Source organism: Actinomadura madurae (genome assembly GCF_047130825.1).
GTDB classification, from domain to species: domain Bacteria; phylum Actinomycetota; class Actinomycetes; order Streptosporangiales; family Streptosporangiaceae; genus Spirillospora; species Spirillospora madurae.
In genome coordinates this window covers 2,147,999-2,205,669 of sequence record NZ_CP083237.1, presented here as the reverse complement: position 1 = coordinate 2,205,669, position 57,671 = coordinate 2,147,999, and the positions used below count along the sequence as shown (strand labels likewise).

Annotated in this window: 41 protein-coding genes and 2 riboswitches (2 of these 43 running past the window's edge); of the genes, 17 read left to right on the top strand and 24 right to left on the bottom strand. The window is 74.0% G+C overall.

All coding sequences use genetic code 11. The features are described from left to right. Positions 1-194 carry the beginning of a 5-methyltetrahydropteroyltriglutamate--homocysteine S-methyltransferase gene (locus K8Z49_RS10210; RefSeq protein WP_075022031.1) on the bottom strand. It extends 946 nt beyond the left edge of the window, so the window shows 194 of its 1,140 coding nt (coding positions 1-194); the start codon lies at positions 192-194; the stop codon falls past the left edge of the window. Positions 195-275: 81 nt separating this feature from the next. Between K8Z49_RS10210 and K8Z49_RS10205 the strand changes: the two genes are divergently transcribed. Then, complete coding sequence (locus tag K8Z49_RS10205; protein ID WP_218163719.1) at positions 276-1,016, top strand: SIMPL domain-containing protein; 741 nt, start codon at positions 276-278, stop codon at positions 1,014-1,016. 9 nt (positions 1,017-1,025) lie between these two features. Here K8Z49_RS10205 and K8Z49_RS10200 read toward each other — a convergent pair whose 3' ends face one another. Together K8Z49_RS10200 and K8Z49_RS10195 are read right to left on the bottom strand one after the other, a co-directional pair. After that, positions 1,026-1,871, bottom strand: a complete 846-nt coding sequence (locus K8Z49_RS10200) for an LLM class flavin-dependent oxidoreductase (protein ID WP_024936362.1) — start codon at positions 1,869-1,871, stop codon at positions 1,026-1,028. Between the two features lie 19 nt (positions 1,872-1,890). Then, positions 1,891-2,343, bottom strand: coding sequence for a MarR family winged helix-turn-helix transcriptional regulator (locus K8Z49_RS10195; RefSeq protein WP_021599135.1), 453 nt, complete (start codon positions 2,341-2,343; stop codon positions 1,891-1,893). Positions 2,344-2,483: 140 nt separating this feature from the next. On the opposite strand from K8Z49_RS10195, the gene K8Z49_RS10190 reads away from it, so the two are divergent. Further along, the gene (locus tag K8Z49_RS10190) at positions 2,484-3,932 is read left to right on the top strand and encodes an MFS transporter (RefSeq protein ID WP_412518357.1); all 1,449 of its coding nucleotides are present in this window, start codon (positions 2,484-2,486) and stop codon (positions 3,930-3,932) included. 13 nt (positions 3,933-3,945) lie between these two features. On the opposite strand, the gene cobF is transcribed toward K8Z49_RS10190, so the two are convergent. Continuing rightward, positions 3,946-4,695 carry a precorrin-6A synthase (deacetylating) gene (cobF, locus tag K8Z49_RS10185; RefSeq protein WP_024936364.1) on the bottom strand — a complete coding sequence of 250 codons (750 nt, stop codon included), beginning with the start codon at positions 4,693-4,695 and terminating at the stop codon, positions 3,946-3,948. Between the two features lie 62 nt (positions 4,696-4,757). On the opposite strand from cobF, the gene cbiE reads away from it, so the two are divergent. From cbiE to K8Z49_RS10170, 3 genes are read left to right on the top strand one after another with little or no spacing between them, the layout of a single operon-like run. Next, positions 4,758-5,975 (top strand): precorrin-6y C5,15-methyltransferase (decarboxylating) subunit CbiE, encoded by a 1,218-nt coding sequence (gene cbiE, locus K8Z49_RS10180; protein WP_021597726.1) that lies wholly within the window; start codon positions 4,758-4,760, stop codon positions 5,973-5,975. Beyond that, the gene (gene cobM, locus K8Z49_RS10175; protein WP_412518354.1) at positions 5,972-6,727 is read left to right on the top strand and encodes a precorrin-4 C(11)-methyltransferase; all 756 of its coding nucleotides are present in this window, start codon (positions 5,972-5,974) and stop codon (positions 6,725-6,727) included. The genes cbiE and cobM overlap by 4 nt, the downstream gene beginning before the upstream one ends. Next, entirely contained in the window at positions 6,712-7,434 is a 723-nt protein-coding gene (locus tag K8Z49_RS10170) for a cobalt-precorrin-6A reductase (protein WP_412518352.1), read from the top strand. The genes cobM and K8Z49_RS10170 overlap by 16 nt, the downstream gene beginning before the upstream one ends. Positions 7,435-7,441: 7 nt before the next feature. Here the strand turns inward: K8Z49_RS10170 and K8Z49_RS10165 are convergent, their stop codons facing one another. From K8Z49_RS10165 to K8Z49_RS10155, 3 genes are read right to left on the bottom strand one after another with little or no spacing between them, the layout of a single operon-like run. Further along, positions 7,442-8,929, bottom strand: a complete 1,488-nt coding sequence (locus tag K8Z49_RS10165) for a precorrin-2 C(20)-methyltransferase (protein ID WP_412518350.1) — start codon at positions 8,927-8,929, stop codon at positions 7,442-7,444. After that, positions 8,929-9,549 carry a precorrin-8X methylmutase gene (locus K8Z49_RS10160; protein ID WP_412518348.1) on the bottom strand — a complete coding sequence of 207 codons (621 nt, stop codon included), beginning with the start codon at positions 9,547-9,549 and terminating at the stop codon, positions 8,929-8,931. Before K8Z49_RS10160 ends, K8Z49_RS10165 begins: the two co-directional genes overlap by 1 nt. Further along, the gene (locus K8Z49_RS10155; RefSeq protein ID WP_412518346.1) at positions 9,546-10,640 is read right to left on the bottom strand and encodes a precorrin-3B synthase; all 1,095 of its coding nucleotides are present in this window, start codon (positions 10,638-10,640) and stop codon (positions 9,546-9,548) included. Before K8Z49_RS10155 ends, K8Z49_RS10160 begins: the two co-directional genes overlap by 4 nt. Positions 10,641-10,711: 71 nt before the next feature. Then, a riboswitch (cobalamin riboswitch) is annotated at positions 10,712-10,835 on the top strand. Between the two features lie 53 nt (positions 10,836-10,888). Here K8Z49_RS10155 and cobN point away from each other — a divergent pair. Further along, on the top strand, positions 10,889-14,479 hold the full coding sequence (cobN, locus tag K8Z49_RS10150; protein ID WP_412518344.1) for a cobaltochelatase subunit CobN: 3,591 nt from the start codon (positions 10,889-10,891) through the stop codon (positions 14,477-14,479). Here the strand turns inward: cobN and K8Z49_RS10145 are convergent. Genes K8Z49_RS10145 through K8Z49_RS10120 form a run of 6 tightly spaced genes read right to left on the bottom strand, consistent with a single transcriptional unit; the run spans position 14,434 to position 20,038 of the window. After that, the gene (locus K8Z49_RS10145) at positions 14,434-15,765 is read right to left on the bottom strand and encodes a cobyrinate a,c-diamide synthase (protein WP_412518342.1); all 1,332 of its coding nucleotides are present in this window, start codon (positions 15,763-15,765) and stop codon (positions 14,434-14,436) included. The genes cobN and K8Z49_RS10145 overlap by 46 nt on opposite strands. Further along, the gene (cobO, locus tag K8Z49_RS10140) at positions 15,762-16,364 is read right to left on the bottom strand and encodes a cob(I)yrinic acid a,c-diamide adenosyltransferase (protein ID WP_111831348.1); all 603 of its coding nucleotides are present in this window, start codon (positions 16,362-16,364) and stop codon (positions 15,762-15,764) included. The genes K8Z49_RS10145 and cobO overlap by 4 nt, the downstream gene beginning before the upstream one ends. 1 nt (position 16,365) lies before the next feature. Further along, on the bottom strand, positions 16,366-18,528 hold the full coding sequence (locus K8Z49_RS10135; RefSeq protein ID WP_412518340.1) for a VWA domain-containing protein: 2,163 nt from the start codon (positions 18,526-18,528) through the stop codon (positions 16,366-16,368). Beyond that, positions 18,525-19,070 carry a histidine phosphatase family protein gene (locus tag K8Z49_RS10130; RefSeq protein WP_024935930.1) on the bottom strand — a complete coding sequence of 182 codons (546 nt, stop codon included), beginning with the start codon at positions 19,068-19,070 and terminating at the stop codon, positions 18,525-18,527. Before K8Z49_RS10130 ends, K8Z49_RS10135 begins: the two co-directional genes overlap by 4 nt. A gap of 19 nt (positions 19,071-19,089) precedes the next feature. After that, entirely contained in the window at positions 19,090-19,836 is a 747-nt protein-coding gene (locus K8Z49_RS10125) for a CbtA family protein (protein WP_412518338.1), read from the bottom strand. A 1-nt stretch (position 19,837) separates the two neighbouring features. Then, positions 19,838-20,038, bottom strand: a complete 201-nt coding sequence (locus K8Z49_RS10120; protein ID WP_412518336.1) for a CbtB domain-containing protein — start codon at positions 20,036-20,038, stop codon at positions 19,838-19,840. Between the two features lie 59 nt (positions 20,039-20,097). Further along, positions 20,098-20,158: riboswitch (cobalamin riboswitch) on the bottom strand. Between the two features lie 192 nt (positions 20,159-20,350). Between K8Z49_RS10120 and K8Z49_RS10115 the strand changes: the two genes are divergently transcribed. Together K8Z49_RS10115 and K8Z49_RS10110 are read left to right on the top strand one after the other, a co-directional pair. Next, complete coding sequence (locus K8Z49_RS10115; RefSeq protein ID WP_021595802.1) at positions 20,351-21,259, top strand: class I SAM-dependent methyltransferase; 909 nt, start codon at positions 20,351-20,353, stop codon at positions 21,257-21,259. 49 nt (positions 21,260-21,308) lie between these two features. Next, entirely contained in the window at positions 21,309-22,154 is an 846-nt protein-coding gene (locus K8Z49_RS10110; protein WP_021595801.1) for an LLM class F420-dependent oxidoreductase, read from the top strand. 103 nt (positions 22,155-22,257) lie between these two features. On the opposite strand, the gene K8Z49_RS10105 is transcribed toward K8Z49_RS10110, so the two are convergent. Beyond that, positions 22,258-23,076, bottom strand: a complete 819-nt coding sequence (locus K8Z49_RS10105) for an SAM-dependent methyltransferase (protein WP_033332864.1) — start codon at positions 23,074-23,076, stop codon at positions 22,258-22,260. A gap of 129 nt (positions 23,077-23,205) precedes the next feature. Between K8Z49_RS10105 and K8Z49_RS10100 the strand changes: the two genes are divergently transcribed. The 6 genes from K8Z49_RS10100 to K8Z49_RS10075 all read left to right on the top strand — a co-directional run bounded on the left by K8Z49_RS10100 (position 23,206) and on the right by K8Z49_RS10075 (position 28,609). Beyond that, positions 23,206-24,534 carry a cytochrome P450 gene (locus K8Z49_RS10100; protein WP_021595799.1) on the top strand — a complete coding sequence of 443 codons (1,329 nt, stop codon included), beginning with the start codon at positions 23,206-23,208 and terminating at the stop codon, positions 24,532-24,534. Positions 24,535-24,561: 27 nt separating this feature from the next. Further along, entirely contained in the window at positions 24,562-25,134 is a 573-nt protein-coding gene (locus K8Z49_RS10095; protein WP_021595798.1) for a DUF4240 domain-containing protein, read from the top strand. Positions 25,135-25,213: 79 nt separating this feature from the next. After that, positions 25,214-25,684, top strand: coding sequence for a hypothetical protein (locus tag K8Z49_RS10090; protein WP_021595797.1), 471 nt, complete (start codon positions 25,214-25,216; stop codon positions 25,682-25,684). Positions 25,685-25,765: 81 nt separating this feature from the next. Beyond that, positions 25,766-27,205: a DUF1990 family protein gene (locus tag K8Z49_RS10085; protein WP_146877447.1), complete on the top strand. Its 1,440-nt coding sequence runs from the start codon at positions 25,766-25,768 to the stop codon at positions 27,203-27,205. Next, positions 27,202-27,852: a DUF1990 family protein gene (locus tag K8Z49_RS10080; protein ID WP_021595795.1), complete on the top strand. Its 651-nt coding sequence runs from the start codon at positions 27,202-27,204 to the stop codon at positions 27,850-27,852. The genes K8Z49_RS10085 and K8Z49_RS10080 overlap by 4 nt, the downstream gene beginning before the upstream one ends. A gap of 310 nt (positions 27,853-28,162) precedes the next feature. Further along, positions 28,163-28,609, top strand: coding sequence for a response regulator transcription factor (locus tag K8Z49_RS10075; RefSeq protein WP_200871915.1), 447 nt, complete (start codon positions 28,163-28,165; stop codon positions 28,607-28,609). A 3-nt stretch (positions 28,610-28,612) separates the two neighbouring features. Here K8Z49_RS10075 and K8Z49_RS10070 read toward each other — a convergent pair whose 3' ends face one another. The 7 genes from K8Z49_RS10070 to K8Z49_RS10040 are packed head-to-tail and all read right to left on the bottom strand — an operon-like array spanning position 28,613 to position 50,713. Further along, positions 28,613-33,136, bottom strand: a complete 4,524-nt coding sequence (locus tag K8Z49_RS10070) for a beta-ketoacyl synthase N-terminal-like domain-containing protein (RefSeq protein ID WP_412518331.1) — start codon at positions 33,134-33,136, stop codon at positions 28,613-28,615. Positions 33,137-33,138: 2 nt separating this feature from the next. Continuing rightward, positions 33,139-33,474, bottom strand: a complete 336-nt coding sequence (locus K8Z49_RS10065; protein ID WP_021595792.1) for an acyl carrier protein — start codon at positions 33,472-33,474, stop codon at positions 33,139-33,141. Next, positions 33,471-36,569 (bottom strand): non-ribosomal peptide synthetase, encoded by a 3,099-nt coding sequence (locus K8Z49_RS10060; RefSeq protein WP_111831354.1) that lies wholly within the window; start codon positions 36,567-36,569, stop codon positions 33,471-33,473. Before K8Z49_RS10060 ends, K8Z49_RS10065 begins: the two co-directional genes overlap by 4 nt. Further along, a complete protein-coding gene (locus K8Z49_RS10055) occupies positions 36,566-37,336 on the bottom strand; it encodes a thioesterase II family protein (protein ID WP_111831355.1) in 771 nt (256 codons plus the stop codon). Before K8Z49_RS10055 ends, K8Z49_RS10060 begins: the two co-directional genes overlap by 4 nt. Further along, the gene (locus K8Z49_RS10050; RefSeq protein ID WP_412518328.1) at positions 37,333-40,395 is read right to left on the bottom strand and encodes a non-ribosomal peptide synthetase; all 3,063 of its coding nucleotides are present in this window, start codon (positions 40,393-40,395) and stop codon (positions 37,333-37,335) included. The genes K8Z49_RS10055 and K8Z49_RS10050 overlap by 4 nt, the downstream gene beginning before the upstream one ends. After that, positions 40,395-45,704, bottom strand: coding sequence for an SDR family oxidoreductase (locus K8Z49_RS10045; RefSeq protein WP_412518326.1), 5,310 nt, complete (start codon positions 45,702-45,704; stop codon positions 40,395-40,397). Before K8Z49_RS10045 ends, K8Z49_RS10050 begins: the two co-directional genes overlap by 1 nt. Then, positions 45,701-50,713 (bottom strand): amino acid adenylation domain-containing protein, encoded by a 5,013-nt coding sequence (locus K8Z49_RS10040; protein ID WP_412518324.1) that lies wholly within the window; start codon positions 50,711-50,713, stop codon positions 45,701-45,703. The genes K8Z49_RS10045 and K8Z49_RS10040 overlap by 4 nt, the downstream gene beginning before the upstream one ends. A gap of 197 nt (positions 50,714-50,910) precedes the next feature. Here K8Z49_RS10040 and K8Z49_RS10035 point away from each other — a divergent pair, with 197 nt between their 5' ends. Beyond that, positions 50,911-53,556 (top strand): type I polyketide synthase, encoded by a 2,646-nt coding sequence (locus K8Z49_RS10035; protein ID WP_021595033.1) that lies wholly within the window; start codon positions 50,911-50,913, stop codon positions 53,554-53,556. Continuing rightward, complete coding sequence (locus tag K8Z49_RS10030) at positions 53,549-54,610, top strand: hypothetical protein (protein WP_412518321.1); 1,062 nt, start codon at positions 53,549-53,551, stop codon at positions 54,608-54,610. The genes K8Z49_RS10035 and K8Z49_RS10030 overlap by 8 nt, the downstream gene beginning before the upstream one ends. Before the next feature lie 37 nt (positions 54,611-54,647). On the opposite strand, the gene K8Z49_RS10025 is transcribed toward K8Z49_RS10030, so the two are convergent. The 3 genes from K8Z49_RS10025 to K8Z49_RS10015 are packed head-to-tail and all read right to left on the bottom strand — an operon-like array spanning position 54,648 to position 57,285. Continuing rightward, the gene (locus tag K8Z49_RS10025; protein WP_024935938.1) at positions 54,648-55,433 is read right to left on the bottom strand and encodes an ABC transporter permease; all 786 of its coding nucleotides are present in this window, start codon (positions 55,431-55,433) and stop codon (positions 54,648-54,650) included. After that, a complete protein-coding gene (locus K8Z49_RS10020; protein WP_021595036.1) occupies positions 55,430-56,254 on the bottom strand; it encodes an ABC transporter permease in 825 nt (274 codons plus the stop codon). Before K8Z49_RS10020 ends, K8Z49_RS10025 begins: the two co-directional genes overlap by 4 nt. Beyond that, positions 56,251-57,285, bottom strand: a complete 1,035-nt coding sequence (locus K8Z49_RS10015; protein ID WP_021595037.1) for an ABC transporter ATP-binding protein — start codon at positions 57,283-57,285, stop codon at positions 56,251-56,253. Before K8Z49_RS10015 ends, K8Z49_RS10020 begins: the two co-directional genes overlap by 4 nt. Before the next feature lie 165 nt (positions 57,286-57,450). On the opposite strand from K8Z49_RS10015, the gene K8Z49_RS10010 reads away from it, so the two are divergent. Next, positions 57,451-57,671 carry the 5' end (the start) of a lantibiotic dehydratase gene (locus tag K8Z49_RS10010; protein WP_021595038.1) on the top strand. Its footprint extends 2,026 nt past the window's final position, so the window shows 221 of its 2,247 coding nt (coding positions 1-221); the start codon lies at positions 57,451-57,453; the stop codon falls past the right edge of the window.

The following is a 57,671-nucleotide window of genomic DNA, read 5'->3' as shown; positions in this document are numbered from 1 at the left end:
CCGGCCTCGCGCTGCATCCGGACCACGTCGCGGATGGCGGCGTCCTCCGCCGCGGCCAGCGCGGCCGCGTCGATGCGGCCCTGGGCGCGGTCGTCCCGGGCCGCGAGCAGCTCGGGCGGACGCAGCAGGCTGCCGACATGGTCGGCGCGGAACGGCGGGGCCGTCCGCACGGAACCGGTTGCACCTTCGGTCACGGCTCGCTCCCTCCGCGAGGCGGGGTCTGTGGCCCTGCCAATCTAGGCACACTCGCGACGACGATCAATGGTCTGCCGAAGATGGGCCGCGGCCTCGTGCTCGGCGCCGCCTCCGGTCCGGTCCCGTCCCGCCGGTACGGGAAAGGCCGTCCCGTGCGGATCATCGATGGTTGGATCATCGCCATGCAGATGGTGGAACGCCCGTGGGGCGTGACCGCGTACGGCGCGGCGAGTGTCAAGGCGGCGCCGGACCTGGTGCGGGCCCGGTTCAAAGTGATCCGCGTGGAGCAGACCCCGTCGGACGCGTTCGCGGTCGCCAGCGACGCGGTGCAGGCGGTGCGGCGGGCGCTCCGCGGGCACGGCGTGGCGGACGGCGCCGTCGAGCGTTCCCGGCTCGGCCTGAAGAGTTCGTGGAGCTACGGGTCGGAGCGCAAGTTCCTCGGCTACGAGTGCCAGGCGGCGTTCTCCGTCGAGTCCGCCGATCTCGACGACGTGCAGGGCCTGCTGGTGGACCTCGTGGCCGCCGGCGCCAACGAGATCGAGGCCGTCGAGTTCGACGTGACCGGCAAGGGCGACCTGCGCGCCGAGGCGCGCCGCGAGGCCGTGACGGCGGCCCGGCGCAAGGCGGAGTTGTACGCGGAGGCCGCCGGGGTCCGGATCGGCGCCGTCATCCACATCGACGACGTGGATCCGGAGGGGGCCGGCTTCGAGCGGTACCGGGGCCACGGCTCCGGCGGTGCCGCGTCCCCGCAGGATCTCGCTCCAGGACATGTGGTGGTCTCCGCCGCCGTCATCCTCGGGTTCTCGATCGCGCGGGACTGACACCCGCGGTCAGCCGGCCGCGTTGCCGAGGGCGGCGACCGCGGCGAGGTCGCGCCACGCGGTGGTGGGGCGCAGGGTCTCGTCGGGATCGCCGTTGAAGGGGTCCAGGACGACCGTGTCGGCGCCGAGGGCCCGCAGCCGGTCGAGGTCGTCCGCCACCTGCTCGATGGTGCCCTCGCCGGCGAGGCGGTCCGGCCGGGTGACGGGGGACCGCGTCAGCCGGAGAAGGATGCGGGGCTGGAGCGCGGGAACCGGGCGGCCATGGTCGTCCGCGATGGTCTTCAGGCGCTCCAGGGCGTCCTGGAGCCACGGGAGGGTGAAGCGCAGCGGGTGCCACGCGTCGCCCAGGCGCACGGCCCGGCGGAGCGCGGCGTCGCTGTGCCCGCCGATCCAGAGGGGGATCCGCCCGGCGCGGTAGTCGGCGGTGTGCTCCCACGCGGTGCGGATCGTCTGCAGGTACTCGTCGGTCAGGGCGCCCCGGCGGCCGAACGGGACGCCGAGCGCCGCGAACTCCTCGCGCGCCCATCCGACGCCGGTGCCGAGGACCAGCCGCCCGCCGCTGAGGTCGTCGAGGTTGGCGGCCATGCGGGCGACGAGCAGCGGGTGCCGGTAGGGGACGATGAGCACGGTGGTGCCCAGCCGCACCCGGTCGGTCACGCCCGCCAGCCAGGAGAGCGTGGTGAACGGCTCGTAGAACGGCGCCGGGTACTGCTCGGCGACGTCGGGCGTGATGGCGACGTGGTCGGAGACCATCAGCAGGTCGAAGCCGAGGCCCTCGACCGTCCGCGCCCACTGCCGCAGGACGCCCGGGTCGGTGCCGGGCCCGAAGTTGGGAACGTTGACTCCGAAGCGCATCATCCGAGGCTAGCCGCCGTCAGGGGCGCGGCCAGGGATGGCCGGCCAGCCGCTCGATGTCGGTGTTGAAGCGCTGGAGGAAGGCGGCGAAGGCGGCGACCTCGTCCGATGTCCAGTCGGCCATGATCTTGTCGATGCCGGTGACGATCTGGGCGCGCTCGGCGTCCAGCCGGCGCTCCCCCTCGGCCGTGATGCGGAACTTGCGGGCGATGCCGCCCTCGGGGTCGGGGATGCGCTCGACCAGGCCGTCGCGGAGCATGGCGGAGGTCTGCCGGTTGAGGGTCGAGGGGTCCAGGTCGAACGCCTCGCTGAGCTGTCGGATCGACATCGGGCCCTCGATGCGGACGCGGCTGAGCAGGATGTAGGCGCTGCGCTCCAGCAGGCCGCCCTCGCGCCGGGACCGGCGGGTGGCCAGGCTGTGCCGCCCGAGCAGCATCGTCTCGTACTCGATCAGGTCCGTGGGCTTGTCCATGCGGTTCCTTCCGGCGCCTCCGTTCCCGAGGCCCCGTGTGCATGCATACCACAGTGATATGTGTCATACACACGTTGTGCATCCGGCACATCATATGTAGCGTGCACACGCCGGTGTCGCCGAGAAGCAGGGAGATCCACGTGGACGATTCCAGGCCGTCCGCCCGGTCGGGGAACGGCGTCGTCGCCGTGCTGGCGGTGGCCGGCATCGTCGCGGCGTTCATGCAGACGCTGGTGGTGCCGCTGATCGCGGAACTGCCGCGCCTGCTGGACACCACGGCCTCCAACGCGTCCTGGGTGGTGACCTCGACGCTGCTGGCGGGGGCGGTCGCGATGCCGGTGATCGGCCGCCTCGGCGACCTGTACGGCAAGCGCCGCGTCCTGCTGGCCTGCGCGGTGCCGCTCACCGCCGGGTCGGTGATCTGCGCGCTGTCCGGCTCGCTGGTCCCGATGGTGGCCGGGCGCGGCATGCAGGGCCTCGGCATGGGCATGATCCCGCTCGGCATCAGCGCGCTGCGGGACGTCCTGCCGCCCGAGCGGCTAGGCCCGTCGATCGCGCTGATGAGCTCGTCGATGGGCATCGGCGGCGCCCTCGGCCTGCCGGTCTCGGCGGCGGTGGCCGAGAACCTGAGCTGGCGCGCGCTGTTCTGGGGGTCGGCCGCGCTGGCCCTGCTGATCGGCGTGCTGATCTGGCTGCTGGTGCCCGCGATCCCGCCGGGCGCGCGGGGCCGGTTCGACATCCCCGGGGCGCTCGGGCTCGGCACCGCGCTCGTCTGCCTGCTGCTCGCCGTCTCCAAGGGCGCCGACTGGGGCTGGACGAGCGGCGCGACGCTCGGGCTGCTCGCGGCCTCGGTGGCGGTCACCCTGATCTGGGGACTCTGGGAGCTGCGCACCCGCGATCCGCTGGTGGACCTGCGGATCACCGCGCGGCGCCAGGTGCTCGTCACCAACGCGGCGTCGATCGTCATCGGGGTCGCCATGTACTCCCAGGCCCTCATCGTCCCGCAGCTCCTGCAGCTTCCCGAGGCCACCGGCTACGGGCTGGGCCGGTCGATGCTGGCGGCCGGCCTGTGGATGGTCCCGAGCGGCCTGATGATGATGGTCGTCTCACCGCTCGGCGCCCGGCTGTCGAGCGCCCGCGGCCCGAAGACGACGCTGGTCACCGGCAGCCTCGTGATCGCGCTCGGCTACGGGTCGTCGGCCGTCCTGATGGGGTCGGCGTGGGGGCTGCTCGTCGTCACCTGCATCTGCAGCGTCGGGGTCGCGCTCGCCTACGGGGCGATGCCCGCGCTGATCATCGGGGCCGTGCCGCGGTCGGGGACGGCGTCGGCGAACAGCTTCAACACGCTCATGCGCTCGATCGGGACGACTGTGTCGGCGGCGGTGGTCGGGGTCGTCCTCGCCCACATGACCGTCGACCTCGGCGGGCACACGCTGCCGTCCGAGAACGGGTTCCGCACCGGCATGATGATCGGCTGCGGCGTCGCCCTCGCCGCCGCCCTGACCGCGCTGGCCCTGCCGCGGCGCGCCGCCCCGGCCGCCGCCGGGCACGCCGTCACGGCCGAGGCGCACGCCCCCACCAAGGCCTGAGCCGCGCCCGCGTTCAGCGGGCGTCGCCGCCGGCGCGGCGCAGCAGGTAGGTGTCCATGATCCAGCCCTTCCGGGCGCGGGCCTGCGCCCGGACGGCGCGGATCTCGTCCGCGACCTCCGCGACCGGCCCCTCGATGAGGATCTCGTCGGGGGTGCCGAGGTAGGCGCCCCAGTAGATGTGGAAGCCGGGTCCCGCCTCGGCGAACGAGCAGTGCGCGTCGAGCATGACGACGACGTCGTCGGCGGTGGCGCCCTCGGCGGCGAGGCGGCGGCCCGTGGTGATGTGGACGGGACGCCCCACCCGCGTCAGGCCGACGCGGTGCCGGGCCGTGAGCGCCGACACGCTGCTGATGCCCGGGATCACCTCGTACTCGAACTCGGCGCCGACCTCCTCCAGCGCCGCGAGGGTGCTGTCGTAGACGCCCGGGTCGCCCCAGACCAGGAGCGCGCCGGTCTCCCCGTCGGCCAGCTCGCCGTCGACGAACGACTCGTAGATCCGCGCGCGGCGGGAGCGCCAGTCCTCGACGGCCGCGGTGTAGGCGGCGGCGGTGCGGTCGCGTTCGGGGTCGCGGGCCTCGACGATCCGGTACGGGGCCCGGCCGTGCTCGGCGATGAGGGCGCGCCGAAGGTCGCCCAGGTCGTGCTTCGCCCCGCCCTTGTCGACGAGGAGGAACGCGTCCGCCGCGGCGATGGCCCGGGCCGCCTGGAAGGTCAGCTGGTCGGGGTCGCCCGCGCCGATGCCGATGATCGAGAGCCGCTTCACGCCGCCAGTGTGCCAGAGCGCCTCCGATAGGCTTGTCGCCCCGTTTCCCCCCGAGGAGGACAGTGGACACGCGCGTCATCACCGTCGTCGGAATCGGCGCCGACGGGTGGCAGGGGCTCCCCGAGGAATCGCGCGAGGCGGTGCGGAAGGCGGAGGTGCTCTTCGGCAACGACCGGCAGCTCGGCCTGGTCCCCGTCGAGGAGCCCGAGCGGGTCGCCTGGCCGTCCCCGCTGCTGCCCGCCCTGCCGGGCCTGCTGGAGAAGTACGCGGACCGCGAGGTCGCGGTGCTGGCGAGCGGCGACCCCATGTTCCACGGCATCGGCTCCACCCTCGCGGAGATGCTCGGCGCCGACCGGCTCCGCGTGCTGCCGCACCCGTCCTCGGCGTCGCTGGCCTGCGCCCGGCTCGGCTGGCCGCTGGACCGGGTGGACGTCCTCAGCATGGTGGGGCGTTCCGCCGCGGTGCTGAACGCGGCCGTCGCCCCCGGCCGCCGCCTGCTCGTGCTCGGCGCCGGGCGGGAGGCCCCGTTCATCGTCGCCGCGCTGCTGTCCGGCCGCGGCTTCGGGCCGAGCCGGATGACCGTCCTGTGCGATCTCGGCGCCGTGGAGGAGACGGTCCAGCGGGGCGTGGCGCAGGAGTGGGCGAAGCCCGCCGCGTCCGCGCTCACCATCATCGCCGTCGAGTGCGTGCCGGGCCCGGACGCCGCGCCGCTGCCCCGCACGGCCGGGCTGCCCGACGACGCGTTCGAGCACGACGGTCAGATCACCAAGAGCGAGGTCCGCGCGGTGACGCTGTCCCGGCTGGCTCCGCTGCCCGGCGAGCTGCTGTGGGACGTGGGCGCCGGCACCGGGAGCGTCGCGATCGAGTGGGCGCGGGCCCACCCGACCTGCGCGGCCGTCGCGATCGAGAGCAGCGCCGGCCGGGCGGAGCGGATCGGCCGCAACGCGGCCGCGCTCGGCGTGCCCGGCGTGCGGGTCGTCGAGGGCGAGGCCCCGGACGCGCTGGACGGCCTCCCCGCGCCCGACGCGGTGTTCATCGGCGGCGGGCTCACCCGCGCCGGCCTGCTGGAGCGCTGCTGGGACGCGCTGAAGCCGGGCGGACGGCTCGTCGCCAACGCCGTCACCCTCGAATCCGAGGTCAGGCTGGTCGAGGCGCGCGCGGAGCGCGGCGGCGAGCTCGTCCGCGTCGCCGTCGAGCGGGCGGGCCGGCTCGGCGGCTTCACGGCCTGGCGTTCCGCGCTGCCCGTCACGCTCTGGACGGTCCGCAAGGATCCGGCGTGACCGTCCGCTTCGTCGGTGCCGGCCCCGGCGCCGCCGACCTCATCACCGTGCGCGGCCTGCGCGTGCTGGAGTCCGCGCCGGTGTGCCTGTACGCGGGGTCGCTCGTGCCGCGCGAGCTGCTGGACGCCTGCCCGCCCGGCGCCCGCCTCGTCGACACCGCGAACCTGACCCTCGACGAGATCGTCGCCGAGATGACCGCGGCGCACCGAGACGGCCTGGACGTCGCGCGCCTGCACTCCGGCGACCCGTCGGTGTTCAGCGCCGTCGCCGAGCAGATGCGGCGCCTGGACGCGGCGGGCGTGCCGTACGAGGTCGTGCCGGGCGTCCCCGCGTTCGCCGCGGCGGCGGCCTCGCTGGGGCGGGAGCTGACCGTGCCGGGCGTCGGCCAGACCGTGATCCTCACCCGCACCGCCGTCCGCGCGACCCCGATGCCGGACGGCGAGGACCTGGCGACCCTCGGCGCGAGCGGGGCCACGATGGTCCTGCACCTGGCCGTGCAGCGCATCGACGCGGTGGCGGCCGAGCTGCTGCCGCACTACGGCGCCGGCTGCCCGGTCGCCGTCGTCGCCCGCGCCACCCGGCCGGACGAGGTCGTCCTGCGCGGCACCCTCGCCGACATCGCGGACCGCGTGCGCGCGGCGGGCGTGACGCGCACGGCGGTGATCGTCGTCGGCCGCGTCCTGACGGCGTCGGCCTTCCCTGACAGCCACCTCTACAGCGCGGACCGGGATCGAGAGTGCGGCGCGTCCTGATCCTCGGCGGGACGGCCGAGGCACGCGCCCTCGCGGCCTCCCTGACGGACGTGCACGTCGTGTCGTCGCTGGCCGGACGCGTGTCCGACCCGCGCCTGCCGGTGGGGGAGGTGCACATCGGCGGGTTCGGCGGCGCGGAGGGCCTGGCCGCGTGGCTCCGCGAGCACCGGATCGACCGCCTTGTGGACGCGACGCATCCGTTCGCGGAGCGGATGAGCGCCTCGGCCGCCCGCGCCTCGGAGATGACGGGCGTGCCGCTGCTCGCGCTGCGCCGGCCGGGGTGGCACGAGGAGGACGGCGACGACTGGCGGCGCGTCCCGTCCCTGGCCGACGCCGCGCGTGCGCTCCCGGATGACGCCCGTGTCTTCCTCACCACGGGCCGTCGCGGCATTCCGGTGTTCGCCGCCCGGGCGGACGCCTGGTTCCTCGCCCGGTCGGTCGACCCGCCGGGGCCGCCCGTCCCGTCCAACGTGCACGTTCTGCTGGCGCGCGGCCCCTACACGGTGGACGGCGAGCGCGCCCTGATCCGCGAGCACCGCCTGAACGTGCTCGTCACCAAGGACAGCGGCGGCGCCATGACGCGCGCGAAGCTCACCGCCGCCCGCGAGGCGGGCATCCCGGTCGTCATGGTCGACCGCCCGCCGCTCCCCGCGGGCGTGCGGACGGCGGACGACGTGGCGGCCGCCGCCGTGTGGGTTCAGGGGTAGAGCGGGTTCAGGGGTGGCGGCGCGGGGTGTAGACGACGCCCTGATCGGTGACGCGGGTGGTGGACGAGCCGATGATGAGCAGGCAGCGCATGTCGACGTCCTCGGGGTCCAGCTTCCCGAGCGTCGTCACGGTGACGCTCTCCTCCGGGCCGCCGACGTCGCGTCCGACCACGACCGGCGTCTCGGGCGAGCGGTGCTCCAGCAGCAGGTCGCGCGCCGCCGGGAGCTGGTGCCTGCGGCGGCTGGACGCCGGGTTGTAGAGGGCCAGCACGAGATCGGCTTCGGCGGCGGCCCGCAACCGCCGCGCGATGACGTCCCACGGCTTGAGGATGTCCGAGAGCGACAGGACGCAGAAGTCGTGCCCGAGCGGGGCGCCCGCCCGTGCCGCGACGGCCTGCGCGGCGGTCAGGCCGGGCACGACCCGCACCGGCACGTCCGCGAACTCGTCCTCCGCCGCGACCTCCAGCACGGCCGCCGCCATCGCGAACACGCCCGGATCGCCGGACGAGACGACGGCCACCCGCGCCCCGTCCCGCGCGAGGGTCAGCGCCTGCCGCGCCCGGTCGGCCTCCACCCGGTTCCCGGACGAGTGCCGCCGCTGGCGCGGGTTCGCGGGGACCCGGTCCAGGTAGGGGCCGTAGCCGACGAGGTCGGTCGCGGACGCGAGGACGTCCTGCGCCTCCGGGGTGAGCCACGGCCGTCCCGCCGGGCCGAGCCCGACGACCGTGACCGCGCCGGAGCCGTGAGCCGGTCCGGGGGGCGGCGCGGTGAAGGACTTCTCCGCCGGGCTCGTCAGCAGGGCGAGCGACATGTACGGGACGTCCGCCGGATCGACGTCGGCGAGCGGCACGACCCGCTCCCGCTCGGACGATGCCCGCTCGACGTACCAGGCGTCGCCGAGCCTTCCGGCGTCCTCGAACGCCTGCCTGACCTTCGGGAACGTCCGGCCCAGCTTGAGGACGGCCGCGGCGTCGGTGTCCCGCAGCCGTTCGGCCAGTTCCTCGCCGGGCAGCGTGCCGGGCAGGACGGTCAGCGTCTCCTCCCGTTCCGCCAGCGGGCGTCCCGCCGCGGCCGACGCCGCGCTCAGCGAGGTCACGCCGGGCACCACCTCGGTCGGGTAGCGCGAGGCGAGCCGCTTGTGCAGATGCATGTAGGACCCGTAGAACAGCGGGTCCCCCTCGCTCAGGACCACCACCGTCCGTCCCGCGTCCAGGTGGGCCGCGAGACGGGCGGCGCAATCGGCGTAGAACTCGTCCAGCGCCCCCTGGTAGCCGCCCGGATGGTCGGTCGTCTCGGTCGTCACCGGATAGACGAGCTGCTCCTCGACCTGGCCGTCGCGCAGGTACGGTTCGGCGACCGACCGGGCGATGCTGCGGCCGTGCCGCGCGCAATGGAAGGCGACGACGTCGGCGTCGCCGATGAGCCGCGCCGCCTTCACCGTGACCAGCTCCGGATCGCCGGGCCCGACCCCCACGCCGAACAGCCGTCCCGCCATCACTCCGCCTCACTTGCGACGGCGTTGACCGCCGCCGCCGTCATCGCGCTGCCGCCGCGCCGCCCGCGCACCGCCAGATGGTCGAGGCCGCTCGCGGCGAGCGCCTCCTTCGACTCCGCCGCGCCGATGAACCCGACCGGCACGCCGATGACCGCCGCCGGACGTCCCGCGCCCTCCTCGACCATCTCCAGCAGCCGGAACAGCGCGGTCGGCGCGTTGCCGACGGCCACGACCGCCCCGTCCAGCCGGTCGCGCCACAGCTCCAGGGCGGCCGCGCTGCGTGTGGTGCCGAGCCGCGCTGCCAGTTCGGGCACGCCCGGCTCGCCCAGCGTGCACACGACCTCGTTGCCCGCGGGCAGCCGGGCCCGCGTGACACCGGACGCGACCATCCGCGCGTCGCAGAGGATCGGCGCGCCGTCCAGCAGCGCCGCCCGTGCCCGCCCCACCATGCCCGGCGACCACACCAGATCCTCGACGAGGTCGGTCATCCCGCACGCGTGGATCATCCGCACGGCGACCCGCGCCACGTCGTCCGGCAGCCCCGACAGGTCGGCCTCCGCGCGGATCGTCGCGAACGACCGCCGGTAGATCTCGGCGCCGTCCCGGACGTAGTCGATCACTGCTGTCCCTTCGCCGTCTTCAGCACGACCGGACCGCGGGGCATCCCGCAGTGCCGCTCGCATCCCGCCCAGTGGACGGGGGTCTCGGGGGCGCGGCTCAGGCCGCCGACGAATCGCCGGGCCTCTCCCTGCACGTCCCCCCGCGACTTGGCGCAGCCGGGACTTCCCGTGCACGCGGTGACGCCGACCCAGGGTGAATCGGGGTCGGTCGCGAACCCCGCGGAGCCGAGCCGTCCCGCGATGCGGTGCGCGTCCGCCGGGCCCAGGTCCCGGACGACGACGCCGCGCCAGGGCGTCACCCTGACCTCGTCCGCGATGCCGGCGAGCGCCTCGGCCTGCGCGCCGGACAACCGTCCGAGCGGCGGGACGGCCTCCAGCGCGACCAGCCCGTCCCGCTGCGGGATGACCCCGGCGTGCGGACGCGGAGGCTCCGCGGCCGCCGCGGCCCCCACCAGCTCTCCGCCGAGTTCGGACGCCACACGCCGCGGGCCGTCGGGTATCTCCGCCAGGCGCCAGGCGCCGCCGCGGATCCTGAGAAAGATCTCGGCCGCCGCGACCATCGTCCGGACCGGGTCGTCGGACGGCAGGACGCTCGGAGCCCCGGCCAGCAGAAACCCGCCGGGAGTGTGCGTGAGGTCCGCTTGCAGGGAGGCCACGTCGCCGGTGCCGTCATCGAACGCGAACAGGAACCGTCCCGGCAGCCCGGCCAGCAGGGGCCGTCCGCACAGCGTCCGATCGAGTTCGGTGACCAGCGGGTCCGTGTCCAGGGCGCCGTGCGCGCCGCGCCCGCCGAGCGGCGAGGCGACGATGTTGCGCACCCGCTCATGGGACGGAGCGGGAAGCAGCCCGGCGGCCTCCAGCCGCCCCGCGAGCGCCGCCGGGTCGCGGACGCCGCGCACCTGGAGGTTCCCCCGGGACGTCAGCTCGATGACGTCCGAGCCCACCTCACGGGCGGCGCCCCCGAGCACTCTGAGCTGCGTGGACGACACCGCGCCCCCCGGCACCCGGACGCGCGCCAGCGCCCCGTCGGCGGCGTCGTGAGTCTGCAGCGCCCCGGGACACGCATCAGCACGGGCTCTGACATTCGGCACGGGGAGGATGTTAACCACACTTTGCGGGCGGGCCGCGCTGCCGTAGGGTTCTGGGCAGGCGATGGCAATGGGAGGAAGCCGGTGCGAATCCGGCGCGGTCCCGCCACTGTGACCGGGGAGCGAACCCCGCTTGAGGCCACTGTCCGCACGGACGGGAAGGCCGGGGCGAGCATCGATCCGGGAGCCAGGAGACTCCTGCCGTCGCGACACCCGCGACCGGGGCGAGGACCCCAGGGGGAGGAACGGCCGTGTCCGCTGGCACCGTGCTGCTGCTGTCGACGTCCGACACCGATCTGCTGAGCGCTCGCGCGTCCGGAGCCGACTACCGGCTGGGCAACCCGGCGCGGCTCGCCGTGGACGATCTGCCCGGGCTGGTCGAGGGAACGGCTCTCGTCGTGGTGCGCCTGCTCGGCGGGCGGCGGGCGTGGGAGGACGGGCTCGACGCCCTGCTCGCGGGGCCCCGGCCGGTCGTCGTCCTCGGCGGCGAGCAGGCCCCCGACGCGGAACTGATGGAACTGTCGACGGTGTCCGGCGGCGTCTGCGCCGAGGCGCACGCCTACCTCGCCCACGGCGGTCCCGCCAACCTCGCCGAACTGCACGCGTTCCTGTCGGACACGGTGCTGCTGACCGGACGCGGGTTCGCGCCGCCGCGGCCGGCGCCCGCCTGGGGACGGGTCGAGCGCGAGACCCGCGGCGGTGACGGGCCCGTGATCGGCGTGCTCTACTACCGCGCCCACCACATGGCCGGGAACACCGACTTCGTCGAGGCCCTGTGCGACGCCGTCGAGGACGCCGGCGGGCGGGCGCTTCCCGTGTTCTGCTCGTCGCTCCGCACGGCGGAGCCCGCACTGCTCGACACGCTCCGGGAGGCGGACGCGCTGGTCGTGACCGTCCTCGCGGCGGGCGGGACCAGGCCCGCGACGGCCGGGGCCGGGGGCGACGACGAGGCGTGGGACGTGGGCGCGCTGGCCGCGCTGGACGTCCCGATCCTCCAGGGGCTCTGCCTCACGACGAGCCGCGCCGAGTGGGAGGCGAGCGACGACGGCCTGTCCCCGCTGGACGCCGCGTCGCAGGTCGCGATCCCCGAGTTCGACGGGCGGATCATCACCGTCCCGTTCTCGTTCAAGGAGACCGGCGAGGACGGCCTCACCGTCTACCGGGCCGATCCGGAGCGGGCCGCGCGGGTCGCCGGGATCGCCGTCCGGCACGGGCGCCTGCGGCACACCCCGCCCGCCGAGCGGCGCGTCGTGGTGATGCTGTCGGCGTACCCGACGAAGCACTCCCGCGTGGGCAACGCCGTCGGACTCGACACCCCGGCGAGCACCGTGCGGCTCCTGGCGCGGCTCGACGAGGCCGGCTACGACCTCGGCGAGGGCTTCCCCGGCGTCCGGGAGCAGGACGGCGACGCGCTCGTCCACGCGCTCATCGCGGCCGGCGGGCAGGACGAGGACTGGCTCACCGAAGAGCAGCTCGCGGGCAATCCGGTCCGCATCTCGGCGGCGTCCTACGAGCGCTGGTACCGCACCCTCCCGGAGGTGCTCCGGGGCGAGACGGAGCTGCACTGGGGCGCGCCTCCCGGGCAGCTGTTCGTCCAGGACGGCGACATCGTGCTCGCCGCCCTCCGCGCCGGGAACGTCGTCGTCATGGTGCAGCCGCCGCGCGGCTTCGGGCAGAACCCCATCGCGATCTACCACGATCCCGACCTGCCGCCGAGCCACCACTACCTGGCCGCGTACCGGTGGCTGGCGGACGAGTTCGGCGCGCACGCGATCGTCCACGTCGGCAAGCACGGCAACCTGGAGTGGCTGCCCGGCAAGGCGGCGGGCATGTCCGCGTCGTGCGGCACCGACGCCGCGCTCGGCGACGTCCCGCTGATCTACCCGTTCCTCGTCAACGACCCGGGGGAGGGGACGCAGGCCAAGCGCCGGGCGCACGCCGTCCTCGTCGACCACATGGTCCCGCCGATGGCCCGCGCCGAGACCTACGGCGACATCGCCCGCCTCGAACAGCTCCTCGACGAGCACGCGACCATCGCCGCGATGGACCCGGCGAAGCTGCCCGCGATCCGCGCGCAGATCTGGACGCTCATCCAGGCCGCGCGACTCGACCACGACCTCGGGCTGGACGACCGTCCCCACGACACCGAGTTCGACGACTTCATCCTGCACGTGGACGGGTGGCTGTGCGAGGTGAAGGACGCGCAGATCCGCGACGGCCTGCACGTCCTCGGCGAGGCACCGGAGGGCGCGGCCCGCGTCGACCTGGTCCTGGCCATGCTCCGCGCCCGCCAGGTGTGGTCGGGACGCGAGACGCTCCCCGGCCTGCGCGAGGCGCTCGGCCTCAGCGAGGACGGCGGCGAGGCCCTCGGCGACGTCGACGCGGCCGAGGCCGCCGCTCGCGATCTCGTCCAGGCCATGGAGGACGCCGGCTGGACCGTGGACGCAGCCGCCCGCGTCGCCGAAGGCCTCCCGGAGGGCCGCCGCGAACCCGTGACCCGCGTGCTGGAGTTCGCCGCGTCCGAGGTCGTCCCGCGCCTCGCCCGGACGCCCGACGAGCTCGACCACGTCCTGCACGCGCTGGACGGCGGCTACGTCCCGGCGGGCCCGAGCGGGTCGCCGTTGCGCGGGCTCGTCAACGTCCTGCCGACCGGGCGGAACTTCTACTCGGTGGACCCGCGCGCCGTCCCGAGCCGGCTCGCCTGGGAGACCGGGCAGGCGATGGCCGCCTCGCTGCTGGACCGCTACCGCGCCGACCACGGCGAATGGCCGCGCTCGGTCGGCCTGTCGGTGTGGGGGACGAGCGCGATGCGCACGGCGGGCGACGACGTCGCCGAGGTGCTGGCCCTGCTCGGCGTCCGCCCGGAATGGGACGAGGCGTCCCGCCGCGTCACCGCGCTGGAGCCGATCCCGGTCGCCGAGCTGGGCCGGCCGCGCATCGACGTGACCGTCCGCATCAGCGGCTTCTTCCGGGACGCGTTCCCGCACGTCGTCGCGATGCTGGACGACGCCGTCCGCCTCGTCGCCGGGCTCGACGAGCCCGAGACCGACAACCACGTCCGGGCCCATGTCCGGGCCGACATCGCCCAGCACGGGGACGACCGGCGGGCCACGCTGCGCGTCTTCGGGTCCGCGCCGGGCGCCTACGGGGCCGGGCTGCTCCCGCTCATCGACAGCCGCAACTGGCGCGACGACGCCGACCTCGCCGAGGTGTACGCGGTGTGGGGCGGCCACGCCTACGGGCGCGGCCTCGACGGCGTCCCCGCCCGCGCCGACATGGAGAGCGCCTACCGGCGGATCGCCGTCGCGGCCAAGAACATCGACACCCGCGAGCACGACATCGCCGACTCCGACGACTACTTCCAGTACCACGGCGGCATGATCGCGACCGTCCGCGCGCTGACCGGCAGGGCCCCGGAGGCCTACGTCGGGGACAGCACCCGCCCGGACGCCGTCCGCACCCGGACCCTGTCGCAGGAGACCGCGCGGATCTTCCGGGCCCGCGTCGTCAACCCGCGCTGGCTCGCCGCCATGCGGCGGCACGGGTACAAGGGCGCGTTCGAGCTGGCCGCGACCGTCGACTACCTGTTCGGCTACGACGCGACCACCGGCGTCATGGCGGACTGGATGTACGACCGGCTCACCGCCGCCTACGTCCTGGACGAGGAGAACCGCGCGTTCATGGAGGAGTCGAACCCCTGGGCGCTGCACGGCATCGCCGAGCGGCTCCTGGAGGCGGCCGAGCGAGGCATGTGGGAGCACCCCGACCCGGAGATCCTCCAGGGCCTCCAGGAGGTCTACCTCAAGGCCGAGGGCGACCTGGAGGACGACACCAGCCGCTGAGCCGCCTCCGGATGTCCGGCCCAGTGCAGGTGCAGGTAGGACGCGGTGACGCGGTCGTCCCCGAACCCGTCGGACCCGTCCCGCCACCGGAACAGCGGTGCCGCGCCGGTGGACAGCGCCGTCCGGTGGAACTCGTGCCCCCGGAACCGCTCGCCCGGACGGGTCAGCGGCGACTCCGCCACCGCGACCGCCTCCCGGTACCCGAGCGTCAGCCGGGAGGTCATCGCCGCCCGTCCCGGCACCCGCCCGCACATCGGCAGCCCGTCGAGCTCCTCGCACAGGTACAGCAGCCCGGCGCACTCGGCGGCGACCGGCCCGGCGAACGCGGCGACCTCCGCGAGCATCGGCGCGTTCGCGGCGAGGTCGGCGGCGTGCACCTCGGGGAAGCCGCCGCCGATGACGAGCGCGCCCGTCCCGTCCGGGAGGCCCTCGTCGCGCAGCGGATCGAAGACGGCGACCTCGGCGCCCGCCGCGCGCAGCAGTTCCACGTGCTCCGCATAGGAGAAGGTGAACGCCGGCCCGCCCGCCACCGCGACGACCGGGCCGCCCTTCACCGGGACGACCTCGCCGGCCGGGTCCCACGCCGTCCCCGCGAGCGGGGGAGCGGTGCCCGCCAGCCGGAGCAGCGCGTCCAGATCGCAGGAGCGGCCGACCAGCTCACCGAGCCGCTCCACCGCCCACACGGCCGCCGGCCCCCGCTCCGCCGCCGGGATCAGCCCCAGGTGCCGGGACGGTGTGACCACCGCGTCGTCCCGCCGGATCGCGCCGAGCACCGGCACGCCCGTCGCCTCCAGCGCGCTCCGGCACAGCTCCTCGTGCCGGTCGGAGCCGACCCGGTTCAGGATCACGCCGCCGATCCGCACGCCCGGCTCGAACGTCGCGAACCCGTGCACGACCGCCGCCACCGACCGGCTCTGCCGCGCCGCGTCGACCACCAGCACCACGGGCGCCGCGAGCAGTTCCGCGACGTGCGCCGTGGACGCGAACCCGGTGTCGCCGCGCCCGTCGAACAGGCCCATCACCCCCTCGACGACCGCCACGTCGCACCCGGCCGCACCGTGCAGGAACAGCGGCCCGACCCGGTCTTCCCCGGTCAGCCAGGGATCGAGGTTGCGGCCCGGCCGCCCCGCCGCGAGCGCGTGGTAGCCGGGGTCGATGTAGTCGGGGCCGACCTTGTGCGGCGACACCTTCAGCCCGCGCGCCCGCAGCGCCGCGATCAGCCCCGTCGCGACCGTCGTCTTCCCCGACCCCGACGAGGGAGCGGCGACGACCAGCCGGGGGATCACCACTCGATGCCCCGCTGGCCCTTCTGCCCGGCGTCCATCGGATGCCGGACCTTGCCCATCTCCGTCACCAGGTCGGCGGCCTCGACGAGCCGGTCCGGGGCGTCCCGGCCGGTGACGACGACGTGCTGGTTCCCGGGACGCCCGGCCAGCGCGGCGACCACGTCGTCCAGGTCGATCCAGCCCCACTTGAGCGGGTAGGTGAACTCGTCCAGCACGTAGAAGCGGTACGTCTCGGCGGCCAGGTCCCGCTTGATCTGCTCCCAGCCCTCCCGCGCGTCCGCCGCGTGGTCCGCCTCGGTGCCGGGCCGCCGGATCCACGACCAGCCCTCGCCCATCTTGTGCCAGGAGACCGGACCGCCCTCGCCGCTCTCGCCCAGCACCCGCAGCGCCCGCTCCTCGCCGATGCGCCACTTCGCCGACTTCACGAACTGGAACACCCCGACCGGCCAGCCCTGGTTCCACGCCCGCAGTGCCATCCCGAACGCGGCCGTCGACTTGCCCTTCCCCGGCCCGGTGTGGACGATCAGCAGCGGCCGGTTGCGGCGCTGCCGGGTGGTCAGGCCGTCGTCGGGGACGGACACGGGCTTTCCCCGGGGCATCTCAGGCCGCCTTCCTGTGATCGCGGACGGCCCCGCCGAGGTCGTCCAGCGGGAGGAGCCGAGCCCCGAGCCGCACCGCCAGCCGCCCCGCGAGGCCGAGCCGCACCGGGCCTGACTCGCAGTCCACGACGATCCCCGCCGTGCCCGCCAGCAGCCCCGCCGCCCGGTCCACGTCGCCGCCCGCGGTGGCCCGGCCGTCCGTGACGACCACCAGCAGCGGGCGCCGCGCCGGGTCCCGCAGCCGCTCGGCGCGCAGGACCTCGGCCGCCCGGACGAGCCCGGCGGCCAGCGGCGTGCGCCCGCCGGTCGGCAGCGTCCGCAGCCGCGCCGCCCCCGCCTCGACCGACGACGTCGGGGGCAGGACCAGCTCGGCCGTCCGGCCCCGGAACGTGATCAGGCCGACCTTGTCCCGGCGCTGGTAGGCGTCCAGCAGGAGGCTGAGGACGGCCGTCTTCACCGTCGTCATGCGGCGGCGGGCCGCCATCGACCCGCTGGCGTCCACGACGAACAGCACGAGGTTGCCCTCGCGCCCCTCCCGGACCGCCTCCCGCAGGTCGTCCGCCCGCAGCACGAGGCCCGCGCCGTCCCGGCCGCGCGCCCGCTGGTGCGGCGCGGCGGCCAGCAGCGTCGCGACCACGTGCGGGTCGCGAACCCGCGCGTCCGGGCGCCGCGCCCCGGTGACCCGCCCCCGAGGCGTCCGCGCCCGCGACCGCCTCCCCGCGATCCCCTCACCAACCCCCGGAATCTCCAACAACGGCACCGCATACGGCGCCATGACCACCGCAACCCGCTCGCCCCCATTCGCACCGCTCGTCCCATCCGCGGCCCCCTCACCCGACACGCCGCCCTCACCCGGCGCCGCGCCCCGCTCCGAGCCGTCACCCCCCGAATCACCGCCGCCCCACACGCCGTCGTCGCCCCACGCGGGGTTGTTCCTCCACGCGGGGTCGTTTCTCAAGGTGGGGTCGTTCCTCCGCGTGGCGTCCTGTCCCTGCGCGGGATCCTTGCCTCGTGAGGTGTCGCCCTCCTGTGTGGTGCCGTTTCCCTGGGCGGTGTCGCTCTCCTGCGTGGGGGCGTTCTCTTGCTCGGGTTCGTTTCCCGGCGGGGTGTCGCCTTCTGGTGCGGGGCCGTCGGGTGGTGGGTCGTCGTCGGGTGACGTGCTGTTCAGGAGTTCGTCGAGCAGGGACTCGTCCAGGCCGGGTGCGTCGAACGGGTCGCGGCGGCGCCGGTGCGGGAGCGACAGCCGGGCCGCCGCGCGCACGTCGTCGGCCGTCACCACGTCCCGTCCAAGCCAGGCGGCGTGCGCGAGGGCGGCGTTGGCCGTGACCAGGTCGGCGCGCAGCCCGTCGACCTCGAACCCGGCGCACACCGCCGCGATCTGTTCGAGGCGCCGGTCCGGGAGCCGGACGCCCTCCAGCCGCTCCCGCGCGGCGCCGATGCGCCCGGCGAGGGCGGCCTCCGCGTCCGCCCACCGTGCGGCGAACGCGGCGGGGTCCGCCTCGAACGCCAGCCGCCGCCGGACGACCTCGGCGCGTTCCTTCGGATCCCTGGACGCCCTCACCTCGACGGTCAGCCCGAACCGGTCGAGGAGCTGGGGACGCAGCTCGCCCTCCTCCGGGTTCATCGTGCCCACCAGGAGGAACCGGGCGGCGTGCCGGACCGACACCGACTCGCGCTCGACGTAGCAGGTGCCGAGGGCGGCGGCGTCCAGCAGCAGGTCCACCAGGTGGTCGTGCAGCAGGTTCACCTCGTCGACGTACAGGACGCCCCGGTGCGCCGCCGCGAGCAGCCCCGGCTCGAACGCCTTCACCCCCTCCGTCAGGGCCCGCTCGACGTCCAGCGACCCGGCGAGCCGGTCCTCGGACGCGCCGACCGGCAGCTCCACCAGCGCGGACGGCCGCCGCTCGGCGGGTCCGCCCGCCTCGTGCGGCCCGTCCGGGCAGGACGGGTCCGGCGCCGCCGGGTCGCACGCGAACCGGCAGCCCGCCACGGTGTCCACGGCGGGCAGCTGCGCGGCCAGCGCCCGCACGATCGTCGACTTGGCGGTGCCCTTCTCGCCCCGCACCAGCACGCCGCCCACCCGCGGTGAGACGGCGTTCAGCAGCAGCGCCAGCTTCAGGTCGTCCAGCCCGACGACGGCGCTGAACGGATAGGTGGCGTTCACTCCGAGACCTTCCGGTTGACGTGTGCGACCCGCCAGCCGTCCCGGGCGGCGGTCAGCCTTGTGGTGGACAGCGGCGCGAGATCGATCCGGTCGGCCGCGAGGACGCCGATGCCGAGCGCGTGGGCGAGCGCGGCCCGGATGACGCCCGCGTCGCAGACGGCGACGCCGGACGGCCCGGTGCCGAGCCACGCGCCGACCCGCGCCGCGAGGTCCGCCCGGCTCTCGCCGCCGTGCGGGGCGGCGTGCGGGTCCGCCAGCCAGGACGCGAGCGCGTCCGGCTCGCGGGCGGCCACCCGCGCGTAGGCGGTGCCCGCCCACCGGCCGTGGTCGGCCTCGGCGAGGGCCGCCTCGGCGCGGGCGTCGAGCCCGAGCGCGGCGCACGTCTCCCGTGCGGCCGGCGCGGGGGACGTCCAGCACGCGCCGTCCGGCAGCCGCCCGGCGAGCGCCCGCGCCCTGGCCAGCGCGGACGGGTCGGCGGCGGCGCCGGCGGGGAAGCGGGCCTCCCGCATCCCCGCCGACGTCGCGTGCCGGACGAACAGCACCCCGTTCAGGCGGGCCCGCTCACGCCGGGGCCGGCGCGGGACGCGCGGCCCGGTCGCAGAACCATCCGAAGAGCGTGCCGAACGACGCCCAGAACACCAGTTGCGTCCCGAGCGAGGTGATGCGGAACCGCCACAGCAGCGTGGCCGGGAAACCGTCCGGCACCTCGTCGACCCCCGGGAGCAGCAGCGACGCCACGACCACCGGGACGAGGAACGCGAGCACGGCCGCGGGCCAGCGCGCCCACGGCCCGCCCGGCACGCGCCGCGCCGTGGTCACCGCGATGGCGGCCGAGAGCAGCCCGACCCCGATCATCGCCAGGTACAGCACGGTCCGGCTGTTGATCGTTTCCGGGTCGCCCACCGCCGGCGGGTTCGCCGGGTACTTGAGGAACGGGACGAGGATGACGGCGGCGAAGGCGGTCCCGGCGGCGGCGAGCGCGAGCCCGCCGTCCGACCGCGGGCCGACACGCCCCCGCAGGGCCGCGAACACGAGCGCGAACACGCCGCCGGCGGCGAGCCCGTAGAGCCCGGTGGCGAGGAACAGCCCGGCCTTCTGCGTGCCCCGGCTCACCTCTTCGCCGTGCTCGTGGCCCGCCCCGGCGCCGTGTTCGTGGACGGCGCCGCCGTGCTCGTGCGCGGCGGCGGCGTTCTCCAGCGCGATCGCCTCGTCGATCCGGGGTTCACCGGCCGTGAAGGCGAAGACGCCCGCGACGAGACCGGCCAGCAGGCCCAGCAGCAGGCCCCTGACCAGCAGGGTGCGCACCATGTCAGTGGCAGGGCACGCCGAGCAGGTGCCGCCCGTCGTGCATCAGCTCGTGGAGGTAGCCGCCGGTCTGCGACACGGCGCCGTTGTCCATCAGGACGAGGTAGCCGAGCAGCAGCAGCACGGGGACCGCGAGCAGCCAGGGAACGATTCGGTTAAGGGGGATGGTGCGAGCGGGCATGCTGCGTGCGGACGCAGTGCTCACGGTGCCTCCGTAGGGGATCTAGCGCGTCCCGGACAATGAGGTCGCGATCACCCGAGCGACCTGGCTCCCGGGATCCGCGTCCCGGATACAGTGGCGCGTCCGCACCGGCATCTCACCGGATTTCCCTCGGGCGACCGTGAATCAGCCGAACCGTACGGCGCCGTGGACACCGCTGTCAATGTCGTCCACTGTCGATGTCGTCCACCCTGACCGATACCGCGATTGTGGTCATGACGCTCCGTTCACCTACCATGACGGCTTCGGTGCTTCGTGTCCCGTCGCTCCCGAAACACGATGACGATGGAGTCGTACATGATCAGCCAAGACACCGGGCGGCCCGCGTCGCTCGACGACGTCAAGGGGTGGTTCCCCAAGGTCGACCAGCTGCTCTTCACCTGGTTCCTGGAACGCCAGGAACGCATGGGGCAGCGGGGCGACCTCGTGGAGCTCGGCTCCTACCTCGGCAAGAGCGCCATCCTCATGGGGCGGCACCTGCGCGAGGGCGAGACCTTCACGGTGTGCGACCTGTTCGACTCCGACGCACCGGACGACTCCAACCAGGCGGAGATGGAGGGCTCGTACTCCACCCTGACCCGCAGGGGGTTCGAGTCCAACTACCGCGCGTTCCACGATGAGCTCCCGGAGATCATCCAAGGCCCCACGTCGCTCATCCTCGACCACGTCCAGCCCGAGACCTGCCGGTTCGTGCACGTGGACGCGTCCCACCTGTACGAGCACGTGAACGGCGACATCCGGGCCGCGCACGTCATGCTCCCCTCCGGCGGGCTCATCGTGTGCGACGACTACCGGTCCGAGCACACCCCCGGCGTCTCCGCCGCGGTCTGGGAGGCGGTGGCCGTCGACGGGCTTCGCCCGATCTGCGTGACGACCCAGAAGCTCTACGGCACCTGGGGCGACTCCGCCACCGTCCAGGACGAGCTCCTGGAGTGGCTGCGCGGCCGGGAGGACGTCTGGCACGAGGTCCAGGAGGTCGCCGGGCGGCCGCTCGTCCGCATCAAGGGCAAGGCGGCGAAGAAGAAGAACGATGGCGCCAAGCTGAAGGAGCGGCTCGCCCAGGCCGAGCAGCGGCTGGCCCGCACGGAGGAGAAGCTGGCCCGCGCCAGGCACGAGCTGGAAGCCGTCCGCGGCTCGGTCAGCTTCAAGGTCGGCCGGAAGCTGACCGCCCTCCCGCGGGCCGTGCGCGGCGGCCGCGAACCGTAGAGCGGGATCCGGGCTCCGCGTCGATAGAACGCGTTCTAGTATCGGACGCATGCGACACGGCATCGTGCTCTTCACCAGTGACAGGGGCATCACGCCCGCCGCCGCCGCGAAGGCCGCAGAGGAGAACGGGTTCCACACCTTCTACGTGCCCGAGCACACGCACATCCCGGTCAAGCGCGATGCGGCGCATCCGGGCACGGGTGACGAGACGCTGCCCGACGACCGCTACATGCGCACGCTGGACCCGTGGGTCTCGCTGGCGTCCGCGGTCACCGTCACGTCCACGATCCGGCTCGCGACCGCGGTGGCGCTGCCGGTGGAGTCGGACCCGATCACGCTCGCCAAGGCCATCGCCACGCTCGACCACCTGTCCGGCGGGCGCGTCACGGTCGGCGCCGGGTTCGGGTGGAACACCGACGAACTCGCCGACCACCACGTCCCCGCGGGCAAGCGCCGGACGGTGCTGCGCGAGTACGTCGAGGCGATGCGCGCGCTGTGGACCGAGGAGCAGGCGTCCTACGCCGGGGAGTTCGTCTCGTTCGGCCCGTCCTGGGCCTGGCCCAAGCCCGTCCAGCCGCACATCCCGCTGCTGATCGGCGCGGGCGGCGGGCCGAAGACGTTCGCCTGGATCGCCGCCCACGCCGACGGCTGGATCACCACCCCGATCGAGCGCGACATCCTGCCCAAGGCCGCCGAGTTCCAGGCGGCCTGGAGCGACGCGGGGCGGACCGGCCGGCCGGAGATCTCCGTCCTGGCCGCGATGCGCCCCTCGCCCGAGGACATCGCGGCATGGGAGGAGGCCGGCGTCACCGAGATCATGTGGGGTCTGCCGGACAAGCCCGCCGACGAGGTCGTCGCCTTCCTCGGCCGGCACGCCCGGCGCCTCGGCCTCTGACCTCCGGCGTCTCTGGAGCCCCGGGAAGGGAGCACTTTCCCTCCTGTTGAGGGAACTGGTCAAACCCAGTCGAAGCAAGAATTACAAACTTCAACCAAATTGCTCAGGCTTGGCCCGACTCGTCCTCGCCGGGGCTCACCCTGCGTCCGACACCGGCATAGCACCATTGGCGGTCGGCCCGGAGTGGAACGGTCGAACCCGGGTCCGGACGCCACATCGACAAAGTGGTGAGTCCCGGATCGACGAGTTCGAAGCCGTCGAACAGGCGCGCGATCTCCGCGCGGGCGCGCAGGGTGATCTGATACGTGGCCTTTTCGTATACCGCGCCCGCGTCCCGGACCCGGCTGTCGGTGTCGAAGTCGCCGGTCACGTGCGACACGGCCAGGTAGCTCCCGGGGACGACGGCGTCGCGCAGTCGCGCCACGATGCCGGGCGGGTCGTCGTGGTCGCCGATGAAGTGGAGCACCGCCAGCATCAGCACCGCGACCGGCCGGTCGAAGTCGATGAGCGCGTTCAGCTCCGGATCCTCCAGGATCTCGCCGGGCCGCCGGGCGTCGCCCTGGATGACCGTCACCTCCGGCGTGGCGGCCAGCAGCGCCCGCCCGTGGGCCAGCACGACCGGCTCCCGGTCGACGTAGACGACGCGGGCGTCGGGCGCGACCTGGTGGGCGATCTCGTGCACGTTGCCCTGGGTGGGCAGCCCCGAGCCGATGTCGATGAACTGGCGGATGCCGGACTCGGCCAGGAAACGCACCGCGCGCCGCAGGAAGGCGCGGTTCTCGCGCGCCATGAACGGCGTGTCCGGAGCATGCCGGACCACCTCTTCCACGGCCTCCCGGTCGGCGGCATAGTTGTCCTTGCCGCCGAGGAGGTAGTCGTACATTCGCGGGACGTTCGGCGTATTCACATCGATGCCGTCCATCATCTCCTCCCGGCCTCTCGTGGGCGGATCGTGTCCGGCTTCGGACTTATCGCGATTCGTCCCCCAACATGTAAGCATTGTGATCAACTCGGGTACAACCGAAGCCGAGATCTGTACGCGGGAGCGCAAATGCCAGGCGACGCCAGCACAGCATCGCAAATCCCCGGACCGCCCACCGAGGACGACGGCGGCGCCGCCATCGCGGCCGCCGGCGGGCTGCACAACTACCAGCTCGAACTGCACGGCGAGTACGGGCCGGTGGTGCGCTTCCCGCTGCCCGGCGCGGGCCTGGCGGTGTCGGTCGCCGACCCCGTCCTGCTGGAGGCCACCGCGAAGATCGACAAGCGTCCGGAGAAGCTCTTCGAGTTCCTGGCGCCCCTCCAGGAGTCGGGCAACCTCCAGACGATCCCGGCGGCCGAGCACGGCCCGTGGCGGCGGGTGATGCTGTCGGTGCTGGCCGGTCGCCCCTCGCACGAGGCTCATTTCGCACAGTTCACCGCGCTGGCGACCGGCATGGCCGACCGGTGGTCGGCGCGGGCGGCCGCCGGCCCGATCGCCCTCCAGAAGGACCTCAGCGAGCTGTCCCTGAGCATGATCTGCCAGTACGCGCTCGGCAGCGGCCTGGGGTCCGAGGAGTCCGCCGGACGGGTCGTGTCCGCGTTCGAGACCGTCCTCACCCACTACATGGGCCAGGCGGACGCGTCCGGTGGCGAGGAGGCCCGCCGGGCCGAGGAGGCCCTGGCCTACCTGCGCGCGACCACCGACGAGGTGCTCGCCGCGCACCGCGGGCGGGACGACGCGGACCGCAGCGACCTGATCGCCGCCCTGGCCGCCGCCGGCGAGTCCCCGGCGCGGATCCGCGACACCGTCCTGATGACCATGCTGGCCGCCCACCACACCACCGGCGTCGCCATCTCGTGGACCCTGTACCTCCTGGCCCGGCACCCGGACGCGGCGGAGCGCGCCACCGCCGAGGTGGACGAGGTCCTCGGCGACCGTCCCGCCCCGGACTACGGCGACCTCCGGAAGCTCGCCCGTCTGGACGCGGTCGTCAAGGAGGCCATGCGGCTCTACCCGCCGGGCCCCTACGGCGCGCGGGAGGCCACCGAGGACCTCCGGCTCGGCGAGTACACCGTCCCGGCGGGCACGACGATCTTCTATCCGTTCTGGGCCGTGCACATGAACCCCGAGTACTGGCCCGACCCGGAACGGTTCGACCCCGGCCGGTTCACCCCGGAGGCGTCCGCCGGACGCCCCCGCCTCGCCTACATCCCGTTCGGGCTCGGCCCGCGCAGCTGCGAGGGCGCGGCCCTGGCCATGGTCGAGGCCGAGCTCGTCCTGGCCATTCTGCTCAAGCGCTTCCGCTTCGAGCTCGCGCCCGGCCAGACGATCACCCCGATCGAGCGCTTCGTCCTCTGGGCCGCCGACGACATCCGGATGAACCTCACTCCCCGGTGAGGGCCGGGCCCGCTAGGCTCGCCGCCCGTGACGATCGATGACTGGTGGGGCCTCATCGAGCGGGCCCGCGCCGAGGTGGGCGACCGTGCCGATGACCGGAACCCGCCCGATGACCCGCTGCCCGGCGCGCTGACGGACCTCCTCACCGGGCTGGAGGCGGCGCAGATCATCGACTTCTATGCCAAGGCGATCGAGGTGACCGACACCGCGTACCGGCAGCCGCTGTGGAACGCCGCCTATCTCATCGAGGGGGGCTGCGGGGACGACGGCTTCATGGACTTCCGCGACGGGCTGATCCTGCTCGGGCGAGAGACGTTCACGCGGGCCGTGGCCGACCCCGACTCCCTGGCGGGAGTGCCCGTGGTCGTCCGGATGAGCCGCGACGAGGGCGGCTGGATCGGCTTCGAGTCGCTGAGCCGCCCGGTCACGGACGCCTACCGGAGGGTGCGGGGCGAGACCGGCTCCCTCGACGCGGCCATGGAGACGGCCGTGCGCGGGATGACGCGTCCCGCGGAGCCGGCCGGGGAGAGCTGGGACGTCGAGGACGACGACGAGACGCGGCGGCACCTCCCGCGTCTCGCGGGGCTCTTCGTCGGCTGAACGCGCCGCCGTCACCGTCGCGTAGGTGCCGGTCCGGCCCGCGCCGTGCAGAGCCCTCGCCGCGGGGTAGAGGTGACGCATGATCGCAGAGGAAGGTTCCGGTGACCGTCCCGCGGACCGCCATCTCAGGCCGCGGGGAGCCGGTGACGACGCCGTGGCCGCGGCCGGCCGCGTGACGGAGGCGCTGGAGACCACGGAGTGCGCGCGGGGTCACCTGTACGCGTTCCATCAGCTGACCGGCCGGGCGGACGGGCAACTGGACGAGGCCGTGGAGCTCCTGCGCGCCGCGGGCCACGGCGACCTGGCGGGCCGGGTCGCCGAGGAGCTGATCGGCCGCAACGTCCTGCGGGGCCGCTGGACGTTCCAGCTCGTGGAGGAGTACGACGAGGGCTACTACCAGGCGTTCCACCGGCTGGAGGGCGAGGTGCGCGCCCGCCTCACGGGAGGCCGGCGGCACGTCCAGGAGGCCGAGATGAAGGAGCGGCGGCGGACGCGCGGCCTGCCGGAGCACGCCGCCGCGCCGGAAGGCGAGACCGGCCCGCCGCGGTGATTCGGCCAGGTCGGACCGGGTAGGCCACGCCCGTCGGCCCGGCGGAGGCCGGGCACCCACGCGACGGTATCGGGGGGCGCCGTGCGAGTACGGTGGCGGCGGCGCGCGCGGGCGGCGCGCTGGCCCGCGGGCATGGGCATCGCCCTGTGGCGGTGGCTGCGGAACTCCCGCCGGGTGCCGCGGGGACGGCTCCGCACCGGGGCCGTGTCGGAGATCAGGCGGATCCCGCGCCGCGGCGGGGACCGGATCCAGGCCCCGCGGCAGGGCACCGGGCCGGTCTACCAGCGGCGCTACACGGTCCGCGTCTCGGGCTGCCGGCTGACCGCGGCCGAGCTGATCGAGCGCCTCGGCGAGGATCTCAACGCGGCCTCGCCGGTCGAGGTCGCCGTCTTCGACAAGACCGTCGGGGCCTCCCGGCCGCTGGAGGCCGGGGACGAGTACGTGGTCCACATGCCGGGGCCGTGGAACTGCCCGGTCCGGGTGGTGGAGCGGACGCCGGAGTCGTTCCGGTTCGCGACGCTGCAGGGCCACCTGGAGGCGGGGGAGATCGAGTTCCGGGCCCGGGACCTCCCGGACGGCGACGTCGTCTTCACGATCGAGTCCTGGGCGCGCAGCGCCGACCGGTTGGGGAAGGCGCTCTACGTGGGCCTGGGCATCGCCAAGGAGATGCAGCTGCACATGTGGACGCACTTCTGCGCCCGGGTCGCCGAGCTGTCGGGCGGCCGCATGATCGGTGACGTGGACGTCCGGACCGAGCGGGCGGACGTCTCGGGTCCGGGGCGCCCGCAACGGCTCGTCGCCGGCGCGGTCACCGCCGCGTTCGCCCGCCCCTTCGCCCTGGCGGCACGGCTGCGCGAGCGGCCGCTGCATCCCCGGGGCCTGGTGTTCGACGCCACCCTGACCCTGCACGGGACGTCCCGGTACTGGGGCGTCCCGTTCCTCGACGACCACACCGAGCTGCGCGGCCGCGCACGGCTCTCCCGAGCGGCCGGCCTGCCTCCCCTGCTCCCGGACGTACTGGGCCTGGCGCTCCGATGGCGGCAGCCACAGTCAGAAGACGCGGAGCTGCTGCTGGCGACGACCGGACGGACCCGGCTGGGCCGCCACCTGCTCCGACCCGCGACCAGGTGGAGCCCGGCGTTCTACGGTTCCCTGCTCGCGTATCGCGCCGGCGACCGCCGGGTCCTGCTGGGCGCCGTGGCGCGACGAGGCTCGGACGTTCCCGCCGATCTCGTCTCCCTGGCGCGCGCCCTGGACGAGCGGCCGCTGCTGCTGGACCTGGTGGCGGCCACCGAGTTCGGCCGCTGGGAGCGGTTCGGCGAACTGCGGATCCAGGGGCCCGCACTGGACGACGGCGAGCCGATGCGCTTCAACCCCGTCCTCAACCCCATATGGGGACTGCCTCCCGCGGGGCTTCTCCAGCAGGCGCGCGGCGTCACCTACACCGCCGTGCAGAATGCGGCCCGCCGTGCCGGGCATGGACGCCCGGAGCGGTCGCGCCCGCCGGAGAGGACCCGATGAGGACGAGGACCCGCGTCGAGCGGCGGATGCGCCGGCGCCACGCCGGCCTGCACCGGCTTCCCCTCAACTTCGACCCGGACCGGCACGACATGAACCGCCCGGAGCGGGGCTGGCACCTCGACGACTTCCGGCAGCCGCTGCCGCCGGAGCCGCCCGGCCCGCCGGTCGAGGGAGGGAGCTGGGAGATCGCCCGCCACCTGGTCCGGAATTACGAGTACGCCGACCCGGGCATCATCCGGGAGATCTGCCGCTCGGGACCTCCGGAGCCGGGCCGCGACATGCTGCTCGAAGGCCGGTTCTACGGGCTGCGCTTCTACCTCGGCCTCCGCGTCGGAGGCGTCGTCGACGGGGTCGTCGACGTGGACGGCCGCCGCGCACGGGTGTGGGGCTGGAACTACCGGACGCTGCAGGGCCACCTCGAACGCGGCCAGATGGACCAGGAAGTGCGCAAGTGGCTCGACACGGGGGAGGTGGAGTTCCACGTCCACGGCTTCTCGCAGCGGGCGTCCATCCCGAACCCGATCGTGCGTCTCGGCTTCGTCCTCTTCGGCCGCGCGACACAGCTCAGGTTCTACAGGCGAGCGTGCCGCCGCATGGAGACCCTCACCGCCGCCGCCCTCAAAGCAGAACCCGCAGACCGGGCATGATGCAGTCCACCCCGAGAAGGCCGCCTTCCGCGGCCTCCCCCGCATCGAGCGGTCAATACGCCTAGACGGCGCTCACCTGCACAAGCGGTGAAGCGGATCTGAAAGCGGATGGTGGCAGACTGCCACCGGCCCTTGAGCTGCGTAACCTCGGGGAGGAAGGGCGCGCGTGATCAGAGTTGAGCTATTCGACAACATGCCGATCTATGCGAACGGCCTTTCCGTCTTGCTCGGCCAGAACGGAATCACGGTGACCGGGATTCACTCGGATCTGCAGAGCGTCGGATCGTGGTTGCGGGCGGACGTTCTCGTGATGGCACTCCCGCTCGCGCACGAGGCGTTGACTGATTCGGCGTTCTCCCTCGGGGCTCCACCGTTGCTCCTGGTCACCGATGACGCCCTCGCGGTCCGTTCGACGCCGCTCGCCGCCTACGCCTGCGGCTGCGTGAATCGCGAAGCGGACGGCACGAGCTTCGTCTCGGCCGTGCGGGGGGCGGCCCGGGGCGCGCGGTTCTGGGAGGGCGCCGAGGTCACCGAGCCGGCCGCGCCGGAGCCGGCGCAGCGGCTCGGTTCGCTTTCCTCGCGGGAGCACCAGGTCTTGAAGCTCATCGCACGGGGATTCACGCACAACCAGGTCGCGACCCGCCTGGGCATCAGCCGGCACACGGTCGACACCTACGTCAAACGCATCCGGTCCAAGTGGGCTCTCGGCAACAAGGCCGACCTGACCAGGGCGGCGATGCTGGCGCTCCGGAGCTGACCCCTACCGGTTCCTGCCGGTCGGCCGGGCCGGGGCGGGCGGATGCGCCGTGGTTCCCTCTCCGGGGTCTGCTGCCGGCCACCGCCCCGCATCGGGACTGACGATGATCGCGCCCTCGGCCTGGCCGGCCAGTGCCCGCACCACCACCTGAGCGCATTCGACCGGATCGAGGCCAGGCCGCGATGACGTCAGGTTCGCGGGGCGGGCATCGGTGGCCGCCGGTCCGGTCCGGCCGTGACCTGTGGCGCGCTCCCGCACGGTGAAGCCATCGATGCTCACGAGCACGGTGCCGTCCGGTGCGATCAGCTCGATATCGCCGGTCGCCGTCGGGGTCGCCGTCGACGACCCCCGGCGCAGGTGGCTGTGGAAACCGGCCGGCAGGTCGCCGTACACCCGCATCCGCCCGATGGCCGCCGGTGCGAGAGAGCCTTCGCCGGCCGCCAGCATGGCGGCGGTCGCGGTGTCCAGGAGCGCGGGATGCAACCGGTGCTCCGAGATGTCGGCTGCGAACGCGTTCATCAGCGTGACCGCCACGAGCTTTTCCCGGCCGGCCTGGGCGGTCGCCGTCACGTTGTGCCAGCGCGGGCCGACCGTGAACGGATGCCCTTCCGGCAGGTGCGCGCGCCGGCCGGTCTCCGTCATCCGGGTGGTGAGCGCCGCGAGATCGGCCACGGGCGCGCTGCCGTCGTGCCCAAAGATCCAGCCGGTCACGTGGGGGACCCGGCCGTCCTCGGCGGTCGACCTGATCGCGAACTCGTACCCACCGTCGGAGGGGGCGAGCGTCACGTGTGCGGAGCGGGTTCCCTGGACGGTGAACGGCTCGTGGAAGGCCACGTCACGCAGCTCGACCGCCGCGCCGGAATCGGCGGACCTCTCGCCGAACAGTCTGATGACGAGGTCGAGCCAGGCGGTCTCCGGCATCACCGGAGTCTGGCCCATCCGATGCTCGTCGAGCGTCCAGTGGGTGCTCGCGCTGAACTCCATCTCCCACGTCATCGCCGCGGCCGGCAGCTCCGGCTCTGCCATCGTGTCGGTCGGTGCGGTGTCGGTCGGTGTGAGGTCGGTCGGTGTGAGGTCGGGCGGAACCGGGCAACTGATGCTGACCGGGCGGCCGAACGACGGCGGGGGCACCGCCATCGCGTCGAGGACGGCGTCGCCCGCCGCGTCCGTGGGCCTGCCCGTCCTGCCGGAGAAGAGCACGGTCAAGTCGAGAGGTGGCGCATCGGCGAAGACCTCCGCGAGGTTCGCCGAGCCCAGGGCCTTCCTGACGGAGACGGCGGCCGCTTCCGGGAGTGAGATCGTTGCCGGTTCGTCGTCATGGCTGAGGTGGAACAGCCCGTTGACGGGCCCGAGCCGTGCTGTGAGCGCGGCCAGTTCGCCGCGCAGGGCGTCCCGGTCGCCGAGGTCGGCGGCGAGGGGGTGCAGATCCACGCCGCGGGCGCGCAGCCTGTCGCCGAGTGCCCGCGCGACCGCGAGGCCCGGCCCGTCGAGCCCACCGGTGACCACGTAGACGCCGCCTTCGCGAAGCACGTCGGATCCGGTGGCGGGAAGCACGAGCGGGCATCCGACGGGCAGCCATCGGTTCCGTCCGCGAAGCGCCACCAGGAGAGCCGGGTGGCCGAGCCGGAGCTCCGCGGCGATGTCCGCCCGTCTCACCCGGTCGCCGATGTCGATCACGCCGCCGCGCATGCCGGACGCGGCGCCGAGGAGGTCGCGAGCCAGGCCGAGGAGCACGGCTCTGGCGGGATCGACCCGGTCGTCTCCGGAGATGTCCACCGCACCGTTGGTGAGGACGTGGAACGTGGGCGTGCCGGGTCCGGACCGCCGGCCGGTCGCGAGCTCCGCGAACGCGACATGGCTCTCGGCCATCTCGTCCACGCGGGCGGGGAGGAGGGTGGATCCGGCGGCCGGCGGCGCCGCCAGACCGGCGGCGTGGACGAAGGCGTCAGGCCGCTCGCCGTTCTCCTCCATCACGAGCCCGACACGCCGCAGATCGCCGGCCCCGCCGATGACGAACCCCGCGTCCGTCTCGGCGAAGCCCGCGCCGCGGCGGACCACCGTCGTCCGGTAGCCGGCGAGCCGGAGGGCGAGCAGGACGCGCTCGGCCTGCTCGCCGTCGTCGGGCGACAGCACGAGGGCGTTTCCGGAGCCGCCGTTCGCGGTCTCAGGCCGGGGCCGGCGCATCCATTCCACGGTGCTGAACGGGGACGGCTCACCGGTGCCGGTACCGGCGCTCGTGACCGTGTCCACGGCCTGGAGCCGCTGCGGTCCGCCGTGCGATCCGGTGTCGTCTGGCGGGTCGATCCGGTATCGGTCTCGCTGATAGGGATAGCCGGGCAGGGCCACCCGCCGCGACGGGGCCGGGTGCCCGGCGGCTTCCCAGTCGACCTCCACCCCGTTGACCCACAGCTCCGCCACGGCGTGCGCGATGCCGTCCAACCCCTCCTTTCCCGCGGGTGACCCGGCCACGACGGGGGCCTGCGGGTCGACCGCCACGGGGTCGCCGAGCGCGGTGCCGGGTCCGACGTCCAGCAGCAGCCGGCCGGGCGGGTCCAGCACGGCGCGCAGCGCCTGGCCGAGCGGCTCGGGCCGCATGGATCGGCCGGTCAGGAGCCCTGGATCGATGGTCTCCAGGTCGGTGACGCGCCGGCCGGTCGTCCCCGAGTAGATCGGTACCCGCGGTGGCTGGACCGGTGCCGCCGCGATGGCGGCCGCCCATCGTGCGGCGGCCTCTCGTGCGTCGCCGCCCGGATACCCGACCATCGCGCGGGCGCATACCGCCTCCACCGCGGCGGGGAGGTCGAGCAGGCCGGCGACGGTGGCCGCGGTGATCTCACCGAGGCCGTATCCGAGTACGGCGTGCGGTTCGACGCCGAAATCACGCCACATGGCGTCCAACGCGCATTGCATGGCGAACAGGAGGGGCTCCACCACAGCGGGGTCGGTCGCCGGCCGGTCGGCATGCCAGGTGTCGTAAAGGCGCCGGGCACCCGCCCGTTCGAACAGCTCCAGGCACTCGTCCATGGCCACGGTGAAGGCGCGGACCGACCCGTAGAGGGCGATGGCCGCGCGCGGCGGGAGCGTGTCCATCCCGGAGAACAGGAGCACGGTGGACGCGTCTCCGGCGCGACCGGTGAGCTGCCGGGCGGGGTCGGTCAGCGCCTTGGCCGCATCGACGGAGTCGGTGCACACGGCGGCGAGCCGAACGGGATGTGCGGTGCGGCCGTGCTGCAGGGTCGCCACGGCGTCGGCGAAACGCTCGTCGCCGTGCGTGGCGAAATGGCCGGCGAGCCCGGCCCGGAGCTCCTCGGTGGCGCGGTTGGACCGTGTGGACAGCACGACGACATGGGGCGGGGTGCCCGGCGCCGGTGCGGGCAGCGGGTCCGGGTCGGGCACATCGCCCACCACCATGTGGACGTTGGTTCCGCCGATGCCGGACGCGCTCACCGACGCGACGCGTGGCCGGCCGGCCTCCCGGGGCCAGTGGCGCAACTCGGTGGCGATCGTGAACGGGGCCGAGGCGAGGCCGGGCCGGGGAGCGGACCGCGTCATCCCGATCGTCGGTACGATCGCCTCGCGTTCCAGCATCAGCACCGTCTTGATCAGTCCGGCCATGCCGGTCATCGTGGCGAGGTGCCCGATGTTGCACTTCACCGAGCCGATGACGGTGCCCGGGCGGGGCGGCCGGTCGTCGGCCAGCATCGCGAAGGCCTCCGCGAGGGCGCCCACCTCGGCCGGGTCGCCGAGCGGCCGGCCGGTGGCGTTCGTCTCGACGTACCCCACCTCCGCCGGGTGTACGCGGGCGAGCGCCATCGCCTCAGCGATGACCGCCGCCTGCCAGGAGACGCTCTGCGCGCTGAACGACGCCTTGTCGGCGCCGTCGTTGTTGACGGCGCTGCCTCGGATGACGGCCCTGACGGCGTCGCCAGCCGCGATGGCGTCGGCCAGGCGGCGGAGCACGACGACCCCGGCGCCGCTGCCGGAGACCATGCCGGTCGTGCTCCGCAGGCCGTCCGTCCGCCGGCCGTGGCCGAGCGGCGGGCCGACCACCGAGCCGCCCGCGATGGCCAGATCGCAATCGCCCGCCCGGAGTGACTGCGCCGCCAAGTGGGCGGCGACCAGCGAACCCGAGCATGCGGTGAGCACCGTCATGCTCGGCCCGTGGAGGTCGAGCGTGTACGACGTGAGCGTGGCGAGGTGGTCGGCCGGTCCGGCGCTGCCGAACACGCCGGCGGACTCGTCGATGCCGAACGGATCGTAGCCCGCGTTCTCCAGCGCCGCGTGGCAGGTCTCGATGAAGATCCGGGTCTGCGGGTCGCAGAGGCGCGCCTCGTCGGCGGTCATCCCGAACAGGTCGGCGTCGAACAGGTCGGCGTCCGGCGTTCTCGGGCCGGTCCGCGGTCCGCCGGCCGGGGGAGAGGGGCGGGACTCCACGCCCGAGGCCAGGTTGGCCCAGTACTCCTCAAGGTCGCCCGCACCCGGGAGCCGGCAGGCCATCCCGACCACCGCGATGAGGTCGTCGGTCATGGTCACGAACCTTTCCGCTGCCGCAGACGATTTCGAAGCGCGCGCCGGTCGTACGGCGTCCAGGCGGCGCCCGCGGGCGGCCGGCCGGCTCCTCGATCGGCCGGTTCGGCCGAGCCGGCGATGAACACGGCGAGAGCGCGCACGGTCGGGTGCTCGAAGAACGCGGAGATGGGCGGTTCGCGGCCGATCCGTCGCCGCAGACGGGCGGACACGCCGATCATCGCCGCGGAGTCCAGTCCGGCTTCGAAGAAGCTGGCGTCCACGGGGATCGTCCGGCCCACCTGCTCGCGGATCGAGTCGGTCAGCGCGGTGACGAGCTGCCGCTCATCGTGCGTCATCGTCCCGCCTCCTTGCGGACGAGGGTCGCGAATGCCGCTGGGGTGGGGGCGCGGAAGACCGCGCCCATGGTGAGAGGCGTTCCGAACGTGTCGCTCGCGATCTGAGCCAGCCGCGCGGCGAGCAAGGAGTGCCCGCCGCTCAGGAAGAAGTTGGCGTCCCGATCCAGGTCGGGTCTGCCGAGCACGGACCTCCAGAGGGCGATGAGCGCCGCCTCGGTCTCGTCGGTCGCCTCGGCGCCGTTCCGGTGGTCGCCGCGGGCCGGCGGGCCGGCCGGACGTGCGGCCAGCGCACGGTAGTCCACCTTCCCGTTGGCCGTGGTCGGCAGCGCGTCGAGCACCGTGATCCCGCTCGGCACCGCGTAGCCGGGCAGCACCTCGCTCACGTGGTTCCAGAGCTCGGTCTCCAGCCCGGCCCGATCGGCGACGACGAACGCGGTGATCCTGGTGTCGGCGGCCGAGTCGCCGACCACGATCGCCGCCGCCGTCGTGACGTCCGGATGCGTCTCCAGTGCGGCCTCCACCTCGCCGAGCTCGATGCGGTGCGCCCTGATCTTGACCTGACGGTCCGCCCGGCCGAGCAGCTCGATGGTCCCGTCGGGCAGCCAGCGGGCCCGGTCGCCGGTGCGGTAGTGCCGGCCGAGCCGGGCACCGTTGCCGAACCGCTCGGCGGTCAGGTCCGGGCGGCCGTGGTAACCGGAGGCGACGCCGGCACCGCCGATGCACAGCTCGCCGGCCAGACCGACCGGCCGGGGCCGGCCGCGCTGGTCGACGATGTCGACGGTGGTGTTGGCGATCGGCCGCCCGATGGTGATCCGGGCGTCGGGGTCGGTGATCTCGGTGGTGGTCGACCAGATGGTCGTCTCCGTCGGGCCGTACACGTTGAACACCCGCGCGCCGGTCGCCAGGAGCCGTCCGGCGAGTCGCGACGGCAGGGGTTCCCCACCGCACAGGATCGTGCGGCCGGTCAGCCGTCCGGTCCCGTGCTCGGCGACCAGCCGCCACGTGGTCGGCGTCGCCTGGATCACCGACACCCGCTCCCGGACGATGAGGTCGAGCAGCTCGGCCGGCCGCGCCGCCGACTCGTCCGGAGCGACCACCACCCGCCCGCCCACCGCAAGGGGAAGGCACAGTTCGAGGGTGGAGATGTCGAACGCGAACGTGGTCAGCCATGTCATCGCGACCGAGGCGTCCAGGCCGAGCTCGGCGGTGAAGTGGCGGACCACGTTCGCCAGGTTGCGGTGGGTCAGCCGGACGCCTTTCGGCCGTCCCGTCGACCCCGACGTGAAGATCACGTACGCGGGGTCGGCGGGGGCCGGGCCGTACTCGAACCGGTCCGGCCCGGTGCCCGCCGCCGTGGCCGGATCGGGAAGCGGAACGCGGATCCGCCCGTCGAGGCACCGCGGCGGAATATCGTCGCCGCCGACGACCAGCGCGCAACCGGCCTCGTCCAGCTGCTGGAGGAGCCGGCGGGGCGGGTGGCCGGGGTCGAGCGGCACGTAGCAGCCGCCCGCCGCCCAGACCCCGATCGCCGCGGCGGCGGTGCCGGCGCCGCGCGGAGCCGCGACCGCGACGAGCGGATGGTCCGCGCGGCCGTGGCTCAGCACGGCGTCGCGGACGGTCGCCGCGGCGGACATCAGCCGGCCGTAGGTGGTGGCGCGTCCGTCCTGCGTGATCGCGACCGCGTCGGGCCGGTCGCGCGCCGCCTTGACGATCATGTCGAGCACGGTGGGCGGGGCCGGCCACGGCACGGCGGTCCGGTTGGCGACCGTGACGACGTGCCGGTCGCGGGCGGTGCGCAGGTCGAAGTCCGCGAGCGCCAGGCCGGGATCCGCGACGGCCTGGTCGAGCGCCAGCTTGAACCGGTCGAGGAAGCGCTCGGCGAACGCCGCGTCGTGGATCTCCGTGGCGTACTGGAGGCCGACGCGCAACGTCCCCGCCACCGGTTGGACGACGAGCTCCAGGTCGAACCTGGACAGGCCGGTGTGGACGTCCCGGAAGCGGGAGCCGTCGCCGAGCGGCTCGTCGGAGGTCCGTTCCGGCCGGAAGTTGTAGCAGTGCCGTACCAGGGCGCCGCGCCACCACGCGGGTTCCGAGCGGTCGGGGCGGGCGGTGGCGAGCAGTTCGAAGGGCATCGCGCCGTTCTCCCTGCCGGCGACGATCTCGCCGGAGACCCGGGCGACCAGGTCGGCGAATCCGGCCCGGCCGTTGAGGGAGACTCTCAGTGGCACCGTCGCCACGTGGTAGCCGACATCGTGGTGGCCGACATCGCCGGCGTCCTCGGGGCGGGTGTCCATCATGACGCCGACCACCGCGTCGGGTGCGGCTCCGTGCTCGTGGAGCACCAGGTAGAAGGCGGCGAGCAGGATCGCTGAATCGGTCGCGCGGCAGCGCCGGCGGAGCCCGGCGAGCATGTCGGCGGGCACGGTCAGCACCCGGTCCAGCTCGGCGCCTGAGAACGCGGGTTCCTCCGGTGAGGCGGCCGACTCCTCCAGCCGCATCCCGGTGGCGTCGAACCCGGCGAGCCGTTCGCGCCAGTACCGCACCGCGGACTCATCCTGCCCGCTCCGAGCCCGGCTGGGCACCGGCGCGGCGATCGGCGGCTCGTGTCCGCCGCTCAGGGCCAGGTAGGCGCGGCGCAGGTCGGTGAGCACGGTGTCGAGGCTGGCCGCGTCCGTGACGATGTGGTGCGCGACGACGCAGATCACATGCTGGTCCGGGCCGGGGATGAACAGGCCGGCGCGGACCAGCGGGGGCTCGCCGAGCTCGAACGGCCGTGCGGCGAAACGCCGCAGGTCCGCCGCCAGCTCGCCGGGTTCGGCCTGATGGACCTCGACCTCGACGTCGACCTCGTCCGGCCGGTGCTCGCGACGGACCGGCACCCCGTTCACCGCGGGAAACGACCTTCGAAGCGCCGGGTGCCGGGCGACCACGAGTTCCAGGGCCCGGCGGACCGGCCACCAGCGGGCCGGCCCGCTCACCTCGATGGCCGTGGCCACGTTGGACACCCCGCGGTGCGGCACGAGCTGCTGGAACGCCCACAGCCCACGCTCGTTCGCATCGAGCCCGGTACCGAGCGGGGCGGCGGCGCCGGTCATGCCGGCCGCCCGGCGCTCGCGTCGGCCGGCACGGCCGCGACGGCGCCCGCGAGCTCGTCGGGCGCGTCGTCGACGAGCCAGTGACCACCCGGGACCGCGCGCAGGTCGACGGATTCGGAGCTGTGCCGGCGCCAGCCGAGCAGCGCGCCCCGCTCGACGTCCGGGTCGTCGGTGCCGAAGCACACGGTGATCGGTACCGGCAGCGGCGGGGCGGGCCGATGGCGGTAGCCGGCGAGCACCGCGAAGTCCGCGCGCACCGCCGGCTCGGCGACCTGGCGGAGCCTGGCGTCCCCCGCGAGGGACTCGGGCACTCCGCCGTCGTCGCGCAGCCGAGCCCACAGCTCCTCGCGGGGCAGGTGCGCCATGCGCCGTGGCCGCCGGGCGATGTCGGGGGCGTCGTAGGAGACGACGACGAACCGGCTCGGCATGGCCGCGCCGCGCAGGGCCAGGCCCTGGAGCACCCCGTAGGCGAGGAGTGCGCCCGCGCAGTAGCCGAACATCGCGTACGGCCGGTCGTCCACGCGCTCGATGAGGGCCTGGGCCAGGGCGTCGACCAGCGGCTCGAACACCGTGATCGGCGGTTCGGACAGCCGTCCCTGCCGGCCCGGCAGGTTCGCCGACCACAGCGAGATGCCGGCCTTCTCACCCGCGCGGGCGAGCCCCGCGAGCTGCGTGCACCCCGCCCCCGCGTGCGGGAAGCCGTACAGCGGCATGCCGTCGTTCGCCGCGAGCGGCACGAACCAGCCGTACTGGTCCTGGTCGGTCACCGGGGACGCCTCCGTTCGCTCAGCAGGGCCGCGAACCGCGCCGGCGTGGGGGCCGCGAACACGTCGGTGAAGTCCACGTCCGTGCCGAGCCGGACGTTCACCCGTTCGGCGAGCTCCACGGCGATGAGCGAATGGCCGCCGCAGAGGAAGAAGTTCGACTCGGCCGTGATCCGGGGGTGGTCGAGAAGGGTGCGCCACAGCTCGACGACGAGCCGGGTCGTCGGGTCGGCCGGCGGCTGCGGTGCCGGACCGTCGCCGGGCGGCGCGACCGACTCCGCGAGCCGACGGTAGTCGACCTTGCCGCTCCCATTGGTGGGGATGTCTCCCACCACGGCGAACCGGGCAGGAACGGCGGCGCCGGGCAGCAGCCCGGCCGCGTGCCGGCGCAGCCGCTCCATCTGGTCGTCGCTCGCGGAGATCTCGCCCTGGACGGCGGCGACGATCCTGAGACCGCCGGCGGCGTCGGGCTCGGCGAGCGCGGCCGCCGCGCGCACCCCCGGGTGCTGTTCGAGGACCGACTCGATCTCACCGAGCTCGACGCGATGCCCGCGAATCTTCACCTGCCGGTCGACCCGGCCGAGGAACTCCAGCTGCCCATCACGGCGGAGGCGCACCACATCGCCGGTCCGGTAGTGCCGGCCGAGCCCGCCGGCCGTCCGGAACACCCGGCCCGTGCGTTCCTCGTCGCCGAGGTATCCGAGCGCCACTCCGCGCCCGCCGATGCAGAGCTCGCCGGGAACGCCGGGCGGAGCGGCCCGGCCGTGCTCGTCCACGACCCGGACAGTGGTGTTGGCGATGGGGCGGCCGATGGGGACCCGCTCGGGGACGGGCGGCTCCAGCTCGGCCGCCGTGGACCAGATGGTGGTCTCGGTCGGACCGTAGACGTTGAACACCTGGCACTTCTCGGCGAGCAGCCGCTCGGCCAGCGGCGCCGTCAGCGGCTCGCCGCCGCACAGGACCCGCCGGCCGCGCAGCCGGCCGCGCAGCCGCGGCACCAGCTGCCGCCACGTCGTCGGTGTCGCCTGGATCAGTGTGACGTCCGCGCGTTCGACCAGTGAGGCGAGCACCCCGGGGTCGACCTGGGCGCGGTCGTCCGCGACGACCGCCCGCGCTCCCGTGCTCAGCGCGAGGAGCAGTTCGAGCGCGGAGATGTCGAACGCGAACGTCGTCAGCCACATCACCCGGTCGCCCGGTGTCACCTTGAGCATGTCCGCGAAGTGGCGGACCACGTTGGCCAGGTTGCCGTGGGTCACCAGCACGCCCTTGGGCCGGCCGGTCGAGCCGGAGGTGTACAGGAGGTAGGCGGGCGCATCCTCGGGACCTGGTGCGGACCGGGTCTCGGGTATGCCGCCGGGCACGGTGTCCAGCCTGACGGCGTGCCGTCCGCCCGCCAGGTCACCCGGAAGATCGCGGTCGGTGAGCACGACACCCACTCCGGCGTCGTCCAGCTCGTGCCGGGCGCGGGGGATCGGGTGCGCGGGGTCCAGCGGCAGGTACGCGGCGCCGGCCGCCCACACCCCGAGTACGGCCGCCGCCAGCCCTGGACCGCGGCCCGCGTACGTGCCGACGACGTCGCCGGGGGCGACCCCGCGGGCGAGCAGCGCGTCGCGCACCCCCGCGGCCAGGCCGGCGAGCTCGCCGTAGGTCAGCTCGTCGACGGCCGGAGCGCCGGGAGTCCGCCGGGCACGATCGCTGATCATGTCCGGGACGGTCCCGGCCGGCCACGGCCGCGCGGTGTCGTTGACGCGCGCCAGGAGGGCCCGGTCCGCCGCCGGCAGGGCGTCGACCTCGCGCAGGGGCCGGTCCGGATCGGAGGCGAGCGCGATCAGCAGGTTCTCGTACCGGTCGAGAAGGTCGGCGACGTCCTCGTGGCCGTGCGCCTCGGTGCTGTAGACGGCGGTGAGCTCGAAGGGCGGGCCCGCCTGGACGATCAGCTCCAGGTCGAGCCGGCTCAGCCCGTGCCACGCGTCGACGTACTCGACGGGCCGGCCGGCCATGGTCAGCTCGTCCGGCCCGGCCGGACGGTAGTTGAACGACTGGCGGAACAGCGGCGCCCGCCAGTCGGCCGACCTGGTGTCCAGGGCGTGCCGCACCGACTCGAACGAGGCGTGTCCGTGTTCGAGCCCGCCGAGGAAGGCGTCCCTGGTCGTCCGGACGAGGGTGGCGAAGTCGGTGCCGAGGTCGACTCGCACCCGGATGGGCAGGATGTTGGCGTGGAAGCCGGCGGCGTCGTTCCGCGCACTGCCCCGCCGGGTGGTCACCGGGACACCGACCGCGAGGTCCGGGCCGGCCCCGTGGCCGGCGAGCAGCAGGTAGTACGCGGCGAGCAGGACGATGTTGTCGGTCGTCCTGGTGCGGGACCGGAGCCGGGCGACCGCCTCGCCGGCCTCCTCGGACAGTGTGCGGTCGAGCCGCGCCGCGGCGAAGGTCGGCCGGTCGGGGACGGGCCGGGCGCCCGCGAGAGCGAGGCGCTCCGGATCGATGCCCGCCAGATGCTCGGTCCAGAACTCGATCGCCGCCGCGTCCGGCGCCGGCTCGACCTGCGGCGGAGCGGGCGCGGGCAGCTGGGGTGAGGTGTCGCCGTCGGCGTACGCGTCGTACAAGGCCGCCGTCTCCCGCGTCACTATCCGCGTGGTGACGTCGTCGACGACGAGGTGATGGAGGACGACGCACACCACGGTCGCGTCCGGCAACATGATCATGTGCGCCCTGACCAGCGGAGGGCGGTCGAGGTCCATGCGTTCGGCGATCAGGCCGGTGACGAGTTCCGTCACCTCCTCAGCGGTGCCCTGGTGCACCTCTAGCGGCACCGTCGCCTCGTCGGCGGAAAGGAACCGTTTGCGCAGCTCGTGCCCGACGGGCTGGATGGACGTTCGCAAGGCCGGATGCCGCCGCACCACGTGGTCGAGCGCTTCCCGCAGCGGCCACCAGCGCAGCCGCGCCGGCACCTTCACCGCGAAGCCGACGTTGCAGATGCCGTGCTCGGGAACGAGCCGGTGCAGCATCCACTGGGCGCGCTCCTTGTCGGAGATCGGCGTGTCCCGCTCGGTGATCGCCATCAGGTCGCCGCGCCTTCCGCCGCGCCTTCCGCCGCGATGATCTCCGCCAGCGCGCCGAGCGTCGGGTGGTCGAACAGGGTGACGATGCCGGTCCGGATGCCGAACTCGGCGCGGATCTCCGACATCAGCTCGACGGCGCTGAGCGAGTTGCCGCCGAGTTCGAAGAAGTCGGCGAGCTCGCCGGACGGGGCGATGCCGAGCACGCGCTCCCACAGCGCCGCCAGGCGGTCCCGCACCGATCCGGAGGTCACCGCTGCCGTGACCGGCGTCGCCGCCGGTGCCGCGACCGGGGCCGCCACCCGCGACGAAGGCGTCGGCGCTCCCGGCTCCGTCACTCGCGGTGGCGGGAGGGTCGGTGCCCCCGCGATCACCGTGGTGCGCACCGGCACACCGTTGACGTGGGGCCGCACCGACACCTGGTACGGGTGCCTGGTCCCGAGCAGCGACAGGAACAGCGCGCCGCCGTGCTCGGGCGCGATGCCGTCGACCGGGCCCTCGTCTGGGAGGAAGGTGCCGTCGATGACCTGCCGCATGCTGAACCCGGCGATCCGCGCCACGAGGCTCCCGCCCGCGGTGTAGAGGTCGATGTCCGCGACGATGAGGCCGGCACCGGAGGGACGCCTGCGGATGTGGCTGACCGACTCGGCGGGCAGGTCGGCGTGGAGTTCGAGCGACTCGTAGCCGAACGGCAGGCTCAGGCCGTCGGTGGCCGGGCGGCGTACCGCGGAGGTCGCGCAGTCCAGCACGGCGGGGTGCAGCGGATGGACGTCGAGATCCGGCTGGAACGCCTCGGGCAGGGCCAGCTCGATGAGCAGTTCGTCGCCGTGGTCCGGCCCGGTCGTGACACCGCGGACGATGTCCCAGCGCGGGCCGACGGCGAACAGCCGCGGATGGTCTTCCTCGCCGTGGTCGGGCGACGGGGCGGTGAGCCGTTCCCGCAGATTCTGGAGCGACGCGCCGGGGCCGGGTGGCGTCGCGATCTCGTCCGCGTCCATCGAGACCACGCAGCCGGTCGCATACCGGACGTTCTCGCCGCCGGCACCGGTCGCCGGCGTGGATCCCACGGCGAAGCGCCAGCCCGGGCCGTCCGGCCGGAACAGCACCTCCACCTGCCGCGCCTCGGGCACCGGGAGGGGCCGCTGGAAGACCACGTCGCTGAGCCGCAGCGGTCCCGCGTGCGGCCCGATGACCTCGCGGTACGCCCGGACGACGAGGTCGAGGTGACCGGTGCCGGGGAGCACGGGAACGCCGTCGATCCGGTGCTCGTCGAGGACCGGGTGCTCGCGGGGATCAAGGACAGCCGACCACGTCCGGGAGCCCTCGGGCGCCGGGTCCGGCCGGACGGCCATGCCGACCGTGTGCCAGGCAGGCCAGTTGAGGCTCACCGCCGGGATCCCGGCGCGCGCCATGAGGCGGCTCTGCGCGTCGGCGAACGCGTTCGCCGCGGCGTAGTCGGCCCCGCCGAGCAGCCCGTCGACGGCGGCTCGGCTGGAGAACGTCACGAAGAAGTCGAGCGGCGGCTGGTCGGCGAGCAACTCGGCCAGCACCACCGTGCCCATCGCCTTCGGCCACAGCACCGCCGCCGTGTCGTCCCGGTCGCGGCCGAGCAGCGTGCCGCCTCCCGCGACGCCTGCCAGATGGACGATCCCGTGCACCGCTCCGTGCCGGGTGCGCAGGATGTCCAGCACGCGGCGCATGCTCCGGTGGTCGCCCACGTCGCACTCCTCCACCGAGACCGTCGCCCCGGCGGCCTCCAGCGCGGCGACCCGCGCCCGGCGGCGCTCGTCGTCCGCGGCGATCCCGTGCCGGCCGAGCAGGACCAGGTGCGGGCGCAACCCGGTGTCGGCGAGCGCGCCGGCCACGGCCAGTCCGAGATCGCCGAGCCCTCCGGTCAGCACGTAGACGCCGCCCCTGCGGACGGCCGGCGCGGCGGGAGCGTCCGGCGTGTAGAGCCGATCGGTCCGAACCCATCGGCCGGGCCCGCGCAACGCCACGACCCGGTCGGTGCCGGTGGCGGTGATCTCGGCGGCGAGGTCCTCCTCGCGCACGGGGTCGCTGACGTCGACCAGCCGGCAGGTGAGGTCGGGCGTCTCCATGGCGAGGCTGCGGACCGCCCCGTGCAGTGCGGCCTTCGCCGGGTCGAGCGGTTCGGCGCCGGTGAGGTCGACCGATCGACCGGCCAGCACCAGCAGATCCGCCTCCGGGCTGTGCCGGCCGCCGTGCTGGACGAGCGCCACAAGGCTGTGCAGCGTGCTGTCGAGCTGCTCGTCCAGGTTCGTCCTGCTCGGCCGGTCGAGGACCGCCATCGACAGCGCGTGCACCAGGAGCGCCGGCCGCTTCCCGCGGTCGGCGAGCGCGGTGAGGACGTTGCCGAACTGCTCCGGCCGGTCGAGGCGGACCCGGAATTCTTCGCCCTCCTCGGCGAAGGCGGCGCCGGGGCGGACCACCACGGGCCGGTAGCCGGCCTGCCGCAGCGCCAGCAGGACCGGCAGCGACGCCTCGTGATCGGCCGGCACGACGGCCACCGCGGGTGCGCCCGCACCGGTTCGCCGGTTCGCGGGGCGCGGTTCCTCGACCCAGGTCGCGGTCGTGAACGGGGTCACCCCGTCGTGGCCGGCCGCGACGTCCTCCGGCTCGGGCGCGACGGCGCCTTCACCGCCCTCCTCCGGCGTTCGGTCCGGCACCGTGCCGCGCAGCGGCAGCCAGTGCCGGCTTCGCCGGTAAGGGTAGGTAGGCGCCGGCAGGCGGTGGAACGCCTCCCGCTGCCGGACGGCCGCCCAATTGAGCTCGTGCCCTTCCGTCCAGAGGGCGGCGGCGGCTTCCAGCACCGAGAGAAGCTCGTCGTCCCCCGCACGCGCCGGCAGCGTCGCCACCGCACCGCTCGTTCCGGCCCGCACCGCCCGATGCTCTCTGGCGAGCCTGGTCAGCGTATGCCCGGGGCCGACTTCGAGCAGCAGCCGGTCATTCCCGCCGAGAAGATGGTCGACCGCGAGGTCGAAGCGGACCGGTCGGACCAGCTGGTCCGACCAGAACCGCGCCAGCCCCGTCTCGGCGCCGGCTGGACCGCCCGCGGCCGAAGAGAAGACGGGGACGGCCGGCTCGTGCGACCGGACGTCCGCGAACGCCAGGTCGAACTTCGTCGCCGCCTGCGCCATGTGCGGGCTGTGGAACGCGTGCGGGACCGGGAGCAGGCGAAAGTTCAGGCGGCGCTCCCTCAGCAGGGCCTGGACCTCGTCGAGCCGGTCGGCGGGACTCGCCAGCACGACCTGCCGCGGACCGTTGACCACGGCGACGCTCACCTCGTCCGGCAGCAGGCCGGACACCTCTTCGGCACCGGCGCTGACCGCGACCAAGCCCCCGGGCGGCATGGCGGCCATCGCCTCGGCACGCGCGCAGACCAGGCGGACCGCGTCCGGGAGGTCGAAGACGCCCGCGACGGCGCCCGCGGTCAGCTCGCCGATGCTGTGCCCGAGCACTCCGGCGGGGGTGATGCCCCACGAGCGCCACATCTCGGCCAGCGCGAACTCGACCGAGAACAGCAGCGGCTGGGCGACGGTCGTGTCGGCGAGTGCCGAGGCGTCGGGGTCCCGCCAGTGCCCTTCGAGCCGGACCCCGTGCTGGGCGAACGCCTCAAGGCAGGTGTCCATCGCTTCGGTGAAAACCGGGTCGGCTCCGTGCAGGTCGGCGGCCATCGCCGGGTACTGCGCCGCCTGGCCGGGGAAGGCGAAGATCACGGGAAGTGCGTCACCGGTGCGGATCGGGGCCGCGGGCAGCGTGCGCGCCGCCTCCGCGGCGTCCGGCGCCACCACGGCGGACCGGGCCGCGTGGCGGGTACGGCCGTCCTGCAGCACACCGGCCGTGTCGGCGTACTGCCCGGCGCCGGCGCCGTCCAGCGCCGCCGCGGCGCGCTCCTGGTAGACCCGCGCCGCCTCGGGTGTCCGGGCCGACAGCACGATCACCTGTGGCCGCCGTGCGGCCGGAGAGTGCCGCACGGGCGGCCCCTCCTGCACGACGAGGTGGACATTGGTACCACCGAAGCCGAACGAGCTCAGGCCGGCGATCCGGGGCCGCGCGGCGTCCCTCGGCCACGGCGTGGTCCGGTCACCGATGACGAACGGCGTCGTGTCCAGGGACAGCCGCGGGTTGGGCTCGGCGAAGTTCACCGTCGGCACGAGCTGCTCGTGCTCGATGCAGAGCACCAGCTTGATCAGCGATGCGATGCCCGAGGCGTGCCCGAGGTGACCGATGTTCCCTTTGACCGAACCGAGAACGATGGGGGAGTCGATCCGGTCGGCGCCGAGGGGCCGGTGGGCCTGAGCGAGCGCGGTCACCTCGATCGGGTCGCCGAGCGGGGTGCCCGTCGCGTGCGCCTCGATGAACGAGACGTCCGGCGCCTCCACCCCGGCGAGCACCATGGCCTCGCGGACGGCCTGGACCTGGCCGGAGACGCCCGGCGTGGTGAACCCGGCCTTCGCCGCGCCGTCGTTGCTCATCGCCGAGGCTCGGATGACCGCCCGGACCCGGTCGCCGTCGGCGAGGGCGTCGTCCAGCCGTTTGAGGACCACCGCGCCGGCGCCGGTGCCGAAGACGGTGCCGGCGGCGCGATGATCGAACGGCCGGACGTGCCCGTCCGGCGACAGGGGCCCGCCGGGATCCCACAGGTAGCCGGAATGGGCCGGCATCTCCACCTCGCTGCCCGCCGCGACGGCGATGTCGCACTCGCCGGTCCGCAGTGCCTGGCAGGCGAGATGCACGGCCACCGCCGAACTCGAACAGGCGGTCGACACCGTCAGTGCTGGGCCGCGGAAGCCGAAGCGGTAGGCGAGATGAGTCGCCGCGTAGTCCGGATGGCTGAGCGTGCTCAGGGCCGCGTTCCCGCTGGAGTTGGCCTCGTAGCCGGTGGGGCGTCGCACGTGCAGGTCCAGGTACCGGTTGACGCCGACCGCGCCGAAGACCCCCGCCCCGTCGGCGATCCGCGCCGGGTCGTACCCGGCGTCCTCGACCGCCGTGTGCCCGACCTCCAGGAAGAGCCTGATCTGGGGGTCGAGCAGGGTGGCGTCGCGCGGGGTGAAGCCGAAGAAGTCCGCGTCGAACATCTCCAGTTCGGGCGTCTCCGCCACCGCCTTGACATAGCCGCTGTCGGCCAGCATCGAGGCGGGCACGCCCGCGGCCAGGAGCTCCTCGTCGGAGGGGAACCGGACCGCTTCGTGCCCGGTGCGGAGGTTGTCCCAGAATCGGGCGGCGTCCGCCGCGCCGGGGAGCCGGGCGGCCAGCCCGATCAGGGCGATGCCGTCGGTGTGGTTGCTCATGTACTCGTCTCCTTCGGGCAAGCCGCGGAGCGGGCGGCGAGCCGCCGGCCGCGAACCTCCGCGAGGTACCGCGCCCGCCGGGTCACCGGCCGCGGTGACTCGGCCTCCTCGCCGGCCAGGTAGCCGGCGAGACCGCGGACGGTCGTGTGCTCGAACAGGACGGTGACGGGGAACGCGCGGGCGGTCACCTGCTGGAGGCGGACGTGCGCCTTGGTCAAGAGCAGCGAGGTCGCGCCCAGGTCGAAGAAGTTCTCCTCCGCACCGACCCGGTCATGTCCGAGAACCTCCTCCCACACTGCGGTGATGGTTCGTTCCAGCTCGGTCCGCGGCGCGGTGGCCGCAGAGGGCGGGGCCGGGGCGGGCACCGCGCCCGGAGCGTCGCCGAGCCGCGCGCGGTCCACCTTTCCGTTGCGGGTCAGCGGGATCTGCGGCACGAGGTGGACCGCGGCCGGCAGCATGTGGTCGGGCACAGTCCGGCGGAGGTGCGCGCGGATCGAGCCGAGCGTCGGTGCCGTGCCCGGTTCCGCGACCAGATGAGCGACGATCCGGGCCTCGCCGTCGGGTCCAGGGCGGCCGGTGGCCGCGGCGTCCCGGACGTCCGGGTGGACGCGCAGCCGGCGGTCGATCTCCGCCAGCTCGACGCGGAACCCGCGAACCTGTATCTGGGACCCGGTCCGCCCGAGCACCGTGACCTGACCGTCGGGCCCGAGACGCCCGATGTCGCCGGTCGCGAACCGGTGGTGGCCCGGGATCGGATCGCCGGCGCGTCCGGGCAGCGCGCCGGCGTACGCGTCGGCGAGGTACGGGCTTCGGACGGTCACCGTGCCGAGTTCACCGATCGCGGCCGGCCGCCCCGATCCGTCGACGACGAGCAGTTCCGCTCCCGGCACGCCGCGGCCGACCGGAAGCACCGACGCCGCCGGCAGGGCGCCGGACTCCGCGACCACGGCGAAGCCGACGATCTGCGGCGTCTCGGTCGTCCCGTACCCGTTGATGACCGTGGCGTTCGGCGCCCACCGGCGGATGCCCGGGAGATCCCCGGCCATGAGCAGATCGCCGGCGCAGCACAGCAGCCGGAGCTCGGGCAGTGGCGGGACGGCTAGCGGCAGGCTGAGCAGGCGGCACAGCGCGGGGGTCGCGTGCAGGACCGTCACGGACTCGGCGGCCAGCCAGTCCAGAAGCTCGACGGGCCTGCGAAGGAGGTCGGGCGGTACGCACAGGGTGGCACCGGCCCACAGGGGGGTCAGCACGTCACGCAGCAGAGGGTCGTGACCGAGCCCCGAAAGGAGGGCGAAGCGGTCCGCGGCGTCGATGGCGAACCGTTCCGTGTACCAGGACAGGAAGTTGGCCAGCGGCGGCTGCCCGGCGCGCACCGGCTGCGCGTACCCGGTCGTGCCCGAGGTGAACGCCGCGTAGGTGTGCCGGCGCGGGTCGGGGTCGCGCACCGGCCACGAGGCCGCCGAACGCGGTGGCGGCGGGACGAGCCATGTGGCCGTCGTCTCGCGCAGCTCGCCGGAAACGGGGCCGGCCACCGTGATGCCGACGGGGGCGTCGAGTACCGCCAGTTGTTCGGCGAGCCGGGCGGCCGGATGCCCCGCGTCGAGAACGGCGAAGGCCGCTCCGGCGCCCAGCACACCGAGCATGGCGGTCACCAGTTCCGGTACGCGGGCGGCGAGGACCGGAACGGTGTCGCCCGCCCGGACGCCGGCGGCGACCAGCGCCGTGCTCTGCTCGGCGGCCGCCGCGTAGAGCTCGCCGTAGGAGGTGCCGCGGCCGGAGGCGTCGCGGACCGCGATGCCGTCGCGGTGGCCGGCGACGGTGTCGGCCAGCGCCCGCACCAGGTCCGGGGGCCGCGTGCGCAGGTCCGCGGGGGGCCGCGCACCGGCACCCGGCACGTGGTGGGCCACCGGGCGGTCCGGAGCGCGGCAGAACCGTTCGAGCAGCGCGACGAACTGGTCGAGGAACGCGACCGCGTGCCCGGCGTCGAGGGCGGCGGTGTCGTACACGAGGTCCAGCCGGAGCTCGTCGCCGTGTTCGGCGACGTAGATGGACAGATCGAACAGCGCGCCCGGCACCGGCGGCTCGGCCAGCTCGGTGATGAGGCCGGTCATCGAGGGCGGGGCGGCGGGTGCGCCGAGCCAGTTGAACCACACCCGGAAGAGCTGGTTGCGCCGGCGGGCGCCGCTGCGCAGATCATGCAGGATCCGATCGACGGGGACCTCGGCGTTGCCCGCGCCCTCCGCGAGGGCGCGGCCGGTCGCGGACAGCAGGTCGCCGAACGTCGCCCGATCGTCCACCGTCAGGCGCAGCGGCAGCGTGGCGACCAGGAATCCGATCATGTCCAGGGTCTCCGGACGGTCCCGATGGCCGAGCGGAACGCCGACGATCAGGTCCCGCTCACCGGACCAGCGCCGCAGCAGCACCGACAGCCCGGCGAGCAGCAGGACGTACGGGGTGACCTGGTGCGCGCCGGCGATCCGGCGGATCCGACCGGCCAGCGCCGCGTCGAGGCGCACCGCGTGTCGGCCGGGTCCGCCGGCCGCCGGGCCGGTGGCCGGGGCGGGCAGCGCCGGCGGCGCCGGCGGATCGGCGAGCGTCCGGCGCCAGTACTCGCGCTGCGGGGCGCCCGCCGACCCGTTCGCGACCGCGGCACGCCGGACGGCCAGCTCGGCGCTGCCGATGCTCAGCCGGGGAAGGTCTGGGGCGGTGCCGGTGACGGCGGCCGAGTACAGCCGGCCGAGCTCGCGGAGCAGCACCCGTTCGGACCAGTCGTCGAACACCAGGTGGTGCACCACGATGACGAGATCGTGGAGGTCGCCGTCGTGCCGTACCAGGGCCGCGCGGATCAGCGGAGCGCAGGTCAGGTCGAACGGCCGTCCGACGAACCGCTCGATCGTCTCGCCGGGCCGCCCCCCGGCGTCGACGACCTCGAACGGGCACGGCATCGGGTCGCGCACGGTGAGTTCGGGACCGTTCACGGCGACGTGCACGTGGCAGCGCAGCGCGTCATGTCTGGCGATCAGCGCGTCCAGCGCCGAGCGCAGCGCGTTCACCCGCAGGTCGCCGGTCAGTCGCACCACCGTGGGGAGGTGGTAGGCGGGGTCGGCGGGGTCGAACTGGTGCAGAAGCCAGAGACTGTGCTGGCCGAGCGTGAACGGCGCCGCGGAGACGGGGCCGGACGGGGCCACCGGCGCGACCGGGTCGGCCGCCTGTACCGCGGCGGCGAGCTGCCGGATCGTGGGGCCGGTCAGGACGGTGCCCGCGGAGACCTCGACCGAAAGCTCCCGCCGGATGGCGATCGCCAGCCTGGCCGCCGTGAGCGAGTCGCCCCCGGCCTGGAAGAGACTCTCCGTCGCGGTCCGCGGCGGGCGGCCGACCAGCAGCGCCCACTGCTCGCCCAGCGTACGCTCGATGTCGTCGGCCGGCCGGAACGCGGTCACGGCCGGCTCGGCGCCGGAGGCGAGCGCTCGCCGGTCCACCTTCCCGGACGCGCTGAGCGGAAGGGCGCCATGGACCCGGACCTCAGCGGGCACGGCCGCAGGCGGCAGCGACTCCGCCAGGTACCGCTTGAGCGTGTCGCCGAGGCCGGGCGGGGGCGGCGCGGCCGCCGCGACGACATGGGCGATCAGGACGCCCTGCCCGCCGACGCGCTCCAGCAGGACGGCGGCGTCGCGCACCTCGGGATGCCGCCGCAGCGTCGCTTCGACGCCGTCGAGGCCGACCCGCACACCGCGGACTTTGACCTCGTTGTCGGACCTGCCGACATGGACCAGTGCCCCGTCCGCTCGCCGCCGCACGAGATCGCCGGTACGGTACCTGCGCCCGCCCGCCCCGTCCGGGAGGAAGCGCTGCGCCGTCTCCGCGGGCCGTCCGTGATAACCGCGGGCCAGGCCGGGACCGCCGAGGTGGAGCTCACCCACGGCGCCCGGGGGGACCTCGTTCCCGCCCGGGTCGAGGACCGCCACCTCGACCCCGGGGAAGGGACGGCCGATCGGGACGGCGTCCGTCTCCACGGATTCCTCGGTCACCTCGTGGTAGGTGCTGTCGATGCCGGCTTCGGCCACCCCGTAGGAGTTCACGATGCGCGTGGTCGGCGCCAGCAGCGGCGCCAGCCGGCGGAACTCCTCGGTCCGCCACTGCTCGCCGCCGGAGATGAACAGCCGGACGCGGTCGAGGCGCGCGCCCGTGTCGGACATCCACTCGACCAGCAGCCGGATCACCGAGGGCGTCAGTTCGAGCGTGTCCACGGATTCGGTCGTCAGCAGCCGCCACAGCGCCGCGGGATCGAGCAGCGTGGCCTGCCGGCACAGCACCAGGCGCCCGCCGGAACACAGCGCCCGCACGATGTCCGCGATGTGCACGTCGAACGCCGGGCCGGCGCCCTGCAGGCACGTGCGGGGCGAGTCCAGCAGGTCGTACTCGGCGGCCCAGCCGGCGTACGCGGCGGCGAGCGCGCGATGCGGCACGGCGACCGCTTTCGGCTCCCCGGTGGACCCGGAGGTGTGGATGACGTAGGCGAGGTCGTCCAGGTGCGTGGACGTCTCCGGCCGGCGCCGCCGTGGTGGGCGCCCGGCGTGCGGCACCTCGATCACGCCGGTCCCGACGCCGGCGGCGCGCACCAGGTCCGGGGCGCCGACGAGGGCGGCCGGGGAGACGCCGGCGAGCATCCGCCGGATTCGTGCCGCGGGAGACGCCGGGTCCACGGGCATGTAGGCGCCGCCCGCCCGCCACGCCGCGAACGCCGCGACCACGGAGTCGGCGCCGCCGTCCTCGGTGACGACGGCGACGACGGCGTCCCGCCTCACGCCGGCCCGTACGAGCCTGCGCGCCAGCAGGTCGATGCGTGCGTCGAGCTCGCCGTAGGTGATCCGCCGCCCGTCCGAGACCACTGCGATCCGGCCGGGGTGCCGGGCGGCGACGGCGGTGAACCGGTCCGGGACGGTCGGCCCGGCGGCGCGTGCGCCCGCGGGCGGCCAGGCACGGTCGGCGGCGGTGAGGTCGCGTGGCATCAACAGGCTTTCTCGGACTCGGCGGACGGGCTTTTGGCACGCTAACCACCGGCGCCTGACATCTGCCTGTCACGAGTTTGCGGGACATGTCCGCTGGTCCCGGGCGCGGCGAGACTGGGGCCGCGATGGACCGGTGGTCCCGCGGCCATCGGACCGTCGCCACCGGACCGTCGGGACGCCACCTCGGAGGAGTTGCGATGGGAAGACCTGATCCGATCGCCATCATCGGCATGGCAGGCCGGTTTCCCGCCGCGAACGATATCCACGAGTTCCGTGACAACGTGTTCGCCGGCCGGGACTGCCTCACGACCCTGTCGGCCGACGAGCTGCGCGCCCACGGGGTCGACCAGGAGCGGCTCGACGCCCCCGACTACGTCCGGCGGCGTCCACTGCTCGACGAGGCCGACTCGTTCGACGCGGGCTACTTCGGGCTGACCCGGCGGGAGGCGCAGATCCGCGACCCGCAGCATCGCCTCTTCCTGGAGACCGCGCATGCCGCGCTCGAGCATGCGGGCTACGACTCGACGACCTACGACGGCCACATCGGCCTCTACGCCGGCGCCAACGTGAACCGCTACCGGTACGACCACGTGGACCGGCGGCCCGACCTGGTCGACATGGTCGGGGACGCGGCCGTCGATCTCGGCAACTTCCCGGACTACCTGGCCACCTTCACGGCGTACAGGCTCGGGTTGCGCGGCCCGAGCATGACGGTCCTGACGGCGTGCTCGACGTCCCTCGTCTGCGTGCACGAGGCCTGCAAGTCGATCCGGGCCGGCGACTGCGAGATGGCGATCGCCGGCGGGGTGGACGTCGAGTTCCCGGTCGGCCGGGGGTACTTTCCGATACCGGGCGGCATCCTGGCCAGGGACGGAGTGTGCCGCCCGTTCGACGAGAGCGCGAGCGGCACGAACTTCGGCAGCGGGGTCGGCGCGGTGCTGCTCAAGCCCCTGCCGGCCGCCATCGCCGACCGGGACACCGTGTACGCGGTCATCCGGGGTTCGGGCATCAACAATGACGGTGACAGGAAGGTCGGTTTCGCCGCTCCCAGCATCGCCGGCCAGTCCGAGTGCATCCAGCGCGCGCTGCGCACCGCCGAAGTCGATCCACGCACCATCTCCTACGTGGAGGCGCACGGCACGGCCACGCCGGTCGGCGATCCCATCGAGATCGCCGGCCTGGTGGACGCCTTCCGGGCGGTCGGCGGGGACGATCTGCCGCACCAGTACTGCGCGATCGGCTCGGTCAAGTCGAACATCGGTCACCTCGGTCAGGCCGCCGGCGTGGCCGGCCTGATCAAGACCGTGCTGGCCCTGCACCACCGGCGCATCCCGGCCAGCGTCAACGTGGACGCGGTGACCACCCGCGTGGACTGGGCCCGGTCACCGTTCGCCGTGGCGACGAAGACCGTGCCATGGCCGGCCGAGGACGGGTGGCCGCGGCGGGCGGCGGTCAGTTCCTTCGGGTTCGGCGGCACGAACGCGCATCTCGTGCTCGAAGAGGCACCGCCCGCGCAGGCGCCCGCGCGGGATCGCCGGAGCACCGAGGTGATCTTGTGGTCGGCGGTCGACGAGGCGGTCCTCGACCGGCAGCGGGGCCGGCTGGCCGCCTACTTCGACTCGCTGGCCGAACGGGACTTCCCGGACGCCGCGCACTCGCTGCGGGTGGGGCGCACCGCGAAACCGGTGCGCGCCGCCCTGCTCGCCGCCGACGCGGGGGACGCCGCCGCGGGTCTGCGGAACCGGGCCCGCGTGCTCCGGCCGGACGGAGTCGGGCGGCGGGTCGCGTTCGCCTTTCCCGGGCCGGATGCGCCGCGGCCGGCGGCGTTCCGCGACCTGTACGCGAGCGAGCCGAGCTTCCGCGCCGGCGCGGACGCGGCCTTTGACGTGCTGGAGCCGTTGCTGGACATCGATCTGCGCGCCCTGTGGGCGAAGGGCGACGCGGCGGCACTCGCCGAGCCGGTCGCGGCGCTGCCGCTGCTGTACGTGCTGGAGTACACACTGGCGAACTGCCTGATCCACTGGGGCGTCCGGCCGGACGTCCTGTTCGGGCACGGGTTCGGCGAGTTCGTGGCGGGCGCGGTGGCCGGAGTGCTCGACTTCGAGCCCGGGCTGCGCGCTGTGGCCGCGCTCGCGCGGCTGACCGAGGACGCGCCCCGCGGGGAGGCGCTCATGGCCGCCGCGGGTCCCGAGGAGGTGCTCGCCGCGGTCACCGGCGGTGTGGCGGTCACCGCCGTCAACGCGCCGCGACAGGTGGAGATCTCCGGCCCGGCGGACGCCATCGCCGCGGCGGCGGACCGGTTGACCGCGAACCATGTCCCGACCCGCCGCCTGCACCGCGCGCATGCCATGCGCGGACCGGCGATGGCCGGCGTCGCGCGGCGCTGGCCGGCGATGCTGGCCGAGCTCGGACCGAATCCACCGCGCCTGCCGGTGGTGTCCGGGACGAGCGGTTCGGAGATCACCGCGGAGCAGGCGGCGTCCGCCGAGTTCTGGGCGCGCCTGCTCGTGGACCCGGTCGACTTCGACGCCGCGGCGGCCGAGGTGCTCGGCGCGGGCCCGGCCACCGTGGTCGAGGTCGGACCGGACCGGACCCTCGGTGCCCTGCTCGGCCAACGCGGCGACCTGCGCCGTCGGCGGTCCCGGGTCCTGCAGTTCACTGGAACGGGCGGCGGCGAGCACACCGATCTCGATGGCGTCCTCGTGCGGCTGTGGCTCGACGGTGAGCCGGTCGGCTACTGGCGCCACCTCGGGCGGCGCGGCTACCGCAGGATCGCGGCACCGGGCTATCCGTACGACCGGCGGCGGTTCTGGGTCGACGTCCCCATCGACCCGGATGGCTGAGCCCGTGCTGTCGGTGACCGTCGTCGACCAGGTCGAGCCGATCACGGCCGGGTTCACCGAGGGACCGGCCTCGCACCCGCACGTGGCCGGCGAGCTGCTCCGGGTCGAGCGGCTGTACGCGGCGCAGGGCGGCGAGGTGCGGTACGTGGTCGCGACGGATCGAGGCGGCCGGCTCCGCGGGCTGCTTCCCGTGTACCCGGTGCCGCGGCGGAGCGGCTCGGCGGTCGACCCGGCGGAGCTGTTCGGGCCCGTCGGCGCGCGATGGGAGCAGGCCGTGTGCCTCGGCTCGCTCGGTACGTTGCCCAATGCGGTGACCGCCTGCGGCCCCGACCGGGTCGAGGTGCTGCGCGCCCTGTTCGAGCGCGGCGTCGAGCTCGCGGCCGCCGACGGGGCGGACTTCGTGTGCGTCCCGCAGCTCGAGGACGAGATCGCTCCGGCGGTCGCGGCGGTGCTGCCCGCGCGGTCCATCGCGCGGAGCACGTCCTGCGATGCGATCGTCGACGTCACGTTCACCTCGTTCGACGGGTACGTCGCGTCGCTTCCCGCCCGGCGGCGGCAGTTCCGGCGGGAGCGGCGCCGGTTCGCGGCGTCGCCGCTGCGGCTGTTCGAGGTGCCCCTGGTCGACGCCGTCCGCGAGCTGGCACCGCTGCTGCACAACGTGGAACGCAAGTACGGCAGCCGGGATGCGCTGGAGGTCCACGAGATCTACCTGCTGACCACGGGGCTGGCGATGCGAAGTTCGAGCACGACACTGGTCGCCTGCCGCGGGCGGACGCCGGTGGCCTTCTCGGTGATCTGGGAACAGGGGCCGGACTGGTCGGTGCGCTGCTGGGGCTGCGACTACGAGCTGACCAGCGGGACGTGCGCGTACTTCAACCTTGTGTTCTACGAACCGCTCATACGGGCGGCCGAGCGCGGCGTGCGATCGGTGAACTTCGGCACCGAGGCGCTAGAGCCCAAGCGGCAGCGCGGTGCCCGGCTGCGCCGGTTGACCACGCTCGGTGCGGCGGCGGACTCGTGGACCGTTCGGAGGGCGTCCGCGGTCACCGGCTGAGCGGTGAGCGCTGGGGGAGTCGCGCTGGAGCGTTGACTCATGCGGATGCTCCGGTGTAGTTCCGGATCCCCACCCTGAAGATCCACCGGGTGAAGGCGACGAAGGCGACCGCGACGGCGAACTCGCCGAGCAGCGTGTACCCCGACAGCCTCGACAGGAGCGCGTCGGCGGGCAGGGAGACCGACAGCCCGATCGGTACGACGAAGGTCAGGGCCGCCCGGAGCCAGCCGGGGTAGATGGTCATCGGCCAGCGGCCGGCCTGGTACACGTACTGGAACAGCTCGGCGATCTCCTCTGTGCGCACGAACCAGAACGACGTCGTGACCAGGGAGAACAGGAAGCAGTAGAGGATGACGGTGCCGAGGAGGAGCGCGACGCAGAACATCACGACGTCGGTGACCCGGATCTGCGCCGGCAGGAGCGTCGTCGCCCAGGCGATGACACCGAGCCCGAAGAGGACGTCGATGCCCTGCCACAGGTCCACCGCGCGGCTGCTGACCCACAGCTGGGTGTCCACGGGCTTGGCCAGGACGAAGTCGAAGCCACCTTCGCGTACGTCCTCGACCAGCCTGGCGAACACCGGCCGGACGATCATCCGGAGGAGCCCGCCGACGAGCGTGAAGACGCCGAAGAGGACCAGTAGCTGAGGTCTGCTCCAGCCTTCGAGGTCGTCGACATGGCTGAACACGAGGTCGATCGTGATGACGCCGATGACCAGCGCGAGCACGTTCTGCAGCAGTTGCACGGCGAGGTTGGCGCGGTACTGCAGCTCGTTGAGCAGTTGCACGCGGAGCATCAGCAGCGCCAACCGCGGGGCCCTCATGTCCCCACCGCCGTGTGCCGGCGGACCGCGGAGCGCCACATGAGCGCGACCGCGCCGCTACCCGCGGCCGCCCACAACGCCTGCATGCCGAGCCCGGCGAGCAGCTCCCGCGCCGGCAGATCGGCGACGAGCGACTCGACGGGGAATCCGAACACCCACCGGAACGGGAGGAACTCCGCGATGTCCGCGAGCCACGGCGGCAGCAGCGAGAGGGGCACGAGCCGGCCGGACAGGAGCAGCTCAAGGACGAGGAACAGGTCGAATGCCGCGCTAGCCCGGGTGGTCCAGAAGGTGGTCATGCCGAGCAGCCACAGGTACAGCGTGCGCAGCAGGAACGCGCCCCATAGGGCGAGGACGAAGACCACGAGCTCGACCGCGGTCACCGTCAGCTCCGGTCGGAACACCAGGGCCAGCGCGGCGGTGACCGGGAGCCACAGGACGATGGTGACGAGTTTCTCGCCCCCCTTCTCGGCGATGTCGGCATGGATCGGATGCATCGGCCGCAGGAGCGCGGCGGCGAAGGACCCACTGCGGATCCGGCCCTCGAATTCGTACGGGCTGAACGTCAGGGTCATGTTGCGCACCAGGGCCAGCACGACGAAGTAGGCGGCGATCTCGCGGTGGGTCCACGCTCCGACGGAGCCACCGCCGGCCGCGGCGACCGCCTGCCAGAGCATGAGGTAGATGACGCTCTCGGTAGCGATGATGGCTATCAGCAGGTAGTTGGTGACCCGGTACTGCAAAACCTTGCTCGCCGACACGGCGACGGACTTTCGATAGAAGCCGGCCCGCGCGCGCACGCGCGCCGCGACCCGGGTCATCGCCGTCCCCGGTTGGCGAATATCGTCGCGATCAGATCCTCGATCGGCGGGTCCGATATGGACAGGTCGACGACCGGGTGGTTGGCGAGCAGGTGCCAGGTTGCCGCAGCGATGTCGTGTTTCGGTATCCGGAGCCGGACCCGGCCCGGCTCGACCCGGGTGACCAGGCCGTACCTCGACAGGTCCGCGGGCCCGTTCAGGATGACGTCGACCTCCTTCATCGACCCGAACCGGGCACCGACGCCGGCCAATCGGTCGTCCAGCAGGATGCGCCCGCCATCGATGATGATCACGCGGCGGCACAGCGCCTCGATGTCGGCCATGTAATGACTGGTCATGAGCACCGTCGCGCCATGCCGTGCGGCGTAGCCGCCCACGAAGGCCCGGATCCGCCGCTGCATCACGATGTCGAGGCCGAGCGTCGGCTCGTCCAGGAACAGCACCGCCGGCCGGTGCAGCAACGAGCCGGTGAACTCGACCTTCATCCGCTCGCCCAGCGACAGGTTGCGCACCGGCTTGCGCAGCAGGGGGCCGATCTCCAGAGCCTCGACCAGCTCATCGCGGATGCGCCGGTAGTCCCGGTGCGGGATCCGGTAGACGGCACGGTTGAGCTCGAACGAGTCGTCGACCGGCAGGTCCCATTGCAGCTGGTTGCGGTTTCCCGCGACCAGAGTGATCTTCGTCAGGTAGTCGGGGCGCCGCCGGGCCGGTACGTGACCGAGGACCCGCACCTGGCCCCCGGTGGGATGCAGCAGGCCGGTGAGAAGCTTCAGCGTCGTGGTCTTGCCGGCACCGTTCGGGCCGAGGAACCCGACGATCTCTCCGGCATGGATGTCGAAGGAGACCCCGTCCACCGCGAGGACCCGGCGGGTGCGGCGGCGTACCACGCCGGCGATGGCCGCGCCGAGGCCGGCGTCGCGTACCGGGACGGTGAATGACCTACGAAGATCTCGAACGGTGATCGCCGGGCCGCCGCCGGACGCCGTGCCGCGCGGCAGCGGTGTCCACCGGCCTTCCTGAATCTCGTTCACAGGCTGTACCGCTCGCAACGTCGATGGTTTGCCGAACGTGCCCATTTTCCGGGCCGCGCCTGCCCGTCACCTGTCACCTGTTCGCGGGGCAGCGGGCCGCCAGGTCCCGGATAACGGTGACTTGTCGCGGTTTCGTACTACGTCCATCATCTGGTGATCGTGGCTATGGACACCGTGACCTCGGCACCGTCGGCCGCGCCGGGCGCCGGGCTGGTCGACCTCGACCGCGGGTGGTCGATGTGGCCGCTGGCCGCGCTGCGCTCGGCGGGCCTGCCGTACGACCGGCTCGCCCCGCTGGCGGCCGCCGCCGAACTGGCGATGCCTCCGGGAGCCGAGCGCGACGCGGCACTGCGCGCCCGCTCGCGTACGGCGGTCGACCGCCTGCT

Coding starts and splice junctions, on each gene's coding strand:
- K8Z49_RS10080 (WP_021595795.1), top strand. CDS start 27,202: ATGAGGACGAGGACCCGCGTCGAGCGGCGGATGCGCCGGCGCCACGCC.
- K8Z49_RS10065 (WP_021595792.1), bottom strand. CDS start 33,474: ATGACGCACGATGAGCGGCAGCTCGTCACCGCGCTGACCGACTCGATC.
- K8Z49_RS10025 (WP_024935938.1), bottom strand. CDS start 55,433: ATGAGGGCCCCGCGGTTGGCGCTGCTGATGCTCCGCGTGCAACTGCTC.
- K8Z49_RS10020 (WP_021595036.1), bottom strand. CDS start 56,254: ATGACCCGGGTCGCGGCGCGCGTGCGCGCGCGGGCCGGCTTCTATCGA.
- K8Z49_RS10075 (WP_200871915.1), top strand. CDS start 28,163: ATGGCACTCCCGCTCGCGCACGAGGCGTTGACTGATTCGGCGTTCTCC.
- K8Z49_RS10105 (WP_033332864.1), bottom strand. CDS start 23,076: ATGGACGGCATCGATGTGAATACGCCGAACGTCCCGCGAATGTACGAC.
- K8Z49_RS10050 (WP_412518328.1), bottom strand. CDS start 40,395: ATGGCGATCACCGAGCGGGACACGCCGATCTCCGACAAGGAGCGCGCC.
- K8Z49_RS10115 (WP_021595802.1), top strand. CDS start 20,351: ATGATCAGCCAAGACACCGGGCGGCCCGCGTCGCTCGACGACGTCAAG.
- K8Z49_RS10090 (WP_021595797.1), top strand. CDS start 25,214: ATGATCGCAGAGGAAGGTTCCGGTGACCGTCCCGCGGACCGCCATCTC.
- K8Z49_RS10125 (WP_412518338.1), bottom strand. CDS start 19,836: ATGGTGCGCACCCTGCTGGTCAGGGGCCTGCTGCTGGGCCTGCTGGCC.
- K8Z49_RS10070 (WP_412518331.1), bottom strand. CDS start 33,136: ATGACCGACGACCTCATCGCGGTGGTCGGGATGGCCTGCCGGCTCCCG.
- K8Z49_RS10060 (WP_111831354.1), bottom strand. CDS start 36,569: ATGACCGGCGCCGCCGCCCCGCTCGGTACCGGGCTCGATGCGAACGAG.
- K8Z49_RS10100 (WP_021595799.1), top strand. CDS start 23,206: ATGCCAGGCGACGCCAGCACAGCATCGCAAATCCCCGGACCGCCCACC.
- K8Z49_RS10035 (WP_021595033.1), top strand. CDS start 50,911: ATGGGAAGACCTGATCCGATCGCCATCATCGGCATGGCAGGCCGGTTT.
- K8Z49_RS10045 (WP_412518326.1), bottom strand. CDS start 45,704: ATGAGCAACCACACCGACGGCATCGCCCTGATCGGGCTGGCCGCCCGG.
- K8Z49_RS10040 (WP_412518324.1), bottom strand. CDS start 50,713: ATGCCACGCGACCTCACCGCCGCCGACCGTGCCTGGCCGCCCGCGGGC.
- K8Z49_RS10205 (WP_218163719.1), top strand. CDS start 276: ATGGGCCGCGGCCTCGTGCTCGGCGCCGCCTCCGGTCCGGTCCCGTCC.
- K8Z49_RS10030 (WP_412518321.1), top strand. CDS start 53,549: ATGGCTGAGCCCGTGCTGTCGGTGACCGTCGTCGACCAGGTCGAGCCG.
- K8Z49_RS10200 (WP_024936362.1), bottom strand. CDS start 1,871: ATGCGCTTCGGAGTCAACGTTCCCAACTTCGGGCCCGGCACCGACCCG.
- cobO (WP_111831348.1), bottom strand. CDS start 16,364: ATGCCCCGGGGAAAGCCCGTGTCCGTCCCCGACGACGGCCTGACCACC.
- K8Z49_RS10110 (WP_021595801.1), top strand. CDS start 21,309: ATGCGACACGGCATCGTGCTCTTCACCAGTGACAGGGGCATCACGCCC.
- K8Z49_RS10195 (WP_021599135.1), bottom strand. CDS start 2,343: ATGGACAAGCCCACGGACCTGATCGAGTACGAGACGATGCTGCTCGGG.
- K8Z49_RS10165 (WP_412518350.1), bottom strand. CDS start 8,929: ATGGCGGGACGGCTGTTCGGCGTGGGGGTCGGGCCCGGCGATCCGGAG.